This is a genomic window from Niallia tiangongensis (assembly GCF_044704065.1).
Lineage (GTDB): Bacteria > Bacillota > Bacilli > Bacillales > Cytobacillaceae > Niallia > Niallia tiangongensis.
Genome location: NZ_CP162613.1, coordinates 515,172 through 572,842 on the forward strand (window position 1 = coordinate 515,172; position 57,671 = coordinate 572,842).

The window sequence follows — 57,671 nt, forward strand, 5'->3', positions numbered from 1 at the left end:
CGAGCCGCTTCGGCCTGCAGGGTCTCGGACTTTCTCGCAGCTCCCATAGGGAGTCTACGTGTATTCAGGCTGCTCCATTTTTCTTACTAATTTATTTTTTCTTGGAAAAATAATAAGTTTTTAGGAAACAGCGCAATGGAACGAATTAGTTTTTAGACTTGATTATAGTTAAAAACATAGATTACCAATATATGAAAGGAACCTTTATTAAAGAGCTAAATTAGAGATTGTTCGTCTTTACCGATTAATTATTTACTTATGTCCCAGCTTCTTCATAAAAAAGCCTTCTTTAAAGGCCTTTTGGATTCTTATAAGTTTTGTCCATTAGAGGCTATCACATTTTTATACCAATAGAATGATTTTTTCTTTTTACGCTCTAATGTACCACTTCCGTCATCTTGTTTGTCTACATAGATAAAACCATAGCGTTTAGACATTTCTCCTGTGGAGGCACTAACTAGGTCAATGCAACCCCACGATGTGTAGCCCATTAAATCTACACCGTCTTCTACTGCTTCTCCCATTGCCTCGATATGCTTACGTAAATAATCAATGCGGTAATCATCGTTAATGCTTCCATCTTCTTCGACGTTGTCATATGCACCAAGTCCGTTTTCTACTACAAATAGAGGCACTCGATAACGATCATATAATTGGTTTAATGCAATGCGTAGTCCAATAGGATCGATTTCCCATCCCCAATCACTTGCTTCAAGGAATGGATTTTTAACACCAGAGAAAATATTGCCTGCTGCCTTTTCTTCTGCTGTTTTTTCTTTTTTCTCCGTACGGGACATATAGTAGCTAAAGGAAATAAAGTCAACTGGATATTGTTTTATTGTTTCTAAATCCCCATTTTCCATTTGAATCGTAATGCCATTTTCTTTGAAAAAACGTTTTGAGAAAGCGGGGTATTCTCCGCGAACTTGTACATCCCCACAAAGATAGTTAAAGATTTGCTCCTCTTGGAAAGCGTAAAGAATATTTTCGGGCTTACTATCAATTGAATAGACAGGTGCGCAAATCAACATACAGCCAATTTTACCTTCAGAAATTATTTCATGACATGCTTTCACTGCTAAACTACTTGCGACAAACTGATGATGCAATCCTTGGAAGCTTTCTTGTAAACGAACATCTTCGGTGTCAGGAGAAAAACCGAGACTAGAAATTGGATGAAAGACAGCACCGTTGATTTCATTAAAGGTAAGCCAGTATTTTACCTTGTTTTTGTATCGATTAAAAAGAGTTGTTGCATATCGCTCAAAAAAGGTTACAACTTCACGATTACGCCATCCGCCATATTCTTTAATTAAGTATAATGGCATTTCATAGTGTGAAATGGTTACAACTGGTTCCATATTATGTTTTAAACATTCATCAAAAACTTTATCATAAAAGGCTAGTCCTTCTTCGTTAGGTACAAGCTCATTACCATTTGGGAAAATACGAGACCAAGCAATAGACATACGATAGGCTTTAAATCCCATTTCAGCAAAAAGGGCAATATCTTCTTTATAACGATGATAAAAGTCAATTCCTTCATGGTTTGGGTAGGTATATTTTTCTTTATCAATCTCAAAATTAAAACCTGGAGTTGAAATTACTTTTAGTCGAACCTTTCCTCCGGGCATAACATCTGCTAAATTCATGCCCTTTCCGCCTTCTAGATAAGCGCCTTCTAATTGATTAGCTGCTGTTGCTCCTCCCCATAAAAATCCCTCTGGAAATTGATAAGTAGTTTTGTTCATAATATTCCCTCCTAAATTTTATGGTTACGCTTTCGGCAGGAAAAAGAAAAAACCTAAACCACAAAAGATAAGAACAGTATAGTCCTATAACTTTTGTGATTTAGGTTTTGCCTGCATAACCAGTAACAACCCTAATAGGTGTACTATTAATTATTTTGGCTTTACTATAACATCATTTTTTCTATCAATCAAGAAATTTGTAAACGCTATTCTCTACTATATTTTCAGCGTAAAATAGTTAATAAGTTAGTTTTGATAAACGGCAAAAAAATTCAATTTTTCTAAAAGAAAGCGTTGACACTTATTTTTACACATGATAAATTACAGATATCAAATAACAAAACTTAAAAGTTCCGTGAAGGAATGTTACCTTAAGTGGGCATAACCTGAACTGACTAGAAAAACATGCTATTGTGTTGCGTGTATTCTAGTCGGGTCAGGTTTTTTTTATTTGTTAAAACCAAATTCCATAGTGAAGGAAGGGTCAAAGATGAAATATGAGCAATTAGCAAAAGATATTATTGCCAATGTGGGTGGGAAAGAAAACGTTATCAGTGTTGTTCACTGTCTTACTCGTCTCCGTTTTAAACTGAAGGATGAAAGTAAAGCAAATACCGAATACTTAAAAAATATGGATGATGTAGTCACTGTTATGAAAAGTGGTGGACAATATCAGGTTGTTATTGGGAATCATGTACCTGATGTATACGAGGCAGTACAGGCTATTGGTGGATTTCAAGGTCAACCAACTGCAGAAGTAGAAGAGAAAGGGAAAAAAGGTTCACTGTTTAATCGTTTCATAGACATAATATCCAGTATTTTTACTCCTATACTTGGAGTATTAGCCGCAACTGGAATGATAAAAGGTTTTAATGCAATGTTTTTATCACTCGAATGGTTAGAAAGTACTTCAGGTACGTACCAAATATTGAATGCAACTGGGGATGCACTGTTCTACTTCCTTCCTATTTTCTTAGGGTATACTGCTATCAAGAAATTCGGAGGTAGTCCATTTGTGGGAATGGCAATAGGAGCATCATTAGTATATCCTACACTGACATCTTTAACAGCTGGAGATCCTCTTTATACCTTATTTACAGGAACGATGTTTGAGTCACCAATTCATATTACATTTCTAGGAATTCCAATAATTCTTATGACTTATTCATCATCTGTTATTCCGATTATAATTTCAGCTTATTTTGCAGCTAAGGTAGAAAATGGATTAAAGAAAGTTATACCAAATGTAATAAAGGTGTTTATTGTTCCGTTATTAACATTACTAATTATAGTACCACTAACTTTTATAATAATTGGACCTATTGCAACATGGGCTGGAGCTTTATTAGGGCAAGGGACGATGGTGGTCTATAATTTAAGTCCAATTATTGCGGGGATTTTCTTAGGGGGATTATGGCAAGTATTCGTTATCTTCGGTCTTCATTGGGGTCTACTTCCATTAGCCATTAACAACCTTGCAACAATAGGAGCCGACCCGATTATTGGAACTACGATTGCAGCTTCCTTTGCTCAAATTGGAGCAGTTCTTGCAATCTTGATTAAAACTAAAAAACAGCAGTTGAAAACGTTAAGTATTCCAGCCTTTTTTTCTGGTATCTTTGGGGTTACGGAACCCGCCATATATGGAATTACACTACCATTAAAAAAACCATTTATTATTAGTTGCATCGGAGGGGCTATCGGTGGTGGAGTTCTTGGATTTGCCGACTCGAAACTATATATGGTTGGTGGAGGTGGTATTTTCATTTTCCCTTCTTATATTAACCCTGAAGGAATTACATTCGGTTTTTGGGGAGCAATCATTTCTGTCATTGTTGGTTTCGTAGTAGCATTTTTATTAACACTATTCTTTGGAGGTATTAACAAAAGCCAAAATTCAACTCAAAAAACTACAGCATCAAATCAAGTGGCAGCAACAAAAGTGGAAAAAGAGGAAGTAAGAAGTCCTTTAAATGGAGAAGTAATAGCTTTAGCAAAAGTAAAAGATGAAGCATTTGCATCTGGTGCACTTGGTCATGGAATAGCAATTGAACCAAGTGAAGGGAAATTATTTGCTCCTACAGATGGAACGGTGTCTGCTTTATTTCCAACTAAACATGCAATTGGAATTACTACTGATACTGGTGCTGATATTTTAATTCATATTGGAATGGATACTGTTCAATTGGATGGCAAGTATTTTACTGTACACACTACACAAGGTGAAATGGTAAGAAAAGGGCAATTGCTGATCGAATTTGATATGGATGAAATAGCTAAAGCTGGAAAGCCTTTGACGACGCCAATAGTTATTACCAATTATAGAGAATTTAACTTAGAGGTAACAGGTGAAAAACACATACAACAAGGAGATTCTTTATTTCAACTAGAGACAAAGTGATAGACAGCAAAAAGATATAGAAGAATAGAATGGTTTAGGCGCTATCGATTTACCGACAGAAGATGGAGAAATACAGGACGATTATCGTATAGATTATCTGCGTAAACATGTTTTAGAAATGTCAGAGGCCCTTGAAGATGGCGTTGAAATTATTGGGTATACAAGCTGGGGCCCAATTGATATAGTAAGTGCCTCTACTGGTGAAATGAAAAAACGCTATGGCTATATTTACGTAGATAAAGATAATGAAGGTAACGGAACATTGAATAGATCAAAGAAAAAGAGTTTTAATTGGTATAAAGAAGTTATCGCATCCAATGGAGAAAATGTCTGAAAAGGGAAATAGGAAAGTTGATTTTTCAACTTTCCTTCTTTCCAATTTTAAATGATACTATCACGATCACTTATCCATTATAATAAATGTAAAGCCATATTAAACTACAGGTGGTCTAATGAAAATAGAAAAAGTTTATAACAATAATGTTATTGGAACATTCAATGAAAAAAAAGAAGAGCTAGTAGTCATGGGAAGAGGCATTGCCTTTCAAAAAAAGCCGGGTGAGTTAGTAGATGAAGCAAAAATCGAGAAAATTTTTGCTTTGAAAAATAATGATATGTCTGAAAAATTTAAAACCCTTTTATATGAAGTACCTGTTGAATATATCGAAATCACAGAAGAAACATTAAAGATTGCTAGCAGTAGACTGGGAAGAAAATTAAATGATAGTTTTTATATCTCGCTAACAGACCATTTACATTTTGCTGTACAAAGAATTGAAAAAGGGTATGAAATTAAAAACGCTTTATTATGGGAAATAAAACGATTTTATAAGGAAGAGTTTTCTATTGCAATGGAGACAGTTCAACTAATTAAGGATAAATTAGGTGTGGAGCTACCAGAGGACGAGGCTGGATTTATTGCCATGCATATTGTGAACTCAGATTTAAACCAGGAAATGCCCAATGTTGCAAACATCACAAAGGTCATGCAAAACATATTAAATATCGTAAAATATCATTATAAAATGGAATTTGATGAGGAATCATTAAACTATTTTCGATTTATTACGCATTTGAAGTTCTTTGCTCAAAGACTCTATAGTAAAACTTATATGGATGATGATGACCCGTATCTTTTTGAAATGGTTAAACATAAGCATAAGGAAGCATTTAAATGTACAGAAAAAATAAATGAATACATTGAAAATCAATTCAATTATTCGTTAACGGATAATGAAAAGTTATATTTAGTCATCCATATACAAAGGGTAGTGAATCGTTAGTGTTAGAAGGAGAAATATCTTCATTTAGGCTTTGTTGAATATAATGTTATTTCATCGGCAGAGAGATAAGTAATAAGTGCTGGGGATAAATGATATGAAGGGTAATTTTCTTCTACATTACAAAAACACTATATTTAACAAAGCCCAAAATTTTTAAAAATGAAGATGTAAGTGAGGAACATTTTTCTATATTAAATGATTACTGATTCATTGATTGTTCTGAAGTACCTTTCTCTTCTAATTGTTCCTCTACGATATCTTCTTGTTTTTTCTCATATTCTTTTCTTACATCTCCGCAAGTGATGCATATCCCACTGTAATAATAATTATATTTATGATATTTTCGTATTTTACATATAAGTGAACCAAATAACAAAAGTAACAACTCCTTTACTTATCCATTCTACAATAGTGGTCAGTAATATTTGGTTAAATAACCGTTACGAACCTACCAACTTCATTACAAACATGTCTTCTTTATCTTTTTTATGACAATCACCAAAAAAAACATTACAGTTTGCTAGAGAAATAGGTGGATTTGGAAAATGATTGAAAGAGAAAATGGGAAAACTAGAAACTTTTTCATGTGCTGTATCGTAATAGGTATAGTTGTAATACAAATGTAAATGAATATACGTACAAATGCCTAGATAATGCTGTAAAATAATAGGTAATACATGGTTGAAGAATACGAATGCAAAAGGAGAGATTCTTTGTGGGGGTCATGCTAAGCAAAGGTCAAAAGGTAGATTTAACGAAAGCTCATCCTGGATTAAGTAATGTAGTAATTGGTTTAGGCTGGGATATCAATCAACATGGTGCCAATTATGATTTAGATGCTTCTGCTTTTTTGTTGGGAGATAATCATAAAGTATGGAGCGATAATGATTTTATTTTTTACAATAATCCAACTGGTCCTAATGGATCGGTAATATACAGTGGAGATAACCGAACAGGTCACGGTAGAGTGGACGATGAACAAATCAGAGTGAATTTATCCCAAGTACCATCCACTATTCAACGCATCGCTTTCACCATTACTATCCATGATGCTTATGATAAAGGACAAAATTTTGGACAAATATCTAATGCCTATGTCAGAGTATATAATGAGGGAGAGCAAGTAGAACTTCTTCGTTTTAATCTTGGAAGAGACTATACAATCGAAACTGCGATTGTTGCAGCAGAGCTATATCGCCATCATGGAGAATGGAAGTTTAATGCTGTTGGCAGTGGCTTTCAAGGTGGTTTAGCTGCATTATGCCGCAATTTTGGGGTAACTGTTGATGATGAACCAACAGCACCTGTTCCATCTATTCAACAAGGCTATCAAGAACCAAATAGACCTCCTTTCCAGTCGTTTGAAACACAAACTTATCCCACTTCTAATAGAGAGGCATACCAGGCAACCGGTCATGCGGCTTATTCAAATAATCCGCAAATGTATGGACAAGCTTCTGCGCATAACCATAATTCTAGTGACCATATCCAGTGTATTAGATGCCACAGTACGAATGTCCGTACAGGTGAAAAAGGATTTGGAATTGGAAAAGCAGCTATTGGTGGATTGATTTTAGGACCTGTTGGACTACTTGGCGGCTTTATTGGAAAAGGACAATTAAAAATTAACTGTAATAGTTGTGGTTATAGTTGGTCTCCATCTCAGACAGATTATGCGGAATGGGGCAGACAGCAGAAGCAACGGGCAAAAGACCTCTTTATGCGATATAAAAATCCCGAAGTATTAGACGCGGTTGTGGCTGCATGTGCATTAGTAGGAATGGCAGATGGTAGATTAGATTCTTCAGAAGAACGAAAAATGATGGAGTTTATCCATCAAAGTGAAGAATTGCGTGTTTTTGATACAAATAAAGTCATTCAGCAATTTAATCACTTTGTTCGCAAAATAGAATACGATCAAATTATTGGTCAGACCGAATGCTTTCGAGCATTAGGGAAAGTGCGCTCAAAGCCAGAGGTTGCAAGACTAGTAGCACGGTATTGCATTGCTATTGGCTATGCAGACGGTCATTTTGATCAAAGAGAAAAACAAGTAGTGACGGAAATATGTCGAGAATTAGGCTTAAATCCACAGGAATTTTTATCTTAAATATAGGCCATAATAAAATAGAAAACCAGTTTTAATAGAATAGTTTGGGAGAGAATGTCTGAAAGATTCTTAGTTTCCGTTAATTCAGTAGCTCAAATTGCTCGTTTGAGTGTACGTGCAATTTAATAGAGATACAACCAACAGGAGGAGAAGTATGGCAGGAAATCATAGTTTGGTAATTGACAGAATAATCGGTAATATCGAAAAGGTAATGATTGGGAAACGAGACGTGGCAGAACTTAGTTTAATTGCTTTACTTGCTCAAGGTCATGTTTTATTAGAAGATGTACCTGGAGTAGGGAAAACAATGATGGTAAGAGCTTTGGCGAAATCAGTTGGTGCTAATTTCCGTAGAATTCAATTCACCCCAGACCTTTTGCCCTCTGATGTAACAGGAGTCTCCATTTATAATCCGAAAGAGCTGGAATTTCAATTTGTACCAGGTCCGATCATGGGAAATATCATCCTTGCAGATGAAATCAATCGAACATCGCCCAAAACGCAGTCAGCCCTTTTGGAGGCGATGGAAGAAAGTAGTGTAACGATTGATGGAATTACCCATCATTTACAAAAGCCATTCTTTGTTATGGCAACCCAGAATCCCATTGAATATGAAGGAACATACCCTCTACCTGAAGCTCAGCTAGATCGGTTTTTATTAAAAATGCAGATGGGATATCCAACTGTGGAAGAAGAAATGGAAGTGTTAACTAGAGTCCAAGTAGCAGCACCTATTGAAAAATTAGAGTCAGTTGTAACCTTGGATGAGCTGCTTACTCTTCAATATGAGGTTAGACAGGTGTATGTGGATGACACAATAAAAAAATATATAGTGGAGCTTGCTACTGCAACGAGAGAGCATGCGGGTATCTATTTAGGAGTCAGTCCTAGGGGTTCCATTGCATTAATGAGAGCATCACAAAGCTATGCCTTTATTCAAGGAAGAGATTATGTTATTCCTGATGATGTTCAATTTTTGGTGAAAGCTGTATTTGCCCATCGAATTATCTTAAAATCAGAAACAAAATTCGATGGAATATTAGCTGAGGAAATTATCAATCGAATTGTTGGGCAAGTCCCTGTACCGGTGCAAAGGTTAGTGAAGTAATGAAAAGATTTTTGCAAAAATTAAATCGGATTTGGAAACTAATCTTACTATTTTTATTACTAGCGATGGTTTTTTCTTATGCTATGTTTCAAGGTGGATTTGTTAGCTGGTTTTTGTTCTATAGTTTTTTACCATTTGCAATATACGGACTACTGATTGCTGGTTACCCAATTAGAGACTGGCGGGTGAAACGAAAAATTCAAAAATATGAATATAGCGCAAAAGAAGAAATGCATGTAGAGATTGAATTAACAAGAAATACATTCTTCCCTATTTTCTATGTAATGGTGGAAGATTCCTTTAGCTCGACTATAGGGGAAAAGATAATGGGGAAGAAGTTGTTAATGCCTGGATTCAGACGTACTCTTACTTATAAATATACGGTGAAAGAATTGCCGAGGGGTGAGCATGTATTTGATCAGCTTTTCCTGCAAATAGGGGATCCTTTAGGTCTTGTAGAGAAGAAGAAAGTATATATTCAAGTTGATCGGATTCTTGTCTATCCCCCATTTGAGGAGATGGTTTACAAGCCCTTGGAAAATCATTATGAACAAGGGATGACTTCTTCGAAGGAACGGGTGCAACGGGATACGACAATGGCTGTTGGGATAAGAGAGTATCAGCCTGGTGACCGCTTTTCGTGGATTAACTGGAAAGCAAGTGCAAGACGAAATAATATGATGACAAAAGAGTTTGAACAAAAGCAGACCCATGACATTATGATTGTTATGGATTGCGAGGAGCATAAGAGATTTGAAGCAGTAGTTTCTTTTGCGGCTTCAACAATTCGTGCCATTTTAAAAAAAGGTGCTCAAGTAGGATTTTTATCAGTAGATACTGGTCGAACATTTTTTCCGATAAGAGGAGGAGAAAGCCAACAACAACTATTACTCTATCATTTAGCAAAGATTCGTACTACAAAGGATATAACACTCGCAGAGGTTTTGGATAATGAAAGCAGCCGGTTGCAGCAGCAGGCTACTGTCATGTTGATTACGTCAACGTTAACGAAAGAGCTAGTAGATAAAGCAGGCTGGCTTTCTAGCAAAAGGTATAATATGGCGGTGTTTGTCGTTACAGGTAAGAATGAAGGCCTATCTAGTGGCGAAAAAACATTAAGTGCCTTTGCTGCCAAAAGAGGGATTCGAATTATCCATGTTTCTGAGGGAAGATTTAAAGAGGCTTTTGGGGAGGTGATGGCTTAAATGGGTGCATCATTTAGTAAAAAGTACATCACAATATCCAATTTTCTATTGTACGTTTTAGGGTTTTTATTAATTTGGGAATGGCTCAGACCATTGGAAGAGTTGACGAATACAGAAAATGTGATTGTTTTTAATCTATTTCTTGCGCTTTCTTTATTGTTAGCCTTTTTGCGAGCACCAAGCTTGTTAAGTGGAACATTAAAGACGGTTTATATTATCTTTGTTCTTCAGTCTTTATACTTTGACGAGTCCTTTTTAACCTTCCAATGGATTCAGCCTTTTGTTACTGAATTTATTGATAATCTAGTATTAGTGTTTGATACAAATTGGCCGGAAATGACCAATATGTTTAAAAGCTGTCTCTGCTTTATTTTGCTATGGCTGATGGCATATTTAATTGATTACTGGCTGATTAAGCGAAGAAAGATTTTTACTTTCTTTTTGCTGACGATTATTTATATTACAGTATTAGATACCTTTACAATCTACCGTGCTAATAGTGCAATTATTCGGACGGTAATCATCGGTTTTACAGCGATGGGGATGTTAACATTTTTTCGATTAAACGACAAAGAGGGTTCAGGGAATAATCATAGCTCTATTTTAAAATGGATGTTCCCGTTGCTCCTATTTGTAATAGTGAGTGCTGGAATTGGCTATGTATCACCAAAGGCAGACCCTATTTGGCCAGATCCAGTTCCTTTTATTCAAACGATGGGGAATAAGGGTGGCGAGGACGAAGGGGGCGGCACGGGGGATGGTGTTCATCGTGTTGGATATAGCGTAGATGATTCTAGATTAGGCGGGGACTTTATTGGTGATTCCTCCTTGGTTTTTGTTGCAGAAGTGGAAGAGCCCCATTATTGGAAAGTAGAAACAAAAGATACGTATACAGGTAAAGGCTGGATACAGTCAGAGGAATCTTTACAATTAAGCCGGGATAACTTTGAAGTATTAGACCACGGTGGAGAGATTCCGTTTATTTCCTTTATTGATGGAGAAAAGGTGAAGCGGACGGAATCGCAAAGCACGGTTCAATTTGCAAATGCTTTTTCGTACTTCCTATACCCTTTAGGAGTAAAAGAAATATCCGCTGCTAATTCCTATATGGAAATTGAAAGTGGAAATGAGCGCGGTGTTTTTAATGGATATGTAGAAAGGTATTCCGTTACATATGATATACCGGAATACAGTTTAGATGCACTAACAACGGCAGATATGGAAGACTTTGTGATGGATAATCCAGATATTGCGATTCGCTATCTTCAACTTCCGGATTCATTGCCGCAAAGAGTGAAGGATCTTGCTGTTGATATAACAAAAAATGATGAAAATGTATTTGCGAAAGTAAGATCGATAGAAACCTATTTCTCCTCCAATGGCTTTGTTTATAGTCAAAGTAATGTTGCCATTCCTAATGGGGATGAGGATTATGTGGATCAATTCTTATTTGAAACTAAGCTGGGATATTGTGATAACTACTCTACTTCAATGGTTACCTTATTGCGTTCAATTGGCATTCCATCACGATGGGTTAAGGGCTTTACAGAAGGAGATTTTGTAGAGGCAGATGGTGAAATTCGTCGTTATGAAGTAACAAATAATAATGCGCATTCCTGGGTAGAAGTGTATTTTCCAGAGGTTGGTTGGGTTTCCTTTGAACCAACACAAGGATTCTCAAATGCAAATACGTATATAAATGATATACAGAACGATCAAAATACCAATGATACAGAATCGCAAACACTAGAGGAGCAGGAACAACAACAAGAAACTCCCGAAAACAAACCGGAAGAGCAAGAACAAACGTTAGAACCAACATCTCCAACTACGGGGGGATGGAGTAATTATATAGCTGCAGTCAAAGGGAATTGGCAATGGATTGCTCTTGTTCTAGCTTTGATTGGGATGTTAGGACTTGCTATTTATAAATTTCGATATAAATGGCTGCCATATTATTATATTTGGAAATTTAAAAATGCAGCTGGCGAAAATAATTTTCCAAAAGCATATATCGTATTGTTACATTTATTAGAAATAGCAGGCCTTGAGAAAAAGGAAGAAATTACCTTAAGAGAGTACGCAAAGCAAATTGATCATATCTATTCAAGTGATGAAATGAGCGTATTGACTGCTAAATATGAGGAATATCTGTATAAAGGTCAAATGCAAAAAGGCACCTGGGAAGATTTGAGGGAATTGTGGGAAAATTTAATTAAAAAAACAACGGCTTGACCATCGATTCGACATGTTGTTACAATATTCTCATCTATATATAATTCCTTCATATATCCTCGATGATATGGTTCGAGAGTCTCTACCGGGTCGCCTTAAATGATCTGACTATGAAGGCAGATAAGTCTTTCCAATTTAGCTTCTTGATGGAATCCCAAAGACTAGAATTCTGCCTTCGTTTTTATTTGAGGCCGATTCTAGTCTTTTTTTCTTAAAAAAAGATTGTGAAATAGAGATAAGAAGCATGAATGATGAAGGTGTTTGGCAATAGTAATAAGAGAAATTCAAATAGATTAATTGGGGTGAATAGGAATGGGGAAAGCACATATAGAAGGTCAGGAAATGATTGTTGTCCTAGACTTTGGTAGTCAATACAATCAATTGATTACAAGAAGGATAAGAGAATTTGGAGTATACAGTGAGTTGCATCCACATACCATTACTGCTGAGGAGATTAAGGAATTAAACCCTACAGGAATAATTTTCTCAGGTGGACCTAACAGTGTGTACGATGAAAATGCATTTGGTGTAGATGAGAAAATATTTGATTTAGGACTTCCTATCTTTGGTATTTGTTATGGTATGCAATTGATGACCCAGCATTTTGCAGGAAAAGTGGAAAAAGCAAAGCATCGTGAGTATGGAAAAGCAGCGATCAATATTGAAAACAACTCAAAATTATTTGCTGATCTTCCAACAGAACAAATCGTTTGGATGAGTCATGGGGATTTAGTTGTAGAAGCTCCAGCTGGATTTACAATTGATGCAACAAGCGCTTCTTGTCCTATCGCTTCTATGAGTAATGAAGAACAAGGATTATATGCCGTTCAATTCCATCCAGAGGTTCGTCATTCTGTATATGGAAATGAATTGTTGAAAAACTTTGTGTTCGGAGTTTGTGGATGCAAAGGTGACTGGTCTATGGAAAACTTCATTGAAATCGAAATGGAAAAAATTCGCCAGACAGTTGGCGACAAAAAAGTTCTTTGTGCCCTTAGTGGTGGAGTAGACTCTTCTGTTGTTGCTGTTTTGATTCATAAAGCAATTGGTGACCAATTAACATGTATATTTGTCGACCATGGACTTCTTCGTAAAGGAGAAGCGGAAGGGGTTATGAAGACTTTCACAGAAGGCTTCAATATGAATGTGATTAAAGTCGATGCAAAAGAACGCTTTATGTCTAAACTAGAAGGCGTAAGTGACCCAGAGAAAAAACGTAAGATTATCGGAAATGAGTTCATCTATGTATTTGATGATGAAGCAGCTAAATTAGAAGGAATCGATTTCTTAGCACAAGGTACACTTTACACAGATATTATTGAGAGTGGAACGGCTACTGCACAAACAATTAAGTCCCATCATAATGTTGGTGGACTTCCGGAAGATATGCAATTCCAATTAATTGAGCCTTTAAATACGTTATTTAAAGATGAAGTTCGTGCTCTTGGAACGGAATTGGGAATAGCTGATGAAATTGTGTGGAGACAACCTTTCCCTGGTCCTGGTTTAGGTATTCGTGTATTGGGTGCAATTTCAGAAGAAAAATTAGAAATCGTGCGTGAATCAGACGCTATTTTACGAGAAGAAATTAAAAAAGCTGGTTTAGAACGAGATGTATGGCAATACTTTACAGTTCTTCCGGATATCCGAAGTGTGGGGGTAATGGGTGATGCGCGTACCTATGACTATACTATTGGAATTCGCGCAGTTACTTCCATTGATGGAATGACTTCTGACTGGGCGAGATTGCCATGGGATGTACTAGAAGTGATTTCTACAAGAATCGTTAATGAAGTAGCCCATATTAACCGTGTAGTATATGACATTACTAGTAAGCCACCTGCAACGATTGAGTGGGAGTAAAAGAAAAAAATAGTAGCTATTCCTTTTAAAAAGGAAAGTTCTGCAAAAAAAGCGAACAATCGTATGTTTTTGTTGAGGATTGTTCGCTTTTTGTATTGACGAGCTTTCATCAAGCTGTTAAACTGGATTTACAACTGAAAAAGTTTTTACTCGTATAATATCGGGGAATACGGCCCGAAAGTTTCTACCGAGCTACCGTAAATAGCTTGACTACGAGGTAAGTGTGTATATAGGGAATAATTAGAACTTATTTATATTTTTAAGAAAGTTTCCCTATTCTTATTCACAAACCCTAGTCAACGCTCCTTTAATCGTAGGAGTGTTTTTTGTTTTAGTAGATTATTAAAGCATTTATGAGAGGGGAAAGATCAATGAAGAAGTTTTTCAAATTTGAAGAACTAGGCACAAATTACCGCAGAGAGTTTTTAGGTGGTTTCACTACATTCCTTGCGATGGCTTATATTTTAGCAGTAAATCCATTTACATTAACTTTAGGGGATGTTGCTGATCTCCCCAATGCATTAAGAATGGATTATGGAGCGGTGTTTGTAGCAACAGCACTTGCTGCAGCAGTAGGTTCTCTTATTATGGGAATATTCGCTAACTATCCAATCGCATTAGCTCCAGGCTTAGGCTTAAATGCATATTTTGCTTATACCGTTGTTTTGACACAAGGACATCCATGGCAACATGCATTAGCAGCTGTATTTATTTCAAGTGTATTTTTCTTATTATTAACAATATCTGGACTTCGTGAAAAATTAATTAATGCCATTCCGGTTGAATTAAAACTTGCGGTAGGCGCGGGTATTGGATTATTTATCACATTTATCGGTTTGCAGAACTCTGAAATCATCGTTGATAATCCAGCAACGCTTGTACATATTGGTGATTTAACCAATCCAAGTACATTACTAGCGATTTTTGGTATTTTTGTAACAATTATTTTAATGGTTAGAGGAATTCATGGTGGTGTATTCTATGGAATGATCATCACAGCAGTAGTCGGAATGATTTTCGGTGTTATTGATACTCCTTCTAAAGTAGTGTCTGCTGTTCCAAGTATGGAGCCAACATTTGGTGCATTATTCTCCGCGCTTGGTGATCCAGGATTTTATACACAGAGCATGTTAGTAGTCGTTTTAACATTCTTATTTGTTGATTTCTTTGACAACGCGGGTACATTGGTGGCTGTTGCTAATCAAGCTGGCCTTATGAAAGATAATAAATTACCAAGAGCAGGTAAAGCGTTATTCGCAGATTCCATTGCATCTATGGTAGGTTCTATATTCGGTACATCTACGACAACTTCTTATATTGAGTCATCAGCGGGTGTTGCAGCAGGAGCTCGTACTGGTTTTGCAGCAGTAGTTACAGCAGGGTTCTTCTTACTGTCATTGTTCTTCTTCCCATTATTGGAAGTTGTAACGTCTGCTGTTACAACGCCGGCTTTAGTTGTAGTGGGTATTTTGATGGTTTCATCCCTTGGGAAAATTGATTGGACGAAGTTTGAAGTGGCTGTTCCGGCATTCCTTACTATCGTTGCAATGCCTTTGACATACAGTATTGCAACAGGTATAGCTGTTGGATTTATCTTTTATCCAATTGTTATGATTGTAAAAGGTCGTATCAAGGATATTAATCCAATAATGTACGTATTCTTTATTATCTTTGCGTTGTACTTTATTTTCTTACAATAGTATGAAATGGATTGGCTGATTAAGTCTATTGTGATGAGGATGCCAATGTATATGACATATTGAGGTATGGGAAAAATATCTTTTCTAATAAGAATAGGGATATCCATTTTGGATGTCCTTTTTCTCAATTTTTCGTTGACTTCCAATAAAGACTTTAATAACATTGAGTTACCGAGAAGTCTGTTGAAGTGAGGAAATAAGTATGCCTAATTTACTAATTAAGAAAGCGCTGAATAATAATGTGCTCATTGGAGACCATCCATCCTATGGAGAAGTAGTGCTTATAGGAAAAGGAATAGGTTTTAATCAGAAAAGTGGAGATTCTATTGATGTGAGTGTTGTAGAGAAGCTGTTTGTTTTAAAGGATGAAAAGGAGCAAAGTAATTATTTGAAGCTTCTTCCTCAAGTGGATAATGAGTTGTTGGATGTAATTGTTTCATCTATAGAACTGATTAAAAACAAGACAAATACAAAGCTGAACGAGCATATTCATATCGCGTTAACAGATCATATTATGTTCGCTGCGTCCCGTGTTACGAACGGGCTGGTATTAAATAATCCGTTTCTGATTGAAACAAAGGCATTGTACCCGTTTGAGTACACAATCGCAGAAGATGTTGTGAAATTAATCGGTGAACAAACAGGGCTTCAATTACCAGTTGGTGAAATCGGTTTCATCGCTTTGCATATTCATAGTGCAATGGTGAACAAAAGCTTATCAGAGGTCAATCAACATTCACAGTTAGTTACGCATCTTGTGAATTTAATAGAAGAACAACTAGATACAATAATTGATAAAGATAGCATCGATTATATGCGCCTTGTAAGACATTTGCGTTTTACGATTGAACGGGTGAATACAGGAGAAAAAGTAGAAGAGCCAGAAAAAATAACTTTACTATTGAAGAGTGAGTATCCACTGTGCTATAATCTTGCGTGGAAGCTCATAAAAGTGATGCAACAAGCACTTAAAAAGCCGGTCTTTGAAGCAGAAGCAGTATATCTGACGATGCATCTACAAAGACTTCAGAAAAAAATCAAATAGTTCTTATCTTATAAACGTGTTACTGATTCGATCAGGCATGAGTGAAAAGATGATTGATTTAAATGATTTAGGGTAACCTAACCTTAGCGTTTATTTCAATCTATCTTCACTCATGCCTTTTTTGTTTTTTGCTCTTGATTGAGAACGCTTTTTTGAGCCGAAAAAAAATTTAGGAGGAAAACGAAATGTTTAAAAAGATTTTTGGTGTTTTACAAAAAGTTGGTAAAGCGCTTATGTTGCCAGTTGCTATTCTTCCGGCTGCAGGTATCTTGCTTGCGTTTGGTAATGCATTGCAAAATCCGACGCTGCTTGATATTGCACCATTTTTAAATAATAGTGGAGTGGAAATGGTTGCGTCCGTTATGGAAGCTGCAGGAAATATCATATTTGGTAACCTTTCCTTGCTATTTGCTGTTGGTGTTGCTGTTGGTTTAGCCGGTGGTGAAGGTGTTGCTGGTTTAGCTGCTATTATTGGATTCCTCATTATGAACGTGACTATGGGTACAGTTCTAGGAATTAAAGCTGAGGATTTAGTGGGTAGTACAGAATATGCAGCTGTTTTAGGGATTCCTACTCTTCAAACTGGTGTGTTTGGTGGTATCATTGTCGGTATTATCGCCGCCTCGATGTATAATCGTTTCTTTGAAATTGAATTACCATCTTACTTAGGTTTCTTTGCAGGGAAACGCTTTGTTCCGATTGTGACAGCTGCAAGTGCAGTAGTTTTAGGGTTAATAATGATAATTATTTGGCCTCCAATTCAACACGGTCTAAATACTTTCTCTGAAAATATGTTGGGTGCTAATTTAACATTATCGGCGTTTATTTTTGGTTTGATTGAAAGATCATTGATTCCTTTTGGATTACATCATATTTTCTATTCTCCTTTCTGGTTCGAGTTTGGTAGTTACACTACGAATGCTGGAACAATTGTTAAAGGTGACCAAGCTATCTTTATGAACCAAATTAAAGATGGTGTTCAAAATTTAACTGCAGGTACATTTATGACTGGTAAATTCCCATTCATGATGTTTGGGTTACCAGCTGCAGCTCTTGCTATTTATCATGAAGCTCGTCCTGAGAAAAAAGCAATTGTTGGTGGTTTAATGGCATCAGCGGCATTAACTTCTTTCTTAACAGGTATTACAGAGCCGTTAGAATTCTCATTCTTATTCGTGGCTCCAGTATTGTTTGGTATTCACGCTGTTTTTGCAGGTCTATCTTTTATGACGATGCATTTATTAAATGTAAAAGTCGGTATGACATTCTCTGGTGGTTTAATTGATTATGTGTTATTCGGTTTAATTAATCCACAAACAAATGCATGGATTATTATCCCTGTAGGTTTAGTATTCGCTGTTATTTACTATTTTGGATTCCGTTTTGCGATTCGTAAGTTCAACCTGAAAACTCCAGGTAGAGAAGATGAATCAGATGAAACAGAAAGTAGTACAAAAGGAACAACTAGCGATCTTCCGTATGACGTATTAGAAGCAATGGGTGGACAAGAAAATATTGCGCATTTAGATGCATGTATTACTCGTCTTCGCGTATCTGTTAACGATATTAAATCCGTTGATAAAAATCGTCTGAAAAAACTAGGTGCTGCAGGAGTACTTGAAGTCGGAAATAATATTCAAGCAATATTTGGGCCTCGTTCCGAAACGATTAAAGGTCAAATGAAAGATATTATGAGTGGGAAAAGACCACGTCCAACTGCTCAGCCATCTATGGATAAAGAAGTGCAAGAACAAATTGAAGATGTAAATCCAAGTGCATTACAAGGTAATGTAACAGGGGAAGATTCTTTCGTTGCCCCTATCAAAGGGGAATTGGTGGCTATAACGGATGTGCCTGATGCTGTTTTTGCAGGGAAAATGATGGGGGACGGTTTTGCGATTATTCCTTCAGAAGGAACAGTTGTTTCACCTGTTGACGGAAAAATTGTTAACTTATTCCCAACAAAACATGCCCTTGGGATTTTGGCTGATAATGGTCGCGAAATTCTCATTCACTTTGGTATTGATACTGTTAAATTAAAAGGGGAAGGCTTTGAAACGCTTGTTTCGGAAAATGATCAAGTAAAACAAGGACAACCTCTATTGAAAGTAAACCTTGACTATATTAAAGAAAATGCAACTTCAACTATTACACCTGTTGTATTTACAAATTTAGCTGAGGGTGAATCAGTTCAAATTAATAAACATGGTAATGTGGAACTTAAAGAAGAAAATGTAGTAACGATTACTAAGTAATAATATATAGAAGAAACTCGGTCTATTGGTCGAGTTTTTTCTATATATAAGGGGGAATTGTGGGAAGGTGGTAGTAGTATTGTTAACGGTATAATGAGAAGCAAGTTTAGCTGAAATTTGAAGGATTGTAATGAACAGGAAGGATCTAGTTAATTAATACTTAATTTCATCCACCCTTATACTTCAGTAAGACTCAACCATAAGCTTATGAGAATGTGAGGAAGGTGGGTGGGAAATCAACTGTCCGTAAAGGCATAAGTGGTTAGTTTCACTTTATTGGAATAATAAATAGGATGAAGGATAGAGGTAGGGGAAATAGATATATTAACAAATATATTTTAAATTATATAATTTTATTCATTTTCTGTTGACGAAAATAATAACAGGTGTTATGATATGAAAACAGCCTTACGAAAGCTATTGATTAATTTGATTGATAGTGAAAAAGAAAATTATATTAAAAAAGTAATTGACTTATTCATCAAAGGTTGGTATGATATAAAAGTTGCTTCTGATAGCAGCAAACAAATTGCTCTTTGAAAACTGAACAAACAAACGTCAACAATAATCGTTTTATAACGAACGTTATAGAATGAAAACAACAAGTAATAAAAAGCTAGAGTTTAGCAATGAGCTAATCAACTCTTTATTGGAGAGTTTGATCCTGGCTCAGGACGAACGCTGGCGGCGTGCCTAATACATGCAAGTCGAGCGGACTTTAAAAGCTTGCTTTTAAAGTTAGCGGCGGACGGGTGAGTAACACGTGGGCAACCTGCCTGTAAGACTGGGATAACTTCGGGAAACCGGAGCTAATACCGGATAATCCTTTTCTACTCATGTAGAAAAGCTGAAAGACGGTTTACGCTGTCACTTACAGATGGGCCCGCGGCGCATTAGCTAGTTGGTGAGGTAACGGCTCACCAAGGCAACGATGCGTAGCCGACCTGAGAGGGTGATCGGCCACACTGGGACTGAGACACGGCCCAGACTCCTACGGGAGGCAGCAGTAGGGAATCTTCCGCAATGGACGAAAGTCTGACGGAGCAACGCCGCGTGAGTGATGAAGGTTTTCGGATCGTAAAACTCTGTTGTTAGGGAAGAACAAGTACAAGAGTAACTGCTTGTACCTTGACGGTACCTAACCAGAAAGCCACGGCTAACTACGTGCCAGCAGCCGCGGTAATACGTAGGTGGCAAGCGTTGTCCGGAATTATTGGGCGTAAAGCGCGCGCAGGCGGTCCTTTAAGTCTGATGTGAAAGCCCACGGCTCAACCGTGGAGGGTCATTGGAAACTGGGGGACTTGAGTGCAGAAGAGAAGAGTGGAATTCCACGTGTAGCGGTGAAATGCGTAGAGATGTGGAGGAACACCAGTGGCGAAGGCGACTCTTTGGTCTGTAACTGACGCTGAGGCGCGAAAGCGTGGGGAGCAAACAGGATTAGATACCCTGGTAGTCCACGCCGTAAACGATGAGTGCTAAGTGTTAGAGGGTTTCCGCCCTTTAGTGCTGCAGCAAACGCATTAAGCACTCCGCCTGGGGAGTACGGCCGCAAGGCTGAAACTCAAAGGAATTGACGGGGGCCCGCACAAGCGGTGGAGCATGTGGTTTAATTCGAAGCAACGCGAAGAACCTTACCAGGTCTTGACATCCTCTGCCACTCCTAGAGATAGGACGTTCCCCTTCGGGGGACAGAGTGACAGGTGGTGCATGGTTGTCGTCAGCTCGTGTCGTGAGATGTTGGGTTAAGTCCCGCAACGAGCGCAACCCTTGATCTTAGTTGCCAGCATTTAGTTGGGCACTCTAAGGTGACTGCCGGTGACAAACCGGAGGAAGGTGGGGATGACGTCAAATCATCATGCCCCTTATGACCTGGGCTACACACGTGCTACAATGGATGGTACAAAGGGCAGCAAAGCGGTGACGCCTAGCAAATCCCATAAAACCATTCTCAGTTCGGATTGTAGGCTGCAACTCGCCTACATGAAGCTGGAATCGCTAGTAATCGCGGATCAGCATGCCGCGGTGAATACGTTCCCGGGCCTTGTACACACCGCCCGTCACACCACGAGAGTTTGTAACACCCGAAGTCGGTGGGGTAACCGTAAGGAGCCAGCCGCCTAAGGTGGGATAGATGATTGGGGTGAAGTCGTAACAAGGTAGCCGTATCGGAAGGTGCGGCTGGATCACCTCCTTTCTAAGGAAAATGGAATTCACATTCCATCACAGATTGTTGACGATTTGTTGTTCAGTTTTGAGGGAGCAATTCCTCAAAAACAGGCTTATAATAAGCCAATTGTTCCTTGAAAACTAGATTATGAATAGTAAAAACAAGAAAGAAACCGAGTAATCGCCATCTTAGATTCTCTATTTTAGAGAATTACTTCTTTGGAAAGTAATCGTATCAATCGAATACTCTTTCAAAGATTTGAGAGCAAAGAGAAGCAAGTAGGTCAAGGAAGCGACCGAGCGAGCACCGGAGCGTACGCTAGTACGTGAGGAGCACAGTGAGAGAGCTGACGAAGAGATACGACGCTTATCTTTGGTCGAAACTAAGTTAAGTTAGAAAGGGCGCACGGTGGATGCCTTGGCACTAGGAGCCGATGAAGGACGGGATTAACACCGATATGCTTTGGGGAGCTGTAAGTAAGCTTTGATCCAGAGATTTCCGAATGGGGAAACCCTCTATCCGTAATGGGATAGAATCTTTACCTGAATACATAGGGTACTGAAGGCAGACCCGGGGAACTGAAACATCTAAGTACCCGGAGGAAGAGAAAGCAAACGCGATTCCCTGAGTAGCGGCGAGCGAAACGGGATTAGCCCAAACCAAGAGGCTTGCCTCTTGGGGTTGTAGGACACTCTATATGGAGTTACAAAGGAACGGGGTAGACGAATCGATCTGGAAAGGTCAGTCGTAGAAGGTAAAAACCCTGTAGTCGAAACTTCGTTCCCTCTTGAGTGTATCCTGAGTACGGCGGGACACGAGAAATCCCGTCGGAAGCAGGGAGGACCATCTCCCAAGGCTAAATACTCCCTAGTGACCGATAGTGAACCAGTACCGTGAGGGAAAGGTGAAAAGCACCCCGGAAGGGGAGTGAAATAGATCCTGAAACCGTGTGCCTACAAGTAGTTAGAGCCCATTTATGGGTGATAGCGTGCCTTTTGTAGAATGAACCGGCGAGTTACGATTACATGCGAGGTTAAGTTGATAAGACGGAGCCGCAGCGAAAGCGAGTCTGAATAGGGCGAAATAGTATGTGGTTGTAGACCCGAAACCAGGTGATCTACCCATGTCCAGGGTGAAGTCCAGGTAACACTGGATGGAGGCCCGAACCCACGCACGTTGAAAAGTGCGGGGATGAGGTGTGGGTAGCGGAGAAATTCCAATCGAACTTGGAGATAGCTGGTTCTCTCCGAAATAGCTTTAGGGCTAGCCTCAAGATTTAGAGTATTGGAGGTAGAGCACTGTTTGGACTAGGGGCCCCCATCGGGTTACCGAATTCAGACAAACTCCGAATGCCAAATACTTATTCTTGGGAGTCAGACTACGAGTGATAAGATCCGTGGTCAAGAGGGAAACAGCCCAGACCACCAGCTAAGGTCCCAAAGTATACGTTAAGTGGAAAAGGATGTGGAGTTGCTTAGACAACCAGGATGTTGGCTTAGAAGCAGCCACCATTTAAAGAGTGCGTAATAGCTCACTGGTCGAGTGACTCTGCGCCGAAAATGTACCGGGGCTAAACGTATCACCGAAGCTGTGGATTGACATCTATGATGTCAGTGGTAGGAGAGCGTTCTAAGTGCGTCGAAGCTAGACCGTAAGGACTGGTGGAGCGCTTAGAAGTGAGAATGCCGGTATGAGTAGCGAAAGATGAGTGAGAATCTCATCCACCGAATGCCTAAGGTTTCCTGAGGAAGGCTCGTCCGCTCAGGGTTAGTCGGGACCTAAGCCGAGGCTGAAAAGCGTAGGCGATGGACAACAGGTTGATATTCCTGTACCACCTTTAAATCGTTTGAGCAATGGGGGGACGCAGGAGGATAGGGTAAGCGTGCTGTTGGATTAGCACGTCCAAGCAGTTAGGCCGGTAATGAGGCAAATCCCATTACCACAAAAGCGGAGCTGTGACGGCGAGGGAAATATAGTACCGAAGTTCCTGATTCCACACTGCCAAGAAAAGCCTCTAGCGAGATTTATGGTGCCCGTACCGCAAACCGACACAGGTAGGCGAGGAGAGAATCCTAAGGTGAGCGAGAGAACTCTCGTTAAGGAACTCGGCAAAATGACCCCGTAACTTCGGGAGAAGGGGTGCTCTTTTGGGTGTTAAAGCCCGAGAGAGCCGCAGTGAATAGGCCCAGGCGACTGTTTAGCAAAAACACAGGTCTCTGCGAAGCCGCAAGGCGAAGTATAGGGGCTGACACCTGCCCGGTGCTGGAAGGTTAAGAGGAGGGGTTAGCACTTAGTGCGAAGCTCTGAATTGAAGCCCCAGTAAACGGCGGCCGTAACTATAACGGTCCTAAGGTAGCGAAATTCCTTGTCGGGTAAGTTCCGACCCGCACGAAAGGTGTAACGATCTGGGCACTGTCTCAACGAGAGACTCGGTGAAATTATAGTACCTGTGAAGATGCAGGTTACCCGCGACAGGACGGAAAGACCCCGTGGAGCTTTACTGCAGCCTGATATTGAATTTTGGTACAGCTTGTACAGGATAGGTAGGAGCCTTGGAAGCCGGAGCGCTAGCTTCGGTGGAGGCATTGGTGGGATACTACCCTGGCTGTATTGACATTCTAACCCGCACCCCTTATCGGGGTGGGAGACAGTGTCAGGTGGGCAGTTTGACTGGGGCGGTCGCCTCCTAAAAAGTAACGGAGGCGCCCAAAGGTTCCCTCAGAATGGTTGGAAATCATTCGTAGAGTGTAAAGGCACAAGGGAGCTTGACTGCGAGACCTACAAGTCGAGCAGGGACGAAAGTCGGGCTTAGTGATCCGGTGGTTCCGCATGGAAGGGCCATCGCTCAACGGATAAAAGCTACCCCGGGGATAACAGGCTTATCTCCCCCAAGAGTCCACATCGACGGGGAGGTTTGGCACCTCGATGTCGGCTCATCGCATCCTGGGGCTGTAGTCGGTCCCAAGGGTTGGGCTGTTCGCCCATTAAAGCGGTACGCGAGCTGGGTTCAGAACGTCGTGAGACAGTTCGGTCCCTATCCGTCGTGGGCGTAGGAAATTTGAGAGGAGCTGTCCTTAGTACGAGAGGACCGGGATGGACGCACCGCTGGTGTACCAGTTGTCTTGCCAAAGGCATCGCTGGGTAGCTATGTGCGGAAGGGATAAGTGCTGAAAGCATCTAAGCATGAAGCCCCCCTCAAGATGAGATTTCCCATAGCGCAAGCTAGTAAGATCCCTGAAAGATGATCAGGTTGATAGGTCAGAGGTGGAAGCGTGGCGACATGTGGAGCTGACTGATACTAATAGATCGAGGACTTAACTAAAAACTCTTAGCGTAAGCTAAGAAAGATTACTCATTTCTTATCTTTTACTTCATAATCTAGTTTTGAGGGAATAACTCTCAAAAATAAAATAGTCTGGTGGCGATAGCGAGAAGGTCACACCCGTTCCCATACCGAACACGGAAGTTAAGCTTCTAAAGCGCCGATGGTAGTTGGGGGTTCTCCCCCTGTGAGAGTAGGACGTCGCCAGGCCATTAAAAGACCTAAAAGCATTATTGCTTTTAGGTCTTTTTTATGTAAAAAAGTAGAATTTGGTAGTAGTTGCTGTGCTTTTATTGTCGTTTTTCGATTCATCTGTTTTATTTTTTCTATTATTGTTCATTCTTTATTAGTTTTGATTTTCTCTTGTCGTAGGAGTTGACTGAATTTAACTAGTGATAGTACTGGTTTTCTTTACGCTTTGTTGCGAGAGAAACAAAATCTGGGTATACTTGTATAGAAATCAGGGAGGATCGATCATGGATAAAAGACAGCAGTTAATGAGTGAACTTATGGATTCAGAATGTAGAAAATAAAAAAGAAATATATTTCCGATTAACAGCTAATGGACAAAAAATAAATAATGTCGATCAAGAATTACATCAGTCATTTCTTGAACGTGACAAGGAAGTATTTAAAAACATGACCGATAACGAATTTGGCACTATTTTTCGTTTTATTGGTCGATATAGGTATCATTTGAAAAATATCACGAAGTAAGTGGTATTTTTTATTTTGGATTTTATTGACAAGGAAACAATAATTCTGAAGGAGAAACATTATGAATACTTCAATCAATAAACACGAGCTAAAATTTGGGATGATCTCTGTCTTTTTAACTGGTCTGGGATTAACTATTGTTAGTCCTGTTTTGCATTTTTTAGTAAAATTTTATACGAGTAATCCAAGTAGTCAGGCTACTGCAGTAACATTGCTTACTTCTATATACGCACTTTCTGTATTTTTAGTTGCACCTGTTTTAGGGGCGTTAAGTGACAGATATGGTCGTCGTCCAGTGTTGATTATTAGTCTGTTCGGTTCTGCACTGGGTTATTTTATTTTTGGCCTTGGAGGGGCGCTTTGGATTCTCTTCATTGGGCGTATCATTGAAGGTTTAACAGGAGGTGAAATTTCAGCGATTTTTGCTTACTTTGCGGATATTACTCCTTCTGGTGCACGCACTAAATACTTTGGTTGGATTAGTGCGGTTGTTGGGGTTGGTACTGCGCTCGGTCCTACAATCGGAGGAGCACTTGCGACTTTCGGGAATAGTGTCCCTATGTATGCTGGCGCAGCAATCACATTGCTCAATGCTATATATGGATATTTCTTTATGTCTGAGAGCCTTGAAAAGTCTAAACGATCTTCTAGGATTTCCGCTAGACATCTTAATCCATTTATACAACTATCAAACGTTTTTTCCTTTAAATCAGTTAGATGGCTACTGATTGCTGGATTCTTAATTTGGATTCCTAATGGATCATTACAAGCCATTTTCTCTCAATTTTCAATTGATACATTTGCCTGGCAGCCTGTGCTTATCGGGCTGACATTTTCAATAATAGGGGTGCTTGACATCTTCTCCCAAGCGTTTATTATGCCACGATTTCTTAAATTTTTGCCGGATGAAAAAATTGCTCATTTAGGTATGATAAGTGAAATGATAGGTTTTATCTTTATAGCGGTTTCAGCATTTACTGCGTTTTATCCAGTCTTTATCATAGGGATGATTTTCTTTGGAGTTGGTGATTCCATCTTTGGTTCATCATTTAATGGTATGCTTTCAAAATCTGTTAGCGCCAGCGAACAAGGTCATATCCTAGGTGGTTCTCAAAGCATTCAATCTCTTGCTCGATTCATCGGACCGATTATTGGCGGATAGTTGTATGCAATAGTTAACCATGCCACTCCAGCCATCTTGGGTGTAATATTGATTGGAATATCCGCTCTTTTTTATCAAAAAAACATCGGTAGATTCATTAAAAATAACTTTTAAGATTATCCTATAGCAGATAATGTGAAACAAATAATGCGTCAGCTAGTCTTCGATTAATTTTGACATGCATACACATTGAATGAATAACAAACGGTTTAGCGATGAAGCAGGGGGGAGTAGAAGGAAAGAGCTATCTTTGGGTAATATACTATTTAAACCCATAAGCATCTATTTGGTAGATGCTTATAGGTGGAATTGATATTAGGAGTTCATTGGAGTTAGCTTAATCTCTCCTTCATTAGAATCAAATTTATTAAATAGTGGAGGAAGTTTCCTTACTCAGAAACGCTCCAATCGTCTAAATGTGAATACGGCTAGTACAAAAAGGATTACTGATAATCCGATTGTTGAAAAAACAGGTAGAAGGAATGTGTCAATACTTTGGTTGTGCATTAAAATACTTGTTGCCTCATTTCGAAGTGTAGCAGGACTCCATTTCATATATTTGGTTATAAGCCCAGTGAGTAAGGAGAGTACAGCTAGGAATGTTAAACTTACGCCTGCGATGCCACCAGTATTTCGTAAGAGTGTTCCTAGCCAAATTGTGAAAGTAAGAATAAAAATAATCCATAGGCTATATATTAAAAAGCTAGTAAGTGCATCTATCCAACGAACAGGTAAAAACAATAAATTAGTATAGTACCAAGTCAAAACATAGCTTAAAAATAGAGAAGTTAATGCGATGATAACTTGACTTGACCATTTACAGGCTATGTATTGGAAGGCGGAAACAGGACGTGCCATAATAAGGATAAGTACATTATTTTGCCGCTCATGAGAAATGATGCCCATCGTAGCCAGGACGAATAAAAGAGTACCAATTGTTCCATATTGAGATAAAGTAGCTGCTAGCACTTCTGCTCCTGTTGGGACTGGGAATTCAATCTTTGTCCCCTCGGGCAGGTTTCCAGCTTTCTCAATTATTTGTGGCATATAGTAAGTTGTAATTGGTTGGGAAACGCCTAAGATCATCATAACAACAGGAAGCCAGATCCATTTCCCGTTTCTTTTACTTTCTAGCATTTCTTTTTGAAATAAAGTTAAAAAGTTTCTCATAGGTTAATCACCTTCATATAAGCATCCTCTAGAGAATCCTCCTTTACTTCGAATTTTTGAATTGTATGTCCTTTCTTTATTAGGGTAGTTAATAGATCGTTTGTTTGGAAGGATGGCGCAATTTCTAAGATGGTTACATTAGTATCAGTCATAAAGTGAATAGTATCGGATTTTACTAATTTATCCAATTCGTCCTTTATAGGTTCTGTTGTTTCAATATGGACAGCTGTGTGTGAAAATGCTTTTTTTAAATCGATTAAGGAACCATCCCACTTTATTTCTCCTTCCTTTAACATAAGAACTTCATCGCAAACTTGTTCTGCATCATGAAGGACATGTGTGGAAAAAAGGATTGTCATCCTTTCTTTTAATTTTTCCATAAGTACTAGAACTTCCCTTCTCCCTGTAGGGTCTAAGGCGGAAACTGGTTCGTCTAGGATCAATAGTTCTGGCTGATGTAAAATAGCTTGTGCTAATCCGAGCCGTTGCTTCATTCCACCAGAAAAACCTCCGATCTTTCGGTTCTTTACCTCTGTTAGTCCAACGAATGAAAGGCTGTTATTAATGTATTCTTTTAAAAGTTGTTTAGGAACAGCTGATAGTTTTCCAGCGAAATACAGAAATTCCACGGGAGTCATCCAATTAAAAAAAGTGGGATGCTGGGGCATAAAACCAATATGTTTACGATAATCCTTTTCCCCGTTGTAAGATATAGAGCCTTTTGTCGGGGATAGCAGACCCGCAAGCATATGAAGAGTGGTTGTCTTACCAGCTCCATTTGGCCCTAATAGTGCTGTACAACAACCTTTTTTAATGTGGAAGGTGATTCCTTTAATTGCTTGATGGTCATTAAAACGCTTTTCTAATTGACTCACTTGTACGAACATTTTAATGCCTCCTTAATTATTTTTTCTTCCTACAACAAAATATAAGATGGGTCCGAATAAGCTAACGAATAGGATAAGTAGAATCCATAACCATTTCGGTCCATTTGTTTCTTCTTGCTTGATACAGCTAATGAGGGCTGTAAGCATTAAGATGAATTGGAGAATAAGAACGGGAGCTAATAATGACCAGTTTACTTGTAATAATTCTTCCAAAGCTATTTCTCCTTTCGTGCTTTTCTTTTTTTAGGCAAGATAATAAGAAGGAAGTAAAGAATTGATGGAAGTGGAAGCGAAATCAATCCCCATATTCCCCAAAACCATGCTAAGCTTGCATTTTTTTTCGCATGAATAAACAAAAAAGTTCCCTGTGCTAACAGAGCGAGGATAAGTAGGAATAATAAATAAGGATTAATTTCTGCCATCAAATATCTTCCTTTCTTGTTTCCGCATTAATGTAATGTAAATTATTGGAGCAACTATAATAGATACAACCTCCATAATGACTATAGTATGAAGGGCTAGGGATGCAATGATTGATAAACAACTAAGTAAAAGGATGGCTGTTCCCATAAACAACTTCAATTCTTTATAGAAAGCTTTTTTCCTTTTCAGTTGATAGTTTTGCAGCTGTTCTTTCATGAAATATGAAGAAGGTTCCTTCCTAATAGGAAGATATTCAAGATGATTCCAATCCTTCTGTAAATCCTCAATAAGCTTATCTGTCTGATTATGATCATTCGTCATGGACTGTCCACTCCTTTCTAAGTTTCTTGATGCCATTGTAAACTCGAGATTTAACCGTTCCTGTTTTTATATGAAGTAGGTTACTAATTTCTTCATATGTGTAGCCGTAATAGTGATGAAGCAGGATGGGTATTCGAAACTCTGCTTCTAAATTATTGAAATCAGTAAATGTGTCACTCCACTCTATTCCTTTGGATTTTGCCCTCCATGTTAGTTGTCGTGATAGAGCTATTTTTGTTTGATTAATCCAATTAACTTCTCTTTTCTGTTTTCGAAGTTGATCAATATAGAGTCGTGACGCAATAGAAATCATCCAGGTTGAGAACTTACTGTCTCCTTTAAAAGAGTTTAGGTTTTCGTAGCATTTAAGCATGGTGTCCTGTGCAAGATCTGAACTTGTTTCTTCATTTAATGTAAGTTTTAGTAAATATTTATATAGGAATGAATAGTGTAATTGAAATAAATCTACGAAGGCATCTTCATTTCCTTCCTTAGCAAGTGTGATAAGTCTTTTCTCGTTGTCCAAAGTTAAATCGATGCCTCCTTTTCTTTTTCAAATCATAAGACGGTTAATCTCAGCAAATCGTTCATTAAATATAAATATTTTTTTAAAGCTAAATTTCTTTTACAATAATCCTTCCTTGGAGTAGAGGAAGTTATAGTGTTCTTAATAATACGGATGTATGTTAAACTCTTATCTGTTTTTGTAATTCTAAACATTGCAAAAATAATTATGTTATGTTTATGTGAATATTATAATCATAGAAAATATAGATATATGTTCAAAAATAGTAATTTAAAAACACTGTTTCTTTAATCATACCATTTGAGTGCATAGATACTTTCTCATAAAAGGAGTAGGAATAAATGAAGATTGGCATCATTACTGATATCCATGGAAATGCACCAGCTCTGATGTACTACAAGAAATGGATAAAAGGGAAGAGATTGAGGTGTTTTTTGTTTAGGTGATATGATAGGAATTGGACCAGACACTAATGAAGTTTTAAATCTATTATTTTCAAGAAAGGATATTGCATGATCACAGGCAACCATGATGAAGCGATTTTGGCGCTGTTAAGGGGAGAAGAGTCTCCTCTTAGTCATGAACCTACGAAAGCACACCATCAATGGATTGCAGATAATATGGATAAATCCTTTATTCCTAATTTAAAAGTTACCGCGAACTATTGATACAATAATAGAAGGTCATTTGGTTCTATTTACACACTATCATATAGAAGAATCAAAACAAAATAGTCATATTAGCAAAGATCCCTTTAGTAAAATTGTTGAACCGTTATTCAAACCAATTAACAATTTATTTAAAGGGTATAATAAAGAGTTAATCTGTTTTGGACACCACCATCCCGTTCATTTTTTTCAAAGTAAAGAAACGACTTTTTTAAATCCGGGATCTTTGGGGTGTAATCCACAACCAATAGCTTCTTATGGAATTGCAAGTAAAGATAAGGAGAAAATAAAAATTAGTCTAGAAAAAGTAGCTTATGATAATTCCTTTTTCTTAGAGTCCTATGAGACTTTGAAAGTGCCAGATCGTGACTTAATTATTAAGATATTTCACGGAAATCAAAATAGCAAGGATAGAAGGGGGTCTCAGATGTACTTTAATGAAAGAATTGGTCTTGATATAAAAGAAGAGCATCATAAGATTCGTCGGCGAGTAGCGGTAAGGGCTGTAATAATGGAAAAGCAAAAGATTTTACTTGTGCAAACAAATAAAGGTGATTTTAAATTTCCAGGGGGAGGAGTTGAAAGAAATGAGGGACTGATCGAAGCGCTATCGAGGGAGGTAAAAGAAGAAACTGGTTATACTCATTGTGCAGTGAAAGAATGTATGGGGAAAGTAATAGAAAACCAAGTAGATCAGTACGATAAGCAAGCATATTTTCAAATGATATCTCATTATTACATGTGTGAGCTGGTGAAAAGTGAAAAAGGGGAGCTTGAGTTAGATGCTTACGAGTCCGAACTTGAATTTACACCTGTATGGGTATCAGTTGGGCTATAGAAGAAAATAAATATGCATCGTCTCAATTTAATAGTAATCCATGGGTTACTAGAGAAAATTTGGTTTTGGAAAAAATAAAAGACTTTACCTACTTAAGGAGAAGAGTGTGATGTATGCAGTAATTGCATTATTTGATACAGTATTAGAACAAAGAATAAAAAAGATATGGGAAGAGCTAGAAAGCAACAAAATTTCCTATTATGCGAGAGAAGTAGAGGATAGAGTACCTCATATTACACTAGCAAGCTATAAGGAAGTCTCTGTCACAAATTTTATAAATGAGATGGAAACCTTCTATAAAGATAAGGGGAAAATCCAAGTTGAATTTCAAGCAGTAGGATCTTTTATAAACACAAAAACGCTATTTTACTCTCCAACCGTAACTAAAGAGTTAATAGAGTTACATTCTGATTATCATCGATACTTTGCTTCGTTTAATAATGATGAAGAGTCGTTATACCTTCCAGGTAAATGGGTTCCGCATTGTACCTTAGCTAATAGACTTTCTGAAGAAAAGCTACAGGATGGATATAGTTATTGTTTAAAGTCAAATGAAAAGCTAGAAGGAGAAATTAACCGAATAGGATTAATTAGAGTAGATAGTTCGAAACATGCTCCAGTTATATATTCTAAGAGTTTAATAGAATTATAAAAAAATCTTAAAAAACAGTTGACGATTAAGTGGATAATTGATATTATATAAAAGTTGCTTCTAACAGCAACGATAATATGATAATTTAATAGTTAAAAGTTTTTAAGAAAGTTATTGACTTATAATTAGTAAATATGATATTATATAAAAATTACTTCTAATAGCAACAAACGAATTGCTCTTTGAAAACTGAACAAACAAACGTCAACAATAATCGTTTTATAACTAACATTATAGAATGAAAACAACAAGTAATAAAAAGCTAGAGTTTAGCAATGAGCTAATCAACTCTTTATTGGAGAGTTTGATCCTGGCTCAGGACGAACGCTGGCGGCGTGCCTAATACATGCAAGTCGAGCGGACTTTAAAAGCTTGCTTTTAAAGTTAGCGGCGGACGGGTGAGTAACACGTGGGCAACCTGCCTGTAAGACTGGGATAACTTCGGGAAACCGGAGCTAATACCGGATAATCCTTTTCTACTCATGTAGAAAAGCTGAAAGACGGTTTACGCTGTCACTTACAGATGGGCCCGCGGCGCATTAGCTAGTTGGTGAGGTAACGGCTCACCAAGGCAACGATGTGTAGCCGACCTGAGAGGGTGATCGGCCACACTGGGACTGAGACACGGCCCAGACTCCTACGGGAGGCAGCAGTAGGGAATCTTCCGCAATGGACGAAAGTCTGACGGAGCAACGCCGCGTGAGTGATGAAGGTTTTCGGATCGTAAAACTCTGTTGTTAGGGAAGAACAAGTACAAGAGTAACTGCTTGTACCTTGACGGTACCTAACCAGAAAGCCACGGCTAACTACGTGCCAGCAGCCGCGGTAATACGTAGGTGGCAAGCGTTGTCCGGAATTATTGGGCGTAAAGCGCGCGCAGGCGGTCCTTTAAGTCTGATGTGAAAGCCCACGGCTCAACCGTGGAGGGTCATTGGAAACTGGGGGACTTGAGTGCAGAAGAGAAGAGTGGAATTCCACGTGTAGCGGTGAAATGCGTAGAGATGTGGAGGAACACCAGTGGCGAAGGCGACTCTTTGGTCTGTAACTGACGCTGAGGCGCGAAAGCGTGGGGAGCAAACAGGATTAGATACCCTGGTAGTCCACGCCGTAAACGATGAGTGCTAAGTGTTAGAGGGTTTCCGCCCTTTAGTGCTGCAGCAAACGCATTAAGCACTCCGCCTGGGGAGTACGGCCGCAAGGCTGAAACTCAAAGGAATTGACGGGGGCCCGCACAAGCGGTGGAGCATGTGGTTTAATTCGAAGCAACGCGAAGAACCTTACCAGGTCTTGACATCCTCTGCCACTCCTAGAGATAGGACGTTCCCCTTCGGGGGACAGAGTGACAGGTGGTGCATGGTTGTCGTCAGCTCGTGTCGTGAGATGTTGGGTTAAGTCCCGCAACGAGCGCAACCCTTGATCTTAGTTGCCAGCATTTAGTTGGGCACTCTAAGGTGACTGCCGGTGACAAACCGGAGGAAGGTGGGGATGACGTCAAATCATCATGCCCCTTATGACCTGGGCTACACACGTGCTACAATGGATGGTACAAAGGGCAGCAAAGCGGTGACGCCTAGCAAATCCCATAAAACCATTCTCAGTTCGGATTGTAGGCTGCAACTCGCCTACATGAAGCTGGAATCGCTAGTAATCGCGGATCAGCATGCCGCGGTGAATACGTTCCCGGGCCTTGTACACACCGCCCGTCACACCACGAGAGTTTGTAACACCCGAAGTCGGTGGGGTAACCGTAAGGAGCCAGCCGCCTAAGGTGGGATAGATGATTGGGGTGAAGTCGTAACAAGGTAGCCGTATCGGAAGGTGCGGCTGGATCACCTCCTTTCTAAGGAAAATGGAATTCACATTCCATCACAGATTGTTGACGATTTGTTGTTCAGTTTTGAGGGAGCAATTCCTCAAAAACAGGCTTATAATAAGCCAATTGTTCCTTGAAAACTAGATTATGAATAGTAAAAACAAGAAAGAAACCGAGTAATCGCCATCTTAGATTCTCTATTTTAGAGAATTACTTCTTTGGAAAGTAATCGTATCAATCGAATACTCTTTCAAAGATTTGAGAGCAAAGAGAAGCAAGTAGGTCAAGGAAGCGACCGAGCGAGCACCGGAGCGTACGCTAGTACGTGAGGAGCACAGTGAGAGAGCTGACGAAGAGATACGACGCTTATCTTTGGTCGAAACTAAGTTAAGTTAGAAAGGGCGCACGGTGGATGCCTTGGCACTAGGAGCCGATGAAGGACGGGATTAACACCGATATGCTTTGGGGAGCTGTAAGTAAGCTTTGATCCAGAGATTTCCGAATGGGGAAACCCTCTATCCGTAATGGGATAGAATCTTTACCTGAATACATAGGGTACTGAAGGCAGACCCGGGGAACTGAAACATCTAAGTACCCGGAGGAAGAGAAAGCAAACGCGATTCCCTGAGTAGCGGCGAGCGAAACGGGATTAGCCCAAACCAAGAGGCTTGCCTCTTGGGGTTGTAGGACACTCTATATGGAGTTACAAAGGAACGGGGTAGACGAATCGATCTGGAAAGGTCAGTCGTAGAAGGTAAAAACCCTGTAGTCGAAACTTCGTTCCCTCTTGAGTGTATCCTGAGTACGGCGGGACACGAGAAATCCCGTCGGAAGCAGGGAGGACCATCTCCCAAGGCTAAATACTCCCTAGTGACCGATAGTGAACCAGTACCGTGAGGGAAAGGTGAAAAGCACCCCGGAAGGGGAGTGAAATAGATCCTGAAACCGTGTGCCTACAAGTAGTTAGAGCCCATTTATGGGTGATAGCGTGCCTTTTGTAGAATGAACCGGCGAGTTACGATTACATGCGAGGTTAAGTTGATAAGACGGAGCCGCAGCGAAAGCGAGTCTGAATAGGGCGAAATAGTATGTGGTTGTAGACCCGAAACCAGGTGATCTACCCATGTCCAGGGTGAAGTCCAGGTAACACTGGATGGAGGCCCGAACCCACGCACGTTGAAAAGTGCGGGGATGAGGTGTGGGTAGCGGAGAAATTCCAATCGAACTTGGAGATAGCTGGTTCTCTCCGAAATAGCTTTAGGGCTAGCCTCAAGATTTAGAGTATTGGAGGTAGAGCACTGTTTGGACTAGGGGCCCCCATCGGGTTACCGAATTCAGACAAACTCCGAATGCCAAATACTTATTCTTGGGAGTCAGACTACGAGTGATAAGATCCGTGGTCAAGAGGGAAACAGCCCAGACCACCAGCTAAGGTCCCAAAGTATACGTTAAGTGGAAAAGGATGTGGAGTTGCTTAGACAACCAGGATGTTGGCTTAGAAGCAGCCACCATTTAAAGAGTGCGTAATAGCTCACTGGTCGAGTGACTCTGCGCCGAAAATGTACCGGGGCTAAACGTATCACCGAAGCTGTGGATTGACATCTATGATGTCAGTGGTAGGAGAGCGTTCTAAGTGCGTCGAAGCTAGACCGTAAGGACTGGTGGAGCGCTTAGAAGTGAGAATGCCGGTATGAGTAGCGAAAGATGAGTGAGAATCTCATCCACCGAATGCCTAAGGTTTCCTGAGGAAGGCTCGTCCGCTCAGGGTTAGTCGGGACCTAAGCCGAGGCTGAAAAGCGTAGGCGATGGACAACAGGTTGATATTCCTGTACCACCTTTAAATCGTTTGAGCAATGGGGGGACGCAGGAGGATAGGGTAAGCGTGCTGTTGGATTAGCACGTCCAAGCAGTTAGGCCGGTAATGAGGCAAATCCCATTACCATGTCAGCGGAGCTGTGACGGCGAGGGAAATATAGTACCGAAGTTCCTGATTCCACACTGCCAAGAAAATCCTCTAGCGAGATTTATGGTGCCCGTACCGCAAACCGACACAGGTAGGCGAGGAGAGAATCCTAAGGTGAGCGAGAGAACTCTCGTTAAGGAACTCGGCAAAATGACCCCGTAACTTCGGGAGAAGGGGTGCTCTTTTGGGTGTTAAAGCCCGAGAGAGCCGCAGTGAATAGGCCCAGGCGACTGTTTAGCAAAAACACAGGTCTCTGCGAAGCCGCAAGGCGAAGTATAGGGGCTGACACCTGCCCGGTGCTGGAAGGTTAAGAGGAGGGGTTAGCACTTAGTGCGAAGCTCTGAATTGAAGCCCCAGTAAACGGCGGCCGTAACTATAACGGTCCTAAGGTAGCGAAATTCCTTGTCGGGTAAGTTCCGACCCGCACGAAAGGTGTAACGATCTGGGCACTGTCTCAACGAGAGACTCGGTGAAATTATAGTACCTGTGAAGATGCAGGTTACCCGCGACAGGACGGAAAGACCCCGTGGAGCTTTACTGCAGCCTGATATTGAATTTTGGTACAGCTTGTACAGGATAGGTAGGAGCCTTGGAAGCCGGAGCGCTAGCTTCGGTGGAGGCATTGGTGGGATACTACCCTGGCTGTATTGACATTCTAACCCGCACCCCTTATCGGGGTGGGAGACAGTGTCAGGTGGGCAGTTTGACTGGGGCGGTCGCCTCCTAAAAAGTAACGGAGGCGCCCAAAGGTTCCCTCAGAATGGTTGGAAATCATTCGTAGAGTGTAAAGGCACAAGGGAGCTTGACTGCGAGACCTACAAGTCGAGCAGGGACGAAAGTCGGGCTTAGTGATCCGGTGGTTCCGCATGGAAGGGCCATCGCTCAACGGATAAAAGCTACCCCGGGGATAACAGGCTTATCTCCCCCAAGAGTCCACATCGACGGGGAGGTTTGGCACCTCGATGTCGGCTCATCGCATCCTGGGGCTGTAGTCGGTCCCAAGGGTTGGGCTGTTCGCCCATTAAAGCGGTACGCGAGCTGGGTTCAGAACGTCGTGAGACAGTTCGGTCCCTATCCGTCGTGGGCGTAGGAAATTTGAGAGGAGCTGTCCTTAGTACGAGAGGACCGGGATGGACGCACCGCTGGTGTACCAGTTGTCTTGCCAAAGGCATCGCTGGGTAGCTATGTGCGGAAGGGATAAGTGCTGAAAGCATCTAAGCATGAAGCCCCCCTCAAGATGAGATTTCCCATAGCGCAAGCTAGTAAGATCCCTGAAAGATGATCAGGTTGATAGGTCAGAGGTGGAAGCGTGGCGACATGTGGAGCTGACTGATACTAATAGATCGAGGACTTAACTAAAACGAAAAGCGGAAACGCCTGTTTATCGGCGTACAAACTGGATGAGCATCGACTGAGATAAAGGAAACACGATGAGCGCAAGTGAATCGATGTTGACTTATCGTAGGGAGATGATCGGAAGTTTGCTAGGCGATAGGCGTTGGAGCTGGACAATCTTGATTACTCATTTCTTATCTTTTACTTCATAATCTAGTTTTGAGGGAATAACTCTCAAAAATAAAATAGTCTGGTGGCGATAGCGAGAAGGTCACACCCGTTCCCATACCGAACACGGAAGTTAAGCTTCTAAAGCGCCGATGGTAGTTGGGGGTTCTCCCCCTGTGAGAGTAGGACGTCGCCAGGCCATTAAAAGACCTAAAAGCATTATTGCTTTTAGGTCTTTTTTTTTTACACATTAGATTTAATGTACTTTTCTACTTCTAGTAAAAATAGAAAGAAAAGTGGTGATTTTAATAATAACAACAAGTTATGCTAAGGACTTCATTAGTTGGAAGTCCTTTTTAATAGTAATATCAGAGAATATAGATTTACTAGGTTCATTTAATAACAAAGATGAAATTTATGTATTGTAAAATTGTTTACGCCCATTCGGCAGCCCATTTTTTCATTTCCTTTAATACGCTATGAAACGATTTTCCTTTTTCTGTAAGAGAGTATTCAACAGTGATGGGAACTGTAGGGATAGCTGTTCGAACAATAATACCTTTCTTCTCTAAATGCTTGAGTGTTGTTGTTAAAGAATTAGGACTTATCCCCTTAATAGATCTCCGTAATTCATTGAACCGTTTTGTTCCTTCAAATAATTCCCTCAACACTAGAAATGACCATTTATTTCCTATGATATCAAGCGTTTTTTCAATTAAGCATGGAATTTCCATCCTATTCCTCCTGGTTATAAATTATTAGTTAGTTAAGTATAAGTAACTATGTCATAAAAATTTCACTACTTACATTATTATATTAAGTCTTGTAAAATAGCAATCAAGCAATCCTGGTAGGAATCTCTAAAATTTTTCAAATGAGAATTAGGAAAACTTAGCAATTTGGTAATTTGAAAGTGAAAATCAGAATGGAAGTTATATCTATTCTATTCATCATCTTTGTTTGTAGCCTTATTAATAAGGTATTTATCGAAGTTTTTATAATCGAAAAGTATTTTAATGCATTGTTCTCGGAAAATTTCATAGTAAATATAATTGTTCCACGAAATAGTCCTCTAAGGAGGTGGTTTTGGTTATCTTTAATCCTTATTGGCAATAAAGTAAACTATTATAGTTTATCTAAGTTTCTAATAATGAAAAGAGGAAAGGGAGCAGTAACTTTGCTTAGGAATTAAAGTATAGGGATAGTAGCAAAAAATATATTTATTTAAAAAGGAGAAATGCATAATGGAATTTGTTACATTAAATAATGGATTGAAAATGCCTCAATTGGGTTTTGGAGTTTGGCAAGTTGCAGATGACCAAGCAACTAGTGCGGTTGCAAAGGCGCTTGAAGTAGGATATCGCTCGATCGATACGGCGATGATTTATAAAAATGAAAAAGGTGTAGGGAAAGCAATAAAAGATTCTTCTGTTCCTCGTGAAGAGTTATTCATTACGACAAAAGTCTGGAACAGTGACCAAGGTTACGAAAATACACTGAAAGCATTTGATGAAAGCTTAGAAAGATTGGGTCTTGATTATGTAGATTTATATTTAATTCATTGGCCAACTCCCAAATTTGATAACTATGTGGATACATATAAAGCTTTAGAAAAACTATATAAGGATGGAAAAGTGAAAGCTATTGGTGTTTGTAACTTTGAAATAGAGCATTTAGAACGCATTTTAAGTGAATGCGAAGTAAAACCTGTTCTAAATCAGGTAGAATGTCATCCTTATTTGGCACAAAATGAATTAAAGGAGTATTGTGAAAAACATGATATTTTTGTAGAAGCGTGGAGTCCATTAGATCAGGGTGGAGAAGTATTACAGGATGAAGTAATTAAAAATATTGCAGATGCACATAAAAAAACACCAGCTCAGGTTGTTTTACGCTGGCATTTACAAAATAATACAATTGTGATTCCTAAATCGGTTACTCCATCAAGAATTGAAGAGAATTTCCAAGTATTTGACTTTGAGCTAAATGATAAAGACGTAAATGCAATAAATCAATTAAATATTAATAGACGTAAAGGATCTCATCCTAACGATATGCACGTACGCTAAAATGTTAGTTATCTGAAAGAAAGGGAGGGTTTTATCCCTTTCTTTCTATTTTAATGTTTACTGGTAATGTTTTATTTGAAAGGAGAAAAAACTTTTATTTTTTTTGAGAAAAATGCTGACAAAATGATTATAACCTGTTATTATATAAAAGTTGCTTCTAACAGCAACGATAATATGATAAGTTAATAGTTAAAAGTTTTTAAGAAAGTTATTGACTTATAATTAGTAAATATGTTATTATATGAAAGTTGCTTCTGATAGCAGCAAACAAATTGCTCTTTGAAAACTGAACAAACAAACGTCAACAATAATCGTTTTATAACGAACGTTATAGAATGAAAACAACAAGTAATAAAAAGCTAGAGTTTAGCAATGAGCTAATCAACTCTTTATTGGAGAGTTTGATCCTGGCTCAGGACGAACGCTGGCGGCGTGCCTAATACATGCAAGTCGAGCGGACTTTAAAAGCTTGCTTTTAAAGTTAGCGGCGGACGGGTGAGTAACACGTGGGCAACCTGCCTGTAAGACTGGGATAACTTCGGGAAACCGGAGCTAATACCGGATAATCCTTTTCTACTCATGTAGAAAAGCTGAAAGACGGTTTACGCTGTCACTTACAGATGGGCCCGCGGCGCATTAGCTAGTTGGTGAGGTAACGGCTCACCAAGGCAACGATGTGTAGCCGACCTGAGAGGGTGATCGGCCACACTGGGACTGAGACACGGCCCAGACTCCTACGGGAGGCAGCAGTAGGGAATCTTCCGCAATGGACGAAAGTCTGACGGAGCAACGCCGCGTGAGTGATGAAGGTTTTCGGATCGTAAAACTCTGTTGTTAGGGAAGAACAAGTACAAGAGTAACTGCTTGTACCTTGACGGTACCTAACCAGAAAGCCACGGCTAACTACGTGCCAGCAGCCGCGGTAATACGTAGGTGGCAAGCGTTGTCCGGAATTATTGGGCGTAAAGCGCGCGCAGGCGGTCCTTTAAGTCTGATGTGAAAGCCCACGGCTCAACCGTGGAGGGTCATTGGAAACTGGGGGACTTGAGTGCAGAAGAGAAGAGTGGAATTCCACGTGTAGCGGTGAAATGCGTAGAGATGTGGAGGAACACCAGTGGCGAAGGCGACTCTTTGGTCTGTAACTGACGCTGAGGCGCGAAAGCGTGGGGAGCAAACAGGATTAGATACCCTGGTAGTCCACGCCGTAAACGATGAGTGCTAAGTGTTAGAGGGTTTCCGCCCTTTAGTGCTGCAGCAAACGCATTAAGCACTCCGCCTGGGGAGTACGGCCGCAAGGCTGAAACTCAAAGGAATTGACGGGGGCCCGCACAAGCGGTGGAGCATGTGGTTTAATTCGAAGCAACGCGAAGAACCTTACCAGGTCTTGACATCCTCTGCCACTCCTAGAGATAGGACGTTCCCCTTCGGGGGACAGAGTGACAGGTGGTGCATGGTTGTCGTCAGCTCGTGTCGTGAGATGTTGGGTTAAGTCCCGCAACGAGCGCAACCCTTGATCTTAGTTGCCAGCATTTAGTTGGGCACTCTAAGGTGACTGCCGGTGACAAACCGGAGGAAGGTGGGGATGACGTCAAATCATCATGCCCCTTATGACCTGGGCTACACACGTGCTACAATGGATGGTACAAAGGGCAGCAAAGCGGTGACGCCTAGCAAATCCCATAAAACCATTCTCAGTTCGGATTGTAGGCTGCAACTCGCCTACATGAAGCTGGAATCGCTAGTAATCGCGGATCAGCATGCCGCGGTGAATACGTTCCCGGGCCTTGTACACACCGCCCGTCACACCACGAGAGTTTGTAACACCCGAAGTCGGTGGGGTAACCGTAAGGAGCCAGCCGCCTAAGGTGGGATAGATGATTGGGGTGAAGTCGTAACAAGGTAGCCGTATCGGAAGGTGCGGCTGGATCACCTCCTTTCTAAGGAAAATGGAATTCACATTCCATCACAGATTGTTGACGATTTGTTGTTCAGTTTTGAGGGAGCAATTCCTCAAAAACAGGCTTATAATAAGCCAATTGTTCCTTGAAAACTAGATTATGAATAGTAAAAACAAGAAAGAAACCGAGTAATCGCCATCTTAGATTCTCTATTTTAGAGAATTACTTCTTTGGAAAGTAATCGTATCAATCGAATACTCTTTCAAAGATTTGAGAGCAAAGAGAAGCAAGTAGGTCAAGGAAGCGACCGAGCGAGCACCGGAGCGTACGCTAGTACGTGAGGAGCACAGTGAGAGAGCTGACGAAGAGATACGACGCTTATCTTTGGTCGAAACTAAGTTAAGTTAGAAAGGGCGCACGGTGGATGCCTTGGCACTAGGAGCCGATGAAGGACGGGATTAACACCGATATGCTTTGGGGAGCTGTAAGTAAGCTTTGATCCAGAGATTTCCGAATGGGGAAACCCTCTATCCGTAATGGGATAGAATCTTTACCTGAATACATAGGGTACTGAAGGCAGACCCGGGGAACTGAAACATCTAAGTACCCGGAGGAAGAGAAAGCAAACGCGATTCCCTGAGTAGCGGCGAGCGAAACGGGATTAGCCCAAACCAAGAGGCTTGCCTCTTGGGGTTGTAGGACACTCTATATGGAGTTACAAAGGAACGGGGTAGACGAATCGATCTGGAAAGGTCAGTCGTAGAAGGTAAAAACCCTGTAGTCGAAACTTCGTTCCCTCTTGAGTGTATCCTGAGTACGGCGGGACACGAGAAATCCCGTCGGAAGCAGGGAGGACCATCTCCCAAGGCTAAATACTCCCTAGTGACCGATAGTGAACCAGTACCGTGAGGGAAAGGTGAAAAGCACCCCGGAAGGGGAGTGAAATAGATCCTGAAACCGTGTGCCTACAAGTAGTTAGAGCCCATTTATGGGTGATAGCGTGCCTTTTGTAGAATGAACCGGCGAGTTACGATTACATGCGAGGTTAAGTTGATAAGACGGAGCCGCAGCGAAAGCGAGTCTGAATAGGGCGAAATAGTATGTGGTTGTAGACCCGAAACCAGGTGATCTACCCATGTCCAGGGTGAAGTCCAGGTAACACTGGATGGAGGCCCGAACCCACGCACGTTGAAAAGTGCGGGGATGAGGTGTGGGTAGCGGAGAAATTCCAATCGAACTTGGAGATAGCTGGTTCTCTCCGAAATAGCTTTAGGGCTAGCCTCAAGATTTAGAGTATTGGAGGTAGAGCACTGTTTGGACTAGGGGCCCCCATCGGGTTACCGAATTCAGACAAACTCCGAATGCCAAATACTTATTCTTGGGAGTCAGACTACGAGTGATAAGATCCGTGGTCAAGAGGGAAACAGCCCAGACCACCAGCTAAGGTCCCAAAGTATACGTTAAGTGGAAAAGGATGTGGAGTTGCTTAGACAACCAGGATGTTGGCTTAGAAGCAGCCACCATTTAAAGAGTGCGTAATAGCTCACTGGTCGAGTGACTCTGCGCCGAAAATGTACCGGGGCTAAACGTATCACCGAAGCTGTGGATTGACATCTATGATGTCAGTGGTAGGAGAGCGTTCTAAGTGCGTCGAAGCTAGACCGTAAGGACTGGTGGAGCGCTTAGAAGTGAGAATGCCGGTATGAGTAGCGAAAGATGAGTGAGAATCTCATCCACCGAATGCCTAAGGTTTCCTGAGGAAGGCTCGTCCGCTCAGGGTTAGTCGGGACCTAAGCCGAGGCTGAAAAGCGTAGGCGATGGACAACAGGTTGATATTCCTGTACCACCTTTAAATCGTTTGAGCAATGGGGGGACGCAGGAGGATAGGGTAAGCGTGCTGTTGGATTAGCACGTCCAAGCAGTTAGGCCGGTAATGAGGCAAATCCCATTACCATGTCAGCGGAGCTGTGACGGCGAGGGAAATATAGTACCGAAGTTCCTGATTCCACACTGCCAAGAAAATCCTCTAGCGAGATTTATGGTGCCCGTACCGCAAACCGACACAGGTAGGCGAGGAGAGAATCCTAAGGTGAGCGAGAGAACTCTCGTTAAGGAACTCGGCAAAATGACCCCGTAACTTCGGGAGAAGGGGTGCTCTTTTGGGTGTTAAAGCCCGAGAGAGCCGCAGTGAATAGGCCCAGGCGACTGTTTAGCAAAAACACAGGTCTCTGCGAAGCCGCAAGGCGAAGTATAGGGGCTGACACCTGCCCGGTGCTGGAAGGTTAAGAGGAGGGGTTAGCACTTAGTGCGAAGCTCTGAATTGAAGCCCCAGTAAACGGCGGCCGTAACTATAACGGTCCTAAGGTAGCGAAATTCCTTGTCGGGTAAGTTCCGACCCGCACGAAAGGTGTAACGATCTGGGCACTGTCTCAACGAGAGACTCGGTGAAATTATAGTACCTGTGAAGATGCAGGTTACCCGCGACAGGACGGAAAGACCCCGTGGAGCTTTACTGCAGCCTGATATTGAATTTTGGTACAGCTTGTACAGGATAGGTAGGAGCCTTGGAAGCCGGAGCGCTAGCTTCGGTGGAGGCATTGGTGGGATACTACCCTGGCTGTATTGACATTCTAACCCGCACCCCTTATCGGGGTGGGAGACAGTGTCAGGTGGGCAGTTTGACTGGGGCGGTCGCCTCCTAAAAAGTAACGGAGGCGCCCAAAGGTTCCCTCAGAATGGTTGGAAATCATTCGTAGAGTGTAAAGGCACAAGGGAGCTTGACTGCGAGACCTACAAGTCGAGCAGGGACGAAAGTCGGGCTTAGTGATCCGGTGGTTCCGCATGGAAGGGCCATCGCTCAACGGATAAAAGCTACCCCGGGGATAACAGGCTTATCTCCCCCAAGAGTCCACATCGACGGGGAGGTTTGGCACCTCGATGTCGGCTCATCGCATCCTGGGGCTGTAGTCGGTCCCAAGGGTTGGGCTGTTCGCCCATTAAAGCGGTACGCGAGCTGGGTTCAGAACGTCGTGAGACAGTTCGGTCCCTATCCGTCGTGGGCGTAGGAAATTTGAGAGGAGCTGTCCTTAGTACGAGAGGACCGGGATGGACGCACCGCTGGTGTACCAGTTGTCTTGCCAAAGGCATCGCTGGGTAGCTATGTGCGGAAGGGATAAGTGCTGAAAGCATCTAAGCATGAAGCCCCCCTCAAGATGAGATTTCCCATAGCGCAAGCTAGTAAGATCCCTGAAAGATGATCAGGTTGATAGGTCAGAGGTGGAAGCGTGGCGACATGTGGAGCTGACTGATACTAATAGATCGAGGACTTAACTAAAACGAAAAGCGGAAACGCCTGTTTATCGGCGTACAAACTGGATGAGCATCGACTGAGATAAAGGAAACACGATGAGCGCAAGTGAATCGATGTTGACTTATCGTAGGGAGATGATCGGAAGTTTGCTAGGCGATAGGCGTTGGAGCTGGACAATCTTGATTACTCATTTCTTATCTTTTACTTCATAATCTAGTTTTGAGGGAATAACTCTCAAAAATAAAATAGTCTGGTGGCGATAGCGAGAAGGTCACACCCGTTCCCATACCGAACACGGAAGTTAAGCTTCTAAAGCGCCGATGGTAGTTGGGGGTTCTCCCCCTGTGAGAGTAGGACGTCGCCAGGCCATTAAAAAACCTAAAAGCTTTATTGCTTTTAGGTTTTTTTACGTAAATAAAATATTAAATCAGAAAAAGTTGGTTTAGCTAAATAGTGCAGAGTTTTAGATTATATCTTTGTGACTTTGGACAATATATTTAATTTATGGATCATATCCAGCGATTTTTCGATGATATCAACTTCTATTTCGCTAATTTCTCCTATTACTTCACAATTAAAGATCAAATAATTGAAGTAACAATTATATATCCCCTTACTGTAATAAATGTAGAAATAATCCACAATTTTAGCTAACATTATAAAAAATCCGACTTTCTTCTATTATATATGAATTTTTCAGATTTATCTGTCTTTTGGCGAAAAGTATAAAATTGTTTACTTCTTTCTTATTAGGTAATTATAAGTATAATATAGGAATAGTAAATACATATGGGAGTGAGCAAAAACATGCTAGAAAATAGTGTTACGATGATATTGATTATTCTCATAATCAATATTGTCTATGTTTCTTTTTTTACGATACGAATGATTTTAACTTTAAAAGGCCAACGTTATTTAGCTGCATTTATCAGCATGATAGAGGTAGTCATTTATGTTATTGGCTTAGGGTTGGTTTTGGATAATTTGGATCAAATTCAGAACTTAGTTGCCTATGCTATTGGATATGGTATAGGAGTAATTGTTGGAATGAAAATTGAGGAGAAGCTGGCTTTAGGATACATTACAGTAAATGTTATAACAAAGGAATATGACCGAGACCTGCCTAATTCTTTAAGAACAAAAGGATATGGAGTAACTACGTGGGCTGCGCAGGGGCTAGAAGGTGATCGAATGTCCTTGCAAATATTGACTCCTCGAAAATATGAATTAAAATTATATCAGACAATTAAAGAGTTGGACCCTAAAGCATTTATAATTGCATATGAGCCTAAAGCGATTTATGGTGGGTTCTGGGTGAAAAGTGTTAAGAAAGGAAAATTGTTTAATGAGTAAGAAAAAAAGATTTGAAGTGCAAATGAATGAGACGATTAATGACTGTCTAGAAAGAATGAAGAAGGAAGGCTATACACCAATAAAGCGGATGGAAAAGCCAGTTTTCAAGGAAATAAAGGTGAATGGTCAAATGTCTTATGAGCCAGTATCACAGCAAATTATCTTTGAAGCAGTACAATTAGAAGGTTAAATCACGAACATTAATATTATATTTATATTAATCGTTCGACATTTACTGTTGACAATATATAAATATGCTTGTTAAGATGGTATAGTGTTAATTAAACAAGACGGAAACAAAATAAATTAAATAGCCCTCATATAATAATGGGAATATGGCCCATAAGTTTCTACCCGGTAACCGTAAAATACTGGACTATGAGGGAAAGTGAATGAAAAAGAGCTGAAAAAAGTAGAGTTTACTTTATTCAGGTTTATTTAAGCTCTGGACAGATACTTTCTCTCTTTTAGTGTAGAAAAGTGTTCTGGCTAGGGCTTTTTAAATAGAATCAGGAGGGAGAACATGACCGCATCTGTTGGTGTTATCATGGGGAGTAAATCAGATTGGGAAACAATGAAGCATGCTTGTGGAATATTAGATCAACTGGAAGTAGATTACGAGAAAAAAGTGGTCTCTGCTCATCGTACTCCTGACTTAATGTTTGAATATGCCGAAAGCGCGAGAGATAGAGGAATTAAAGTAATTATTGCCGGAGCAGGTGGAGCAGCACATCTTCCAGGGATGATTGCAGCTAAGACAACTTTGCCTGTTATAGGAGTTCCCGTTCAATCAAAAGCCTTAAATGGCCTGGATTCCTTATTGTCAATTGTCCAAATGCCTGGAGGAGTGCCAGTTGCTACTGTAGCAATTGGCAAAGCAGGTGCTACGAATGCAGGACTTCTTGCATCCCAAATACTAGGTGCTACAGACTTAGAGTTAGCAGAAAGACTTTTTTCCATGAGAGAAAGAACGAAAAAAGAAGTAATGGAAAGTAGTGATGAGCTTGTCTAATAGAGTAATACTGCCAGGTCAAACAATTGGTATTATAGGTGGCGGTCAGTTAGGGCGTATGATGGCAATCGCAGCAAAAGCACAAGGGTTTAGAATAGCAGTATTAGATCCAACAGAAGATTCTCCTTGTGGTCAAGTAGCTGATTATAAAATTGTTGATGCCTATGATAGTTTATCAGCGATAAAAAAATTAGCAGAAATAAGTGATGTAATAACTTATGAATTTGAAAATATAGATGCAGCTTGTCTTGATTGGTTAACCAATAATGCTAATGTTCCACAAGGTTCTGCTCTTCTTGAAATTACGCAGGATCGAGTAAAGGAAAAAAAGGCAATTGAGCAAGCCGGAATTAAGATAGCTCCATATGTAGTTGTTGAAAAAACAAGTGATATTTATAGTGGAATAGCACAATTAGGCTATCCAGCTGTTTTAAAAACAGCCCGTGGAGGTTATGATGGAAAAGGCCAATATGTTATTAAAGAAAGCAGTCAAATACCAGAAGCGGAAAAGCTTTTAAACAATGGAGTCTGTGTATTAGAAAAATGGATTCCTTTTAATAAGGAAATATCGGTTATTATCACTAGAAGTGGAAAGGGAGAAGCTACCGTTTTTCCAGTTAGTGAAAATATTCATCTTAATAATATTTTGCATGAATCAATCGTTCCGGCTCGCATTAGTGACTTGGCAAAGGACTTAGCGATAGAAAAGGCAAGCAAGCTTGCTGAGAATCTACATTTAGTAGGAACATTAGCAGTAGAAATGTTCCTGACAGAGGACGAAGAGATTTATATTAATGAGTTGGCTCCTAGACCACATAATTCTGGGCATTATACAATTGAGGCATGCGAGACTTCACAGTTTGAGCAGCATATCCGTGCGGTGTGCAATTGGCCGTTAGCAAGCACTAGACTATTAAGACCTGCTGTCATGGTTAATATTCTCGGTCAACATCAAGGACAGGTGATTGATAAGATTCTTGATTTACAGGATTGGAAAATTCATCTTTATGGAAAACAGGAACCAAAGGAAAATAGGAAGATGGGGCATGCAACCTTGCTTCGTGCATCTGTTGAAATAGCATTAGATGAAATCGAGAATACGAACGTATGGAATGTACAGACAGAAAAAATCGGAGGATAAACAATGATCGATCGTTACACAAGACCAGAAATGGGAAACATTTGGACAGAGGAAAATCGCTTTAAAGCATGGTTAGAGGTAGAAATTTTAGCATGTGAAGCTTGGGTAAAGCTTGGTGAAATTCCAGGAGAAGACGTAAAAAAGATTCGCGAAAATGCTTCATTTGATATCGAGCGTATTAAAGAAATTGAACTAGATACAAGACATGACGTTGTAGCATTTACAAGAGCGGTATCTGAGACACTTGGAGAAGAAAGAAAATGGGTGCATTATGGTTTAACTTCTACAGATGTTGTGGATACAGCACTTTCATACTTAATTAAACAAGCAAATGAGATTTTATTAAAAGATGTAGAAAACTTTATTGAAGTTCTGAAGAATAAAGCACAAGAACATAAATACACCGTTATGATGGGACGTACACATGGAGTTCATGCAGAACCAACTACTTTTGGTTTAAAGCTTGCTCTATGGCATGAAGAAATGAAACGTAACCTTGAAAGATTTAAAGCAGCAGCTGAAGGAATTGAATATGGCAAGATTTCCGGTGCGGTAGGAACTTATGCTAATATTGATCCTTTTGTAGAGCAATATGTATGTAAAGAATTAGGATTACAACCAGCGCCGATTTCTACGCAAACATTGCAGCGCGATCGTCATGCAGATTATATGTCTACTCTAGCTTTAATTGCTACTTCTATTGAAAAATTCGCAGTGGAAATTCGCGGGTTGCAAAAAAGTGAAACAAGAGAAGTAGAAGAATTTTTCGCTAAAGGACAAAAAGGTTCTTCTGCTATGCCGCATAAACGTAACCCAATCGGTTCAGAAAACATGGCAGGTCTTGCGCGTGTTATTCGTGGCTATATGCTAACGGCCTATGAAAATGTTCCTTTATGGCATGAAAGAGATATTTCGCACTCTTCTGCAGAACGCATTATTATCCCAGATGCAACAATTGCATTAAATTACATGTTAAATCGTTTCAGCAATATCGTGAAAAACCTAACTGTATTCCCAGAGAATATGAAGCGTAATATGGATCGTACGCTTGGCTTAATTTACTCACAACGAGTATTACTTGCTCTAATTGATAAGGGGCTTACAAGAGAAGAAGCGTATGACACTGTACAGCCTAGAGCAATGGAATCTTGGGAAAAGCAAGTACCGTTCCGTCAGCTGGTAGATAGCGATGCAGTAATTTCCTCTAAGTTAACAAAAGAAGAAATTGATGATTGCTTTGATTATCACTTCCATATTAAACATGTTGATACGATTTTTGATCGTCTTGGATTATAAAAAAATAAGAGCTGTCACATAAAATGACAGCTCTACTACAAACAGTGAAAACAGAATATACCGAATTTTAAGCAAGATATTGCAAGTGAGAATTTTTCGTTTTATCCCTAATTTTTTTGATAAGGAGACTCTTCAAATGGAAAAGAGAGCTTTATTGTATGAAGGAAAAGCAAAAAGAGTGTATAAAACTTCAGATGAGGATATTGTTTGGCTGGAATATAAGGATTCCGCTACTGCCTTTAATGGTGAGAAGAAAGCGACTATAACAGGCAAAGGTCGATTAAACAATGAGATTACTAGTTTACTATTCTTAAAGTTAAAAGACTTTGGTATTCCATCACATTTTGTAGAAAAATTGTCCGAAACGGAACAGCTTGTAAAGAAAGTGGATATTATCCCATTAGAAGTGGTTGTTCGTAATTTAGCTGCAGGCAGTTTTTCAAAAAGATTAGGAATAGAAGAGGGCAATCCGTTATCAAAGCCATTGGTTGAATTTTATTACAAAGATGATGCACTAGGTGATCCAATGATTACGGAAGACCATATCGAAGAATTAAAGCTTGCATCAACAGAGGAAGTTGAATTTTTAAAGAAAAAGGCACTGGAAGTAAACGAGGTATTAAGCAGATTTTTTGGAGAATTGGGAATTAACTTAGTTGATTTCAAATTAGAATTTGGAAAAGACAAAGAAGGAAATATTCTTCTTGCTGATGAAATTTCGCCAGATACATGCCGACTTTGGGATAAAGAAACAAATGCGAAATTAGATAAAGATGTATTTCGTCGCGATTTAGGCAATCTAACAGATGCTTATGAAAATATTTTAGCGAGACTAGGGGGAAGTCAACATGTTTAAGGTTAAAGTATATATCACATTAAGAGAAAGTGTACTAGATCCACAAGGTAATGCAGTGAAGGGTTCCTTGCATTCATTAAATTATAAAGAAGTAGAAGATGTACGTATCGGGAAGTACTTAGAACTAACAATTGATAAATCAGAAAGAAATATTGATGAGCTAGTGAAGGAAATGTGTGAAAAGCTTCTTGCTAATACGGTTATTGAAGATTACCGCTATGAGGTGGAGGAGGTTGTTGCACAGTGAGGTTTGCAGTAATCGTGTTTCCAGGATCCAATTGTGATGTTGATATGTTTCATGCGGTGAAGGATGAGCTTGGAGAAGAAGTAGAATATGTATGGCATGATACAGATAGTTTAGAAGGCTTTGATGGAATTTTGCTACCTGGAGGATTCTCTTATGGTGACTATCTTCGTACAGGAGCGATTGCAAGATTTAGCAATGTAATGAAAGAAGTAGTAAAAGCAGCAGAAGCAGGAAAGCCAATTCTTGGTATATGTAATGGATTCCAAATACTGTTAGAAGCAGGATTGCTCCCTGGTGCAATGAGAAGAAATGAAAGCTTAAAGTTTATCTGTAAGCCAGTTGAACTGCAGGTAGCAAATAATAATACTATGTTCTCTTCTGCATATAAAGAAAACGAAGTAATCACTGTGCCGATTGCTCACGGAGAAGGAAATTACTACTGTGATGAGGAAACATTAGCAAACTTAAAAGTAAATAATCAAATTGTCTTTACTTATAATGGTACAAATCCAAACGGAAGTTTAGAAAATATTGCTGGAATTACAAATGAAAAAGGAAATGTCCTTGGCATGATGCCTCACCCAGAAAGAGCAGTAGATGAGCTATTAGGTGGAGCAGACGGTCTGAAAATATTTAAATCAATCGTTAGTCAGTGGAGGGAAGCAAATGTCGTTCAGCTTTGAGCCAAGTCCAGAACAAATTAAATCAGAAGAAATTTACAAACAAATGGGTGTAACGGATGAAGAGTTTGCGATGGTAGAAGGAATTCTAGGTCGTCTTCCTAACTATACAGAGATTGGGTTATTTTCTGTTATGTGGTCAGAACATTGTAGTTATAAAAACTCAAAGCCTGTATTAAAGAAATTCCCAATTACAGGACCTCAAGTATTGCAAGGACCTGGTGAGGGTGCAGGGATTGTAGATATCGGCGATGGTCAAGCGGTTGCGTTTAAAATCGAAAGCCATAACCATCCATCAGCAATTGAACCATATCAAGGAGCTGCAACAGGTGTAGGCGGAATTATCCGTGATGTATTCTCCATGGGAGCAAGACCAATTGCGATTCTGAACTCTTTACGATTCGGTGAATTAGATAATGAACGCACGAAATACCTTTTTAAAGAGGTAGTTGCTGGTATTGCTGGCTACGGAAACTGTATTGGGATTCCAACAGTTGGTGGAGAAATTGCTTTTGATGATTCCTATGCAGGAAACCCGCTTGTTAATGCGATGTGTGTTGGCTTAATTAATCATGAGGATATTAAAAAAGGCCAGGCGCACGGTGTTGGCAATACGGTAATGTATGTAGGTGCAAAAACAGGTCGTGACGGAATTCATGGTGCGACATTTGCTTCTGAAGAATTAACAGAGAACTCTGATGAAAAGCGTCCTGCTGTACAAGTAGGAGATCCATTTATGGAAAAGCTTCTTCTTGAAGCGTGTCTTGAACTGATTCAATCAGATGCATTAGTTGGTATTCAAGATATGGGTGCTGCAGGACTGGCAAGCTCTAGTGCAGAAATGGCAAGTAAAGCAGGTTCTGGTATTGAAATGAATTTAGACTTAGTACCACAGCGTGAAACAGGAATGACTGCTTATGAAATGATGCTTTCTGAATCACAAGAACGTATGTTGATTGTTGTGAAAAAAGGAAGAGAACAGGAAATCAAAGATCTTTTCCATAAATATGATTTAGAGGCAGTAGCAATTGGTGTTGTAACAGATGATAAAATGCTTCGTCTTCTTCATAAAGGAGATGTAGTAGCAAATGTTCCTGCAGATGCTCTAGCAGAGGATGCTCCAGTATATCATAAGCCATCTAGCGAACCTGCTTATTATCGTGAGTTCCAAGGAATGGAAAACTATATTCCTACTGTAAATAACTATGGTGAAACACTTCTTAATCTATTAAAACAGCCTACCATTGCAAGTAAAGAGTGGGTTTATGATCAATATGACTATATGGTTCGTACGAATACAGTTGTTGCACCAGGTTCAGATGCAGCAGTAGTACGTATTCGTGGAACGAAAAAAGCATTAGCGATGACAACGGACTGTAATGCACGATACTTGTACTTAGATCCAGAAACAGGCGGTAAGATTGCAGTAGCAGAAGCAGCTCGTAATATCGTATGTTCTGGTGCAGAGCCACTTGCAATTACAGATAACTTAAATTTTGGAAATCCCGAGAAACCAGAGATTTTCTGGCAAATTGAAAAAGCGGCAGACGGGATTAGTGAAGCTTGCTTAGCACTAAATTCACCAGTAATCGGCGGGAATGTCTCTTTGTATAACGAAACAAATGGAACAGCTATTTACCCTACTCCTGTTATTGGGATGGTTGGATTAGTGAAGGATACGAAAGATATTACCACACAAAGCTTTAAAGCAGCTGGGGACTTAATCTATGTGCTTGGAGAAACAAAAGCAGAGTTTGGTGGAAGTGAATTACAAAAAATGCTAGAAGGATCTATTTCTGGAAAAGCACCTTCCTTAGATTTAGAAGTAGAAAAAACGTATCAACAAGCAGTACTAGAAGCAATTCGCGTAGGCGTTGTAGAGTCCGCTCATGATTTAGCTGAAGGTGGTCTGGCAGTTGCAGTTGCAGAAAGCTTAATCAGCTCAAACGGTTTAGGAGCAAAAGTAAATGTTACAGAAGATGCCGTAACAGCACTTTTCAGTGAATCACAATCACGGTTCTTGCTTTCTATTAAACCAGAAAACAAAGAAACTTTTGAAAAATTAGTTCCTGCTACACTAGTAGGAGAAGTTACAGATACAGCCGTTCTTACCATTAGCCAAGGGGAAACTATTCTAGTAAATGAACAGGTTGATTCGTTAACGGATGCCTGGAGAGGGGCAATTCCATGCTTGCTGAAATAAGAGGGTTAAACGAAGAATGTGGCATTTTTGGTGTTTGGGGACATGAAGATGCATCTCAATTAGCATATTATGGACTGCATAGCTTACAGCATCGTGGCCAAGAAGGAACTGGTATCGTTGCAACAGATGGGAAAAAATTAAAGGGAATTAAAGGAGAAGGATTAGTCTCTGAAATTTTCACCCAAGAAGCAATTAAAGATTTGTCAGGAAAAGCTGCCATTGGGCATGTACGTTATGCAACAGCAGGGGGCGGCGGATATGAAAATGTCCAGCCTCTTCTGTTCCACTTCCAAAGCGGAAGTATGGCACTTGCTCACAACGGAAATTTAGTAAATGCTACAGCTTTAAAAAGCCAGCTAGAAGCACAAGGAAGTATTTTTCAAACAAGCTCTGACACAGAGGTTCTTGCTCATTTAATTAGAAGAGGCGGTTTTGCGGCATTTAAGGAAAGAGTGAAAAATGCGCTGACAATGATTAAAGGAGCGTATGCTTTTCTTATTTTAACGGAAACAGAATTAATGGTTGCCCTAGATCCAAATGGAATGCGTCCTCTTTCTTTAGGGAAATTAGGAGATGCGTATGTTGTTGCATCTGAAACATGTGCCTTTGATGTGGTAGGAGCTGAGTTTGTTCGTGATATTTTACCAGGAGAACTTTTAATCATTGATGACAACGGCTTCCGTTCAGAGATGTTCTCTGTCGCTTCTAATATTGCAATGTGCACAATGGAGTATGTTTATTTCTCCCGACCTGATAGTAATATCAATGGAATCAATGTGCATACTGCTCGTAAAAATCTTGGGAAAAGATTAGCAATCGAAGCACCAATTCAAGCAGATGTAGTAACTGGAGTACCTGATTCCAGTATTTCTGCTGCAATCGGATATGCGGAAGCAACTGGTATTCCGTATGAGCTTGGATTAATTAAAAATCGCTATGTTGGCCGAACGTTTATTCAGCCTTCCCAAACTCTTCGTGAGCAAGGCGTTAAGATGAAGCTTTCTGCTGTACGCGGAGTAGTAGAAGGAAAAAGAGTGATTATGGTCGATGATTCTATTGTTCGTGGTACAACGAGTAAACGAATTGTAACAATGCTGAGAGAAGCGGGAGCAACAGAAGTACATGTATTAATTAGTTCACCACCAATTAAAAATCCTTGTTTCTATGGAATTGATACATCAACAAAAGAAGAGTTGATTGCATCGAAATATTCAGTAGAAGAACTTCGTGAATTAATTGGTGCTGACTCTCTTATCTTCCTGAGTACAGAAGGAATGATTGATGCCATTGGCCGAACAGATGATGGGGAAAATAGAGGACATTGCTTAGCTTGCTTTACTGGTAAATACCCAACAGAAATATATCCAAACGCAGATCATCCATACGAGAAAGTGTAAGGATACGGAGTCAGACACTAATGGACTTTAAAAACTTATAATTTCTTAACTGTTAAAATAAAAGAAAAGCGGCATGCATAAATGTCGCTTTTCCACCTGAATCAAACTAGACTTTTCGATATATTAGGAGGCATAAAATGGCTGAAGCTTATAAACAAGCAGGAGTTAATATAGAGGCAGGCTATGAAGCTGTAACAAGAATGAAAAAGCATGTGAAAAAAACAACTCGTCCAGGTGTTATGGGGGGATTAGGCGGCTTTGGCGGCATGTTTGATTTATCTGTTCTAAATTTAAATAACCCTGTTTTGGTATCAGGGACAGATGGAGTCGGAACAAAGCTAATGCTTGCTTTTATGCTGGATAAGCATGACACAATTGGAATTGATGCTGTGGCAATGTGTGTGAACGATATTGTCGTCCAAGGGGCAGAACCTATCTATTTCCTTGACTATATTGCTTGTGGAAAAGCAGAGCCTAGTAAAATCGAGGCGATTGTCAAAGGAATTGCAGATGGGTGTGAACAAGCTGGTTGTGCTTTAGTTGGCGGTGAAACAGCTGAGATGCCAGGAATGTATGACGAGGAAGAATATGATTTAGCAGGATTTGCTGTGGGAGCTTGTGAAAAAGAAAAGCTTGTAACTGGTGAAAAAATCCAAGCTGGAGATGTATTAATTGGCCTAGCTTCTAATGGAATTCATAGCAATGGCTACTCCCTTGTACGAAAATTATTTTTCGAAAAAGCTACTATGTCTCTCTCTGATTATATCGAGGAATTTGGTTGTACATTAGGAGAAGAATTGATTAAACCAACGAGAATTTATGTGAAACCAGTTCTTTCTGCTTTAAAGGAATTTGAGATTAAAGGTCTTGCTCATATTACAGGAGGCGGATTTATCGAAAATATTCCAAGAATGCTTCCAGAAGGATTCGGAATGGAATTGAATGAATCAAATTGGGAAGTACCTGCTGTTTTTCAAAAAATGGAGCAAATCGGCGAAATAGATCGTAAAGAAATGTATAATATTTTTAATATGGGAACTGGAATGGTTCTTGCTGTCAGCAAAGAAGATGAGGAACAAGTAATGGATCACTTTACTCGTATTGGGGAAAAGGCGTATACAATTGGGAAAGTAACAGATGACGGGGAAATAAATATCATCCTCAAATAGTGTTGGAGGAATGTATATGAAGCGGATTGCTGTTTTTGCTTCTGGTAATGGTTCAAACTTTCAGGCAATAGTGACTGCGGTAAAACGTGAGGAGTTAAATGCGTCTATTACCCTATTAGTCTCTGATAAACCGGGAGCTTATGTTATTGATAGAGCAATGAAAGAAGAAATTCCCACCTTTGTTTTTGCAGCGAAGAATTATCAGAAAAAGGCAGAATATGAACGAGAGATTTTAAAGCATTTAAAAGCAAATGAAATTGACTTAATTGTTCTGGCAGGATATATGAGATTAATAGGCGATACACTTTTACAAGCTTTTGCTGGAAAAATTATTAATATTCATCCGTCTCTATTGCCAGCTTTTCCAGGCAAGGACGCAATTGGCCAAGCATTAGAGGCTGAAGTTTCGCAAACAGGGATTACGATTCATTACGTTGACGCAGGAATGGATACAGGTCCCATTATTGCCCAAGAGGCCATTACTTTGTCAGAAAAAGAAACAAGGGAAAGTATTCAGGAAAAAATCCAAGCGTTGGAGCACCAACTTTATCCAAAGGTGATTCAACACTTGCTTCATAAAACAGAAGTATTCCATCAATAGATACGCAAAAAAAGGAAAGACCATCATACTTAAGATATCAACAGGCATGAAATATCAGGGGGAATAATGATGAAAAAAAGAGCGTTAATTAGTGTTTCTGATAAAACAGGTATTACAGATTTTGCAAAAGAGCTTCATGAATTAGGATTTGAGTTAATTTCTACAGGCGGAACAAAAAAAGCGATTCAAGATAGTGGGATTCCTGTCATGAGTGTTAGCGAAGTCACTGGATTTCCTGAAATTCTAGAAGGAAGAGTGAAAACTTTAAATCCGTATATTCATGGTGGATTGCTTGCTAAATTTGATGAGCCGAGCCATATTGCACAATTAGAAGAACACAAAATTGACCCAATTCAAATCGTTTGTGTTAATTTATATCCTTTCCAACAAACGATTGCTAAGGCAGATGTAACGGTGGAAGACGCGATTGAAAATATAGATATCGGTGGACCAACCATGCTTCGTGCTTCAGCAAAGAATCACCAGTATGTAACGGTAGTGGTAGATCCTGTTGATTATCCAACCGTTATTGCAGAATTAAAGCAAGAAGAGAAAGTATCGTTTGAAACAAGACGTAGACTTGCAGCAAAGGTATTCCGTCATACAGCTGCTTATGATGCCATGATTGCAGAATATATGACAGAGCTTACGCAAGAGGAAACACCAGAAAAATTAACGGTTACGTATGAATTGAAGCAATCCTTGCGCTATGGAGAGAATCCTCATCAAAAGGCTGCGTTTTACCGCAAACCACTTGGATCTGATTTCTCGATTGCTAACGCAACCCAATTACACGGAAAAGAACTTTCTTACAACAATATCAATGATGCAGATGCAGCGATTCAAATCGTAAAAGAATTTACAGAGCCTGCTGCTGTTGCGATTAAGCATAGTAATCCATGTGGTGTTGGAACAGGGGAAGATATTTTCACTGCTTTTTCGAAAGCTTTTGAAGCAGATCCAGTTTCTATTTTCGGGGGCATTATTGCATTAAATAGAGAAGTAGATGCAGAGACAGCTAAAAAACTACATGAAATTTTCTTAGAAATTGTTATCGCCCCTTCTTATTCCCAAGAGGCATTAGACATTCTACAAGCAAAGAAGAATATCCGTTTATTAACAATTCCTTTTGGAACAGAAAGCAGTAAAGAAATGAAATTCACTTCTATTGAAGGTGGATTATTAACACAAGATTTCGATCGCTATTCTTTAGATGATGCAACAATTACAATTCCTACAGAGAAAAAGCCTACAGATGAAGAGTGGGAAGCTCTTAAATTTGGTTGGAAAATCGTCAAGCATGTTAAATCAAATGCAATCGTAGTGAATAATAAAGAAATGACACTAGGCG

The 57,671-nt window shown here is 39.9% G+C and carries 38 protein-coding genes, 9 rRNA genes, 2 pseudogenes and 3 riboswitches (1 of these 52 only partly in view); of the genes and pseudogenes, 40 read left to right on the forward strand and 9 right to left on the reverse strand.

Going from position 1 to position 57,671, the window contains the following annotated elements:
* Positions 1 to 308 precede the first annotated feature (308 nt).
* Positions 309 to 1,751, reverse strand: a complete 1,443-nt coding sequence (locus AB3U99_RS02650) for a glycoside hydrolase family 1 protein (protein ID WP_400245237.1) — start codon at positions 1,749 to 1,751, stop codon at positions 309 to 311.
* Between the two features lie 490 nt (positions 1,752 to 2,241).
* Here AB3U99_RS02650 and AB3U99_RS02655 point away from each other — a divergent pair, with 490 nt between their 5' ends.
* The 3 genes and pseudogenes from AB3U99_RS02655 (at position 2,242) to licT (ending at position 5,435) form a co-directional block, all read left to right on the forward strand.
* The gene (locus AB3U99_RS02655; protein ID WP_400245238.1) at positions 2,242 to 4,152 is read left to right on the forward strand and encodes a beta-glucoside-specific PTS transporter subunit IIABC; all 1,911 of its coding nucleotides are present in this window, start codon (positions 2,242 to 2,244) and stop codon (positions 4,150 to 4,152) included.
* Positions 4,153 to 4,180: 28 nt separating this feature from the next.
* Positions 4,181 to 4,486 (forward strand): annotated as a pseudogene (locus AB3U99_RS02660) (family 1 glycosylhydrolase); the annotation flags it as partial.
* Between the two features lie 118 nt (positions 4,487 to 4,604).
* On the forward strand, positions 4,605 to 5,435 hold the full coding sequence (licT, locus tag AB3U99_RS02665) for a BglG family transcription antiterminator LicT (protein ID WP_400245239.1): 831 nt from the start codon (positions 4,605 to 4,607) through the stop codon (positions 5,433 to 5,435).
* A gap of 199 nt (positions 5,436 to 5,634) precedes the next feature.
* Here licT and AB3U99_RS02670 read toward each other — a convergent pair whose 3' ends face one another.
* Positions 5,635 to 5,811, reverse strand: coding sequence for a hypothetical protein (locus AB3U99_RS02670; protein ID WP_400245240.1), 177 nt, complete (start codon positions 5,809 to 5,811; stop codon positions 5,635 to 5,637).
* 339 nt (positions 5,812 to 6,150) lie between these two features.
* Between AB3U99_RS02670 and AB3U99_RS02675 the strand changes: the two genes are divergently transcribed.
* The 14 genes and pseudogenes from AB3U99_RS02675 to AB3U99_RS02740 all read left to right on the forward strand — a co-directional run.
* Positions 6,151 to 7,545 carry a TerD family protein gene (locus AB3U99_RS02675; protein ID WP_400245241.1) on the forward strand — a complete coding sequence of 465 codons (1,395 nt, stop codon included), beginning with the start codon at positions 6,151 to 6,153 and terminating at the stop codon, positions 7,543 to 7,545.
* Positions 7,546 to 7,699: 154 nt separating this feature from the next.
* Positions 7,700 to 8,653: an AAA family ATPase gene (locus AB3U99_RS02680; RefSeq protein WP_400245242.1), complete on the forward strand. Its 954-nt coding sequence runs from the start codon at positions 7,700 to 7,702 to the stop codon at positions 8,651 to 8,653.
* Positions 8,653 to 9,858 carry a DUF58 domain-containing protein gene (locus tag AB3U99_RS02685; RefSeq protein WP_400245243.1) on the forward strand — a complete coding sequence of 402 codons (1,206 nt, stop codon included), beginning with the start codon at positions 8,653 to 8,655 and terminating at the stop codon, positions 9,856 to 9,858. The genes AB3U99_RS02680 and AB3U99_RS02685 overlap by 1 nt, the downstream gene beginning before the upstream one ends.
* Positions 9,859 to 12,093: a DUF4129 domain-containing transglutaminase family protein gene (locus AB3U99_RS02690; protein ID WP_400245244.1), complete on the forward strand. Its 2,235-nt coding sequence runs from the start codon at positions 9,859 to 9,861 to the stop codon at positions 12,091 to 12,093. It abuts the gene before it with no gap.
* A 29-nt stretch (positions 12,094 to 12,122) separates the two neighbouring features.
* Positions 12,123 to 12,224, forward strand: a riboswitch (purine riboswitch).
* A 181-nt stretch (positions 12,225 to 12,405) separates the two neighbouring features.
* The gene (gene guaA, locus AB3U99_RS02695; RefSeq protein ID WP_400245245.1) at positions 12,406 to 13,956 is read left to right on the forward strand and encodes a glutamine-hydrolyzing GMP synthase; all 1,551 of its coding nucleotides are present in this window, start codon (positions 12,406 to 12,408) and stop codon (positions 13,954 to 13,956) included.
* Positions 13,957 to 14,086: 130 nt separating this feature from the next.
* Positions 14,087 to 14,189: riboswitch (purine riboswitch) on the forward strand.
* A 138-nt stretch (positions 14,190 to 14,327) separates the two neighbouring features.
* Positions 14,328 to 15,656 carry an NCS2 family permease gene (locus AB3U99_RS02700; protein ID WP_400245246.1) on the forward strand — a complete coding sequence of 443 codons (1,329 nt, stop codon included), beginning with the start codon at positions 14,328 to 14,330 and terminating at the stop codon, positions 15,654 to 15,656.
* 202 nt (positions 15,657 to 15,858) lie between these two features.
* Positions 15,859 to 16,701, forward strand: coding sequence for a glucose PTS transporter transcription antiterminator GlcT (gene glcT, locus AB3U99_RS02705; RefSeq protein WP_400245247.1), 843 nt, complete (start codon positions 15,859 to 15,861; stop codon positions 16,699 to 16,701).
* A gap of 185 nt (positions 16,702 to 16,886) precedes the next feature.
* The gene (gene ptsG, locus AB3U99_RS02710) at positions 16,887 to 18,956 is read left to right on the forward strand and encodes a glucose-specific PTS transporter subunit IIBC (protein ID WP_400245248.1); all 2,070 of its coding nucleotides are present in this window, start codon (positions 16,887 to 16,889) and stop codon (positions 18,954 to 18,956) included.
* Between the two features lie 396 nt (positions 18,957 to 19,352).
* The gene (locus AB3U99_RS02715; protein WP_400245249.1) at positions 19,353 to 19,496 is read left to right on the forward strand and encodes a hypothetical protein; all 144 of its coding nucleotides are present in this window, start codon (positions 19,353 to 19,355) and stop codon (positions 19,494 to 19,496) included.
* Positions 19,497 to 19,602: 106 nt separating this feature from the next.
* Positions 19,603 to 21,150 (forward strand): 16S ribosomal RNA (locus AB3U99_RS02720).
* A 358-nt stretch (positions 21,151 to 21,508) separates the two neighbouring features.
* Positions 21,509 to 24,445, forward strand: a 23S ribosomal RNA gene (locus tag AB3U99_RS02725).
* 92 nt (positions 24,446 to 24,537) lie between these two features.
* Positions 24,538 to 24,655: ribosomal RNA gene (gene rrf, locus AB3U99_RS02730) — 5S ribosomal RNA — on the forward strand.
* The 16S, 23S and 5S rRNA genes sit together here, the layout of an rRNA operon.
* A gap of 291 nt (positions 24,656 to 24,946) precedes the next feature.
* A complete protein-coding gene (locus tag AB3U99_RS02735) occupies positions 24,947 to 25,162 on the forward strand; it encodes a transcriptional regulator (protein ID WP_400245250.1) in 216 nt (71 codons plus the stop codon).
* A gap of 61 nt (positions 25,163 to 25,223) precedes the next feature.
* Positions 25,224 to 26,321: pseudogene (locus AB3U99_RS02740) on the forward strand (MFS transporter); the annotation flags it as partial.
* Positions 26,322 to 26,717: 396 nt separating this feature from the next.
* Here the strand turns inward: AB3U99_RS02740 and AB3U99_RS02745 are convergent.
* Genes AB3U99_RS02745 through sigY form a run of 6 tightly spaced genes read right to left on the reverse strand, consistent with a single transcriptional unit; the run spans position 26,718 to position 29,651 of the window.
* Positions 26,718 to 27,494 (reverse strand): ABC transporter permease, encoded by a 777-nt coding sequence (locus tag AB3U99_RS02745; protein ID WP_400245251.1) that lies wholly within the window; start codon positions 27,492 to 27,494, stop codon positions 26,718 to 26,720.
* Complete coding sequence (locus AB3U99_RS02750) at positions 27,491 to 28,381, reverse strand: ATP-binding cassette domain-containing protein (RefSeq protein WP_400245252.1); 891 nt, start codon at positions 28,379 to 28,381, stop codon at positions 27,491 to 27,493. The genes AB3U99_RS02745 and AB3U99_RS02750 overlap by 4 nt, the downstream gene beginning before the upstream one ends.
* A 12-nt stretch (positions 28,382 to 28,393) precedes the next feature.
* Positions 28,394 to 28,594, reverse strand: a complete 201-nt coding sequence (locus AB3U99_RS02755; RefSeq protein ID WP_400245253.1) for a PLD nuclease N-terminal domain-containing protein — start codon at positions 28,592 to 28,594, stop codon at positions 28,394 to 28,396.
* A gap of 2 nt (positions 28,595 to 28,596) precedes the next feature.
* Positions 28,597 to 28,803: a transcriptional regulator gene (locus tag AB3U99_RS02760; protein ID WP_400245254.1), complete on the reverse strand. Its 207-nt coding sequence runs from the start codon at positions 28,801 to 28,803 to the stop codon at positions 28,597 to 28,599.
* Entirely contained in the window at positions 28,790 to 29,125 is a 336-nt protein-coding gene (locus AB3U99_RS02765) for a DUF5345 family protein (protein WP_400245255.1), read from the reverse strand. Before AB3U99_RS02765 ends, AB3U99_RS02760 begins: the two co-directional genes overlap by 14 nt.
* Positions 29,115 to 29,651: an RNA polymerase sigma factor SigY gene (gene sigY, locus AB3U99_RS02770; RefSeq protein WP_400245256.1), complete on the reverse strand. Its 537-nt coding sequence runs from the start codon at positions 29,649 to 29,651 to the stop codon at positions 29,115 to 29,117. The genes AB3U99_RS02765 and sigY overlap by 11 nt, the downstream gene beginning before the upstream one ends.
* A gap of 512 nt (positions 29,652 to 30,163) precedes the next feature.
* On the opposite strand from sigY, the gene AB3U99_RS02775 reads away from it, so the two are divergent.
* The 6 genes from AB3U99_RS02775 to rrf (AB3U99_RS02800) all read left to right on the forward strand — a co-directional run bounded on the left by AB3U99_RS02775 (position 30,164) and on the right by rrf (AB3U99_RS02800) (position 37,287).
* A complete protein-coding gene (locus AB3U99_RS02775; protein WP_400245257.1) occupies positions 30,164 to 30,319 on the forward strand; it encodes a hypothetical protein in 156 nt (51 codons plus the stop codon).
* A gap of 19 nt (positions 30,320 to 30,338) precedes the next feature.
* Positions 30,339 to 31,157, forward strand: a complete 819-nt coding sequence (locus AB3U99_RS02780; protein ID WP_400245258.1) for an NUDIX domain-containing protein — start codon at positions 30,339 to 30,341, stop codon at positions 31,155 to 31,157.
* A 109-nt stretch (positions 31,158 to 31,266) separates the two neighbouring features.
* Positions 31,267 to 31,809 (forward strand): 2'-5' RNA ligase family protein, encoded by a 543-nt coding sequence (locus AB3U99_RS02785; protein ID WP_400245259.1) that lies wholly within the window; start codon positions 31,267 to 31,269, stop codon positions 31,807 to 31,809.
* Between the two features lie 292 nt (positions 31,810 to 32,101).
* Positions 32,102 to 33,649: ribosomal RNA gene (locus tag AB3U99_RS02790) — 16S ribosomal RNA — on the forward strand.
* 358 nt (positions 33,650 to 34,007) lie between these two features.
* Positions 34,008 to 36,944 (forward strand): 23S ribosomal RNA (locus tag AB3U99_RS02795).
* Positions 36,945 to 37,169: 225 nt separating this feature from the next.
* Positions 37,170 to 37,287: ribosomal RNA gene (gene rrf / locus AB3U99_RS02800) — 5S ribosomal RNA — on the forward strand.
* Between the two features lie 235 nt (positions 37,288 to 37,522).
* Here rrf (AB3U99_RS02800) and AB3U99_RS02805 read toward each other — a convergent pair.
* Positions 37,523 to 37,822, reverse strand: a complete 300-nt coding sequence (locus tag AB3U99_RS02805) for a winged helix-turn-helix transcriptional regulator (protein WP_400245260.1) — start codon at positions 37,820 to 37,822, stop codon at positions 37,523 to 37,525.
* Positions 37,823 to 38,332: 510 nt separating this feature from the next.
* Between AB3U99_RS02805 and AB3U99_RS02810 the strand changes: the two genes are divergently transcribed.
* The 17 genes from AB3U99_RS02810 to purH all read left to right on the forward strand — a co-directional run.
* Positions 38,333 to 39,157 carry an aldo/keto reductase gene (locus AB3U99_RS02810; protein WP_400245262.1) on the forward strand — a complete coding sequence of 275 codons (825 nt, stop codon included), beginning with the start codon at positions 38,333 to 38,335 and terminating at the stop codon, positions 39,155 to 39,157.
* Between the two features lie 389 nt (positions 39,158 to 39,546).
* Positions 39,547 to 41,094: ribosomal RNA gene (locus AB3U99_RS02815) — 16S ribosomal RNA — on the forward strand.
* Positions 41,095 to 41,452: 358 nt separating this feature from the next.
* A 23S ribosomal RNA gene (locus AB3U99_RS02820) occupies positions 41,453 to 44,389 on the forward strand.
* Between the two features lie 225 nt (positions 44,390 to 44,614).
* Positions 44,615 to 44,732, forward strand: a 5S ribosomal RNA gene (gene rrf, locus AB3U99_RS02825).
* Between the two features lie 440 nt (positions 44,733 to 45,172).
* The gene (locus AB3U99_RS02830; protein ID WP_031539708.1) at positions 45,173 to 45,718 is read left to right on the forward strand and encodes a DUF2179 domain-containing protein; all 546 of its coding nucleotides are present in this window, start codon (positions 45,173 to 45,175) and stop codon (positions 45,716 to 45,718) included.
* Positions 45,711 to 45,908, forward strand: coding sequence for an NETI motif-containing protein (locus AB3U99_RS02835; RefSeq protein ID WP_031539707.1), 198 nt, complete (start codon positions 45,711 to 45,713; stop codon positions 45,906 to 45,908). Before AB3U99_RS02830 ends, AB3U99_RS02835 begins: the two co-directional genes overlap by 8 nt.
* Positions 45,909 to 46,015: 107 nt before the next feature.
* A riboswitch (purine riboswitch) is annotated at positions 46,016 to 46,117 on the forward strand.
* 124 nt (positions 46,118 to 46,241) lie between these two features.
* Positions 46,242 to 46,730, forward strand: coding sequence for a 5-(carboxyamino)imidazole ribonucleotide mutase (gene purE, locus AB3U99_RS02840; RefSeq protein WP_031539706.1), 489 nt, complete (start codon positions 46,242 to 46,244; stop codon positions 46,728 to 46,730).
* Positions 46,717 to 47,871: a 5-(carboxyamino)imidazole ribonucleotide synthase gene (purK, locus tag AB3U99_RS02845; RefSeq protein ID WP_400245264.1), complete on the forward strand. Its 1,155-nt coding sequence runs from the start codon at positions 46,717 to 46,719 to the stop codon at positions 47,869 to 47,871. Before purE ends, purK begins: the two co-directional genes overlap by 14 nt.
* A 3-nt stretch (positions 47,872 to 47,874) precedes the next feature.
* Complete coding sequence (gene purB, locus AB3U99_RS02850) at positions 47,875 to 49,167, forward strand: adenylosuccinate lyase (RefSeq protein WP_031539701.1); 1,293 nt, start codon at positions 47,875 to 47,877, stop codon at positions 49,165 to 49,167.
* Between the two features lie 136 nt (positions 49,168 to 49,303).
* Positions 49,304 to 50,023 (forward strand): phosphoribosylaminoimidazolesuccinocarboxamide synthase, encoded by a 720-nt coding sequence (gene purC / locus AB3U99_RS02855; RefSeq protein ID WP_400245265.1) that lies wholly within the window; start codon positions 49,304 to 49,306, stop codon positions 50,021 to 50,023.
* Positions 50,016 to 50,270 carry a phosphoribosylformylglycinamidine synthase subunit PurS gene (gene purS, locus AB3U99_RS02860; RefSeq protein WP_016205034.1) on the forward strand — a complete coding sequence of 85 codons (255 nt, stop codon included), beginning with the start codon at positions 50,016 to 50,018 and terminating at the stop codon, positions 50,268 to 50,270. The genes purC and purS overlap by 8 nt, the downstream gene beginning before the upstream one ends.
* Positions 50,267 to 50,953, forward strand: coding sequence for a phosphoribosylformylglycinamidine synthase subunit PurQ (gene purQ / locus AB3U99_RS02865; RefSeq protein ID WP_400245266.1), 687 nt, complete (start codon positions 50,267 to 50,269; stop codon positions 50,951 to 50,953). The genes purS and purQ overlap by 4 nt, the downstream gene beginning before the upstream one ends.
* Positions 50,937 to 53,153: a phosphoribosylformylglycinamidine synthase subunit PurL gene (purL, locus tag AB3U99_RS02870; protein WP_031539695.1), complete on the forward strand. Its 2,217-nt coding sequence runs from the start codon at positions 50,937 to 50,939 to the stop codon at positions 53,151 to 53,153. The genes purQ and purL overlap by 17 nt, the downstream gene beginning before the upstream one ends.
* Positions 53,138 to 54,550, forward strand: a complete 1,413-nt coding sequence (gene purF, locus AB3U99_RS02875) for an amidophosphoribosyltransferase (protein WP_400245267.1) — start codon at positions 53,138 to 53,140, stop codon at positions 54,548 to 54,550. Before purL ends, purF begins: the two co-directional genes overlap by 16 nt.
* Before the next feature lie 137 nt (positions 54,551 to 54,687).
* Positions 54,688 to 55,719 (forward strand): phosphoribosylformylglycinamidine cyclo-ligase, encoded by a 1,032-nt coding sequence (gene purM / locus AB3U99_RS02880; RefSeq protein ID WP_400245269.1) that lies wholly within the window; start codon positions 54,688 to 54,690, stop codon positions 55,717 to 55,719.
* A 16-nt stretch (positions 55,720 to 55,735) separates the two neighbouring features.
* On the forward strand, positions 55,736 to 56,320 hold the full coding sequence (purN, locus tag AB3U99_RS02885) for a phosphoribosylglycinamide formyltransferase (RefSeq protein WP_400245270.1): 585 nt from the start codon (positions 55,736 to 55,738) through the stop codon (positions 56,318 to 56,320).
* 69 nt (positions 56,321 to 56,389) lie between these two features.
* Positions 56,390 to 57,671, forward strand: partial view of a bifunctional phosphoribosylaminoimidazolecarboxamide formyltransferase/IMP cyclohydrolase gene (gene purH, locus AB3U99_RS02890; RefSeq protein ID WP_400247936.1) — the 5' portion only. 254 nt of this gene lie beyond the right edge of the window; the window shows 1,282 of its 1,536 coding nt (coding positions 1-1,282); its start codon is at positions 56,390 to 56,392; the stop codon falls past the right edge of the window.

Excerpts from the sequence above, each read along its gene's own strand:
- AB3U99_RS02650 (WP_400245237.1), bottom strand. The coding sequence starts at position 1,751 with ATGAACAAAACTACTTATCAATTTCCAGAGGGATTTTTATGGGGAGGA.
- AB3U99_RS02655 (WP_400245238.1), top strand. The coding sequence starts at position 2,242 with ATGAAATATGAGCAATTAGCAAAAGATATTATTGCCAATGTGGGTGGG.
- licT (WP_400245239.1), top strand. The coding sequence starts at position 4,605 with ATGAAAATAGAAAAAGTTTATAACAATAATGTTATTGGAACATTCAAT.
- AB3U99_RS02680 (WP_400245242.1), top strand. The coding sequence starts at position 7,700 with ATGGCAGGAAATCATAGTTTGGTAATTGACAGAATAATCGGTAATATC.
- AB3U99_RS02685 (WP_400245243.1), top strand. The coding sequence starts at position 8,653 with ATGAAAAGATTTTTGCAAAAATTAAATCGGATTTGGAAACTAATCTTA.
- AB3U99_RS02690 (WP_400245244.1), top strand. The coding sequence starts at position 9,859 with ATGGGTGCATCATTTAGTAAAAAGTACATCACAATATCCAATTTTCTA.
- guaA (WP_400245245.1), top strand. The coding sequence starts at position 12,406 with ATGGGGAAAGCACATATAGAAGGTCAGGAAATGATTGTTGTCCTAGAC.
- AB3U99_RS02700 (WP_400245246.1), top strand. The coding sequence starts at position 14,328 with ATGAAGAAGTTTTTCAAATTTGAAGAACTAGGCACAAATTACCGCAGA.
- glcT (WP_400245247.1), top strand. The coding sequence starts at position 15,859 with ATGCCTAATTTACTAATTAAGAAAGCGCTGAATAATAATGTGCTCATT.
- ptsG (WP_400245248.1), top strand. The coding sequence starts at position 16,887 with ATGTTTAAAAAGATTTTTGGTGTTTTACAAAAAGTTGGTAAAGCGCTT.
- AB3U99_RS02715 (WP_400245249.1), top strand. The coding sequence starts at position 19,353 with ATGAAAACAGCCTTACGAAAGCTATTGATTAATTTGATTGATAGTGAA.
- AB3U99_RS02745 (WP_400245251.1), bottom strand. The coding sequence starts at position 27,494 with ATGAGAAACTTTTTAACTTTATTTCAAAAAGAAATGCTAGAAAGTAAA.
- AB3U99_RS02750 (WP_400245252.1), bottom strand. The coding sequence starts at position 28,381 with ATGTTCGTACAAGTGAGTCAATTAGAAAAGCGTTTTAATGACCATCAA.
- AB3U99_RS02760 (WP_400245254.1), bottom strand. The coding sequence starts at position 28,803 with ATGGCAGAAATTAATCCTTATTTATTATTCCTACTTATCCTCGCTCTG.
- AB3U99_RS02765 (WP_400245255.1), bottom strand. The coding sequence starts at position 29,125 with ATGACGAATGATCATAATCAGACAGATAAGCTTATTGAGGATTTACAG.
- AB3U99_RS02775 (WP_400245257.1), top strand. The coding sequence starts at position 30,164 with ATGATCACAGGCAACCATGATGAAGCGATTTTGGCGCTGTTAAGGGGA.
- AB3U99_RS02785 (WP_400245259.1), top strand. The coding sequence starts at position 31,267 with ATGTATGCAGTAATTGCATTATTTGATACAGTATTAGAACAAAGAATA.
- AB3U99_RS02805 (WP_400245260.1), bottom strand. The coding sequence starts at position 37,822 with ATGGAAATTCCATGCTTAATTGAAAAAACGCTTGATATCATAGGAAAT.
- AB3U99_RS02810 (WP_400245262.1), top strand. The coding sequence starts at position 38,333 with ATGGAATTTGTTACATTAAATAATGGATTGAAAATGCCTCAATTGGGT.
- AB3U99_RS02830 (WP_031539708.1), top strand. The coding sequence starts at position 45,173 with ATGCTAGAAAATAGTGTTACGATGATATTGATTATTCTCATAATCAAT.
- AB3U99_RS02835 (WP_031539707.1), top strand. The coding sequence starts at position 45,711 with ATGAGTAAGAAAAAAAGATTTGAAGTGCAAATGAATGAGACGATTAAT.
- purE (WP_031539706.1), top strand. The coding sequence starts at position 46,242 with ATGACCGCATCTGTTGGTGTTATCATGGGGAGTAAATCAGATTGGGAA.
- purK (WP_400245264.1), top strand. The coding sequence starts at position 46,717 with ATGAGCTTGTCTAATAGAGTAATACTGCCAGGTCAAACAATTGGTATT.
- purB (WP_031539701.1), top strand. The coding sequence starts at position 47,875 with ATGATCGATCGTTACACAAGACCAGAAATGGGAAACATTTGGACAGAG.
- purC (WP_400245265.1), top strand. The coding sequence starts at position 49,304 with ATGGAAAAGAGAGCTTTATTGTATGAAGGAAAAGCAAAAAGAGTGTAT.
- purS (WP_016205034.1), top strand. The coding sequence starts at position 50,016 with ATGTTTAAGGTTAAAGTATATATCACATTAAGAGAAAGTGTACTAGAT.
- purL (WP_031539695.1), top strand. The coding sequence starts at position 50,937 with ATGTCGTTCAGCTTTGAGCCAAGTCCAGAACAAATTAAATCAGAAGAA.
- purF (WP_400245267.1), top strand. The coding sequence starts at position 53,138 with ATGCTTGCTGAAATAAGAGGGTTAAACGAAGAATGTGGCATTTTTGGT.
- purM (WP_400245269.1), top strand. The coding sequence starts at position 54,688 with ATGGCTGAAGCTTATAAACAAGCAGGAGTTAATATAGAGGCAGGCTAT.
- purN (WP_400245270.1), top strand. The coding sequence starts at position 55,736 with ATGAAGCGGATTGCTGTTTTTGCTTCTGGTAATGGTTCAAACTTTCAG.